Origin of the sequence: Corynebacterium zhongnanshanii (genome assembly GCF_014490575.1) — a bacterium.
In the GTDB taxonomy this organism is placed as follows: Bacteria; Actinomycetota; Actinomycetes; order Mycobacteriales; family Mycobacteriaceae; genus Corynebacterium; species Corynebacterium zhongnanshanii.
The window spans coordinates 1,845,229-1,902,899 of record NZ_CP061033.1 but is presented as its reverse complement, the minus strand read 5'-3'; the positions used below and the strand labels follow the sequence as shown (position 1 = coordinate 1,902,899).

General features: G+C 60.0%; 43 protein-coding genes (1 of these 43 running past the window's edge). 32 read left to right on the top strand and 11 right to left on the bottom strand.

Features of this window, described 5'->3' with window-relative positions:
- Nucleotides 1–3: 3 nt before the first annotated feature.
- On the bottom strand, nt 4–948 hold the full coding sequence (locus IAU67_RS08500) for a restriction endonuclease (RefSeq protein ID WP_151842234.1): 945 nt from the start codon (nt 946–948) through the stop codon (nt 4–6).
- A gap of 223 nt (nt 949–1,171) precedes the next feature.
- Here IAU67_RS08500 and IAU67_RS08495 point away from each other — a divergent pair, with 223 nt between their 5' ends.
- The 4 genes from IAU67_RS08495 to IAU67_RS08480 all read left to right on the top strand — a co-directional run bounded on the left by IAU67_RS08495 (nt 1,172) and on the right by IAU67_RS08480 (nt 2,375).
- A complete protein-coding gene (locus IAU67_RS08495) occupies nt 1,172–1,318 on the top strand; it encodes a hypothetical protein (RefSeq protein ID WP_187767894.1) in 147 nt (48 codons plus the stop codon).
- Nucleotides 1,309–1,677: a hypothetical protein gene (locus IAU67_RS08490; RefSeq protein ID WP_151842233.1), complete on the top strand. Its 369-nt coding sequence runs from the start codon at nt 1,309–1,311 to the stop codon at nt 1,675–1,677. The genes IAU67_RS08495 and IAU67_RS08490 overlap by 10 nt, the downstream gene beginning before the upstream one ends.
- Before the next feature lie 76 nt (nt 1,678–1,753).
- Nucleotides 1,754–1,891 (top strand): hypothetical protein, encoded by a 138-nt coding sequence (locus tag IAU67_RS08485; protein WP_187767893.1) that lies wholly within the window; start codon nt 1,754–1,756, stop codon nt 1,889–1,891.
- 115 nt (nt 1,892–2,006) lie between these two features.
- Nucleotides 2,007–2,375 carry a hypothetical protein gene (locus IAU67_RS08480; RefSeq protein ID WP_151842232.1) on the top strand — a complete coding sequence of 123 codons (369 nt, stop codon included), beginning with the start codon at nt 2,007–2,009 and terminating at the stop codon, nt 2,373–2,375.
- A gap of 203 nt (nt 2,376–2,578) precedes the next feature.
- Here IAU67_RS08480 and IAU67_RS08475 read toward each other — a convergent pair whose 3' ends face one another.
- Together IAU67_RS08475 and IAU67_RS08470 are read right to left on the bottom strand one after the other, a co-directional pair.
- Nucleotides 2,579–7,792, bottom strand: coding sequence for an AAA domain-containing protein (locus IAU67_RS08475; RefSeq protein ID WP_151842231.1), 5,214 nt, complete (start codon nt 7,790–7,792; stop codon nt 2,579–2,581).
- A 246-nt stretch (nt 7,793–8,038) separates the two neighbouring features.
- Nucleotides 8,039–9,391: an exonuclease domain-containing protein gene (locus IAU67_RS08470; RefSeq protein WP_151842230.1), complete on the bottom strand. Its 1,353-nt coding sequence runs from the start codon at nt 9,389–9,391 to the stop codon at nt 8,039–8,041.
- An 801-nt stretch (nt 9,392–10,192) separates the two neighbouring features.
- Between IAU67_RS08470 and IAU67_RS08465 the strand changes: the two genes are divergently transcribed.
- The 8 genes from IAU67_RS08465 (at nt 10,193) to IAU67_RS08430 (ending at nt 14,020) form a co-directional block, all read left to right on the top strand.
- A complete protein-coding gene (locus IAU67_RS08465) occupies nt 10,193–10,432 on the top strand; it encodes a hypothetical protein (RefSeq protein WP_151842229.1) in 240 nt (79 codons plus the stop codon).
- A 3-nt stretch (nt 10,433–10,435) separates the two neighbouring features.
- On the top strand, nt 10,436–10,696 hold the full coding sequence (locus IAU67_RS08460) for a hypothetical protein (RefSeq protein ID WP_151842228.1): 261 nt from the start codon (nt 10,436–10,438) through the stop codon (nt 10,694–10,696).
- Between the two features lie 418 nt (nt 10,697–11,114).
- Complete coding sequence (locus IAU67_RS08455) at nt 11,115–11,567, top strand: Panacea domain-containing protein (RefSeq protein ID WP_151842227.1); 453 nt, start codon at nt 11,115–11,117, stop codon at nt 11,565–11,567.
- A gap of 2 nt (nt 11,568–11,569) precedes the next feature.
- Complete coding sequence (locus tag IAU67_RS08450; protein ID WP_151842226.1) at nt 11,570–12,082, top strand: hypothetical protein; 513 nt, start codon at nt 11,570–11,572, stop codon at nt 12,080–12,082.
- 573 nt (nt 12,083–12,655) lie between these two features.
- Complete coding sequence (locus tag IAU67_RS08445; RefSeq protein ID WP_151842225.1) at nt 12,656–13,069, top strand: hypothetical protein; 414 nt, start codon at nt 12,656–12,658, stop codon at nt 13,067–13,069.
- Nucleotides 13,062–13,301, top strand: a complete 240-nt coding sequence (locus IAU67_RS08440) for a hypothetical protein (RefSeq protein WP_151842224.1) — start codon at nt 13,062–13,064, stop codon at nt 13,299–13,301. The genes IAU67_RS08445 and IAU67_RS08440 overlap by 8 nt, the downstream gene beginning before the upstream one ends.
- A 49-nt stretch (nt 13,302–13,350) precedes the next feature.
- A complete protein-coding gene (locus tag IAU67_RS08435) occupies nt 13,351–13,815 on the top strand; it encodes a Panacea domain-containing protein (RefSeq protein WP_151842223.1) in 465 nt (154 codons plus the stop codon).
- Nucleotides 13,805–14,020 carry a hypothetical protein gene (locus IAU67_RS08430; RefSeq protein ID WP_151842222.1) on the top strand — a complete coding sequence of 72 codons (216 nt, stop codon included), beginning with the start codon at nt 13,805–13,807 and terminating at the stop codon, nt 14,018–14,020. The genes IAU67_RS08435 and IAU67_RS08430 overlap by 11 nt, the downstream gene beginning before the upstream one ends.
- Nucleotides 14,021–14,996: 976 nt before the next feature.
- Here the strand turns inward: IAU67_RS08430 and IAU67_RS08425 are convergent.
- From IAU67_RS08425 to IAU67_RS08415, 3 genes are read right to left on the bottom strand one after another with little or no spacing between them, the layout of a single operon-like run.
- Entirely contained in the window at nt 14,997–16,154 is a 1,158-nt protein-coding gene (locus tag IAU67_RS08425) for a GIY-YIG nuclease family protein (RefSeq protein ID WP_151842221.1), read from the bottom strand.
- 57 nt (nt 16,155–16,211) lie between these two features.
- Entirely contained in the window at nt 16,212–18,215 is a 2,004-nt protein-coding gene (locus IAU67_RS08420) for a DEAD/DEAH box helicase (RefSeq protein ID WP_151842220.1), read from the bottom strand.
- Nucleotides 18,208–20,931 (bottom strand): DNA methyltransferase, encoded by a 2,724-nt coding sequence (locus IAU67_RS08415; RefSeq protein ID WP_151842219.1) that lies wholly within the window; start codon nt 20,929–20,931, stop codon nt 18,208–18,210. Before IAU67_RS08415 ends, IAU67_RS08420 begins: the two co-directional genes overlap by 8 nt.
- Before the next feature lie 700 nt (nt 20,932–21,631).
- Here IAU67_RS08415 and IAU67_RS08410 point away from each other — a divergent pair.
- Complete coding sequence (locus IAU67_RS08410) at nt 21,632–22,486, top strand: DUF4062 domain-containing protein (RefSeq protein WP_187767892.1); 855 nt, start codon at nt 21,632–21,634, stop codon at nt 22,484–22,486.
- A 371-nt stretch (nt 22,487–22,857) separates the two neighbouring features.
- Here the strand turns inward: IAU67_RS08410 and IAU67_RS08405 are convergent, their stop codons facing one another.
- The 3 genes from IAU67_RS08405 to IAU67_RS08395 form a co-directional block, all read right to left on the bottom strand.
- Nucleotides 22,858–24,165 (bottom strand): LCP family protein, encoded by a 1,308-nt coding sequence (locus tag IAU67_RS08405; protein WP_151842218.1) that lies wholly within the window; start codon nt 24,163–24,165, stop codon nt 22,858–22,860.
- Between the two features lie 149 nt (nt 24,166–24,314).
- A complete protein-coding gene (locus IAU67_RS08400) occupies nt 24,315–25,076 on the bottom strand; it encodes a CPBP family intramembrane glutamic endopeptidase (RefSeq protein WP_151842217.1) in 762 nt (253 codons plus the stop codon).
- Nucleotides 25,063–26,478: an amidase family protein gene (locus IAU67_RS08395; RefSeq protein ID WP_225723487.1), complete on the bottom strand. Its 1,416-nt coding sequence runs from the start codon at nt 26,476–26,478 to the stop codon at nt 25,063–25,065. The genes IAU67_RS08400 and IAU67_RS08395 overlap by 14 nt, the downstream gene beginning before the upstream one ends.
- Nucleotides 26,479–26,515: 37 nt before the next feature.
- Here IAU67_RS08395 and pheA point away from each other — a divergent pair, with 37 nt between their 5' ends.
- Complete coding sequence (pheA, locus tag IAU67_RS08390; RefSeq protein ID WP_151842216.1) at nt 26,516–27,490, top strand: prephenate dehydratase; 975 nt, start codon at nt 26,516–26,518, stop codon at nt 27,488–27,490.
- 68 nt (nt 27,491–27,558) lie between these two features.
- On the top strand, nt 27,559–28,383 hold the full coding sequence (locus IAU67_RS08385) for a histidine phosphatase family protein (RefSeq protein ID WP_151842215.1): 825 nt from the start codon (nt 27,559–27,561) through the stop codon (nt 28,381–28,383).
- Between the two features lie 147 nt (nt 28,384–28,530).
- Here IAU67_RS08385 and IAU67_RS08380 read toward each other — a convergent pair whose 3' ends face one another.
- Both IAU67_RS08380 and IAU67_RS08375 read right to left on the bottom strand, forming a co-directional pair.
- Complete coding sequence (locus IAU67_RS08380) at nt 28,531–28,881, bottom strand: metallopeptidase family protein (protein ID WP_151842214.1); 351 nt, start codon at nt 28,879–28,881, stop codon at nt 28,531–28,533.
- A 719-nt stretch (nt 28,882–29,600) separates the two neighbouring features.
- A complete protein-coding gene (locus IAU67_RS08375) occupies nt 29,601–30,632 on the bottom strand; it encodes a septum formation family protein (RefSeq protein ID WP_151842213.1) in 1,032 nt (343 codons plus the stop codon).
- Nucleotides 30,633–30,772: 140 nt separating this feature from the next.
- Here IAU67_RS08375 and serS point away from each other — a divergent pair, with 140 nt between their 5' ends.
- The 17 genes from serS to IAU67_RS08290 all read left to right on the top strand — a co-directional run.
- Nucleotides 30,773–32,047 (top strand): serine--tRNA ligase, encoded by a 1,275-nt coding sequence (gene serS / locus IAU67_RS08370; RefSeq protein ID WP_151842212.1) that lies wholly within the window; start codon nt 30,773–30,775, stop codon nt 32,045–32,047.
- A gap of 131 nt (nt 32,048–32,178) precedes the next feature.
- Nucleotides 32,179–33,066 (top strand): lysophospholipid acyltransferase family protein, encoded by an 888-nt coding sequence (locus IAU67_RS08365; RefSeq protein ID WP_151842211.1) that lies wholly within the window; start codon nt 32,179–32,181, stop codon nt 33,064–33,066.
- Nucleotides 33,067–33,079: 13 nt separating this feature from the next.
- Nucleotides 33,080–33,949: an HAD family hydrolase gene (locus IAU67_RS08360; protein WP_151842450.1), complete on the top strand. Its 870-nt coding sequence runs from the start codon at nt 33,080–33,082 to the stop codon at nt 33,947–33,949.
- Between the two features lie 109 nt (nt 33,950–34,058).
- Nucleotides 34,059–35,282, top strand: a complete 1,224-nt coding sequence (gene glf / locus IAU67_RS08355) for a UDP-galactopyranose mutase (RefSeq protein ID WP_151842210.1) — start codon at nt 34,059–34,061, stop codon at nt 35,280–35,282.
- Nucleotides 35,283–35,333: 51 nt separating this feature from the next.
- Nucleotides 35,334–37,379 carry a glycosyltransferase gene (locus IAU67_RS08350; RefSeq protein ID WP_151842209.1) on the top strand — a complete coding sequence of 682 codons (2,046 nt, stop codon included), beginning with the start codon at nt 35,334–35,336 and terminating at the stop codon, nt 37,377–37,379.
- Nucleotides 37,380–37,482: 103 nt separating this feature from the next.
- Nucleotides 37,483–38,034 carry a phosphatase PAP2 family protein gene (locus tag IAU67_RS08345; protein WP_151842208.1) on the top strand — a complete coding sequence of 184 codons (552 nt, stop codon included), beginning with the start codon at nt 37,483–37,485 and terminating at the stop codon, nt 38,032–38,034.
- 156 nt (nt 38,035–38,190) lie between these two features.
- Complete coding sequence (locus IAU67_RS08340; RefSeq protein WP_151842207.1) at nt 38,191–39,261, top strand: decaprenyl-phosphate phosphoribosyltransferase; 1,071 nt, start codon at nt 38,191–38,193, stop codon at nt 39,259–39,261.
- 379 nt (nt 39,262–39,640) lie between these two features.
- Entirely contained in the window at nt 39,641–40,639 is a 999-nt protein-coding gene (locus IAU67_RS08335) for an alpha/beta hydrolase (RefSeq protein WP_225723486.1), read from the top strand.
- A gap of 628 nt (nt 40,640–41,267) precedes the next feature.
- Entirely contained in the window at nt 41,268–43,244 is a 1,977-nt protein-coding gene (locus tag IAU67_RS08330; RefSeq protein ID WP_151842205.1) for an alpha/beta hydrolase-fold protein, read from the top strand.
- A 182-nt stretch (nt 43,245–43,426) separates the two neighbouring features.
- Nucleotides 43,427–44,068 (top strand): DUF732 domain-containing protein, encoded by a 642-nt coding sequence (locus IAU67_RS08325; RefSeq protein WP_151842204.1) that lies wholly within the window; start codon nt 43,427–43,429, stop codon nt 44,066–44,068.
- A 113-nt stretch (nt 44,069–44,181) separates the two neighbouring features.
- Entirely contained in the window at nt 44,182–45,126 is a 945-nt protein-coding gene (locus tag IAU67_RS08320) for a cutinase family protein (RefSeq protein WP_151842203.1), read from the top strand.
- Nucleotides 45,127–45,383: 257 nt separating this feature from the next.
- Nucleotides 45,384–47,237 carry a FadD32-like long-chain-fatty-acid--AMP ligase gene (locus tag IAU67_RS08315; RefSeq protein ID WP_151842202.1) on the top strand — a complete coding sequence of 618 codons (1,854 nt, stop codon included), beginning with the start codon at nt 45,384–45,386 and terminating at the stop codon, nt 47,235–47,237.
- A 380-nt stretch (nt 47,238–47,617) separates the two neighbouring features.
- Entirely contained in the window at nt 47,618–52,660 is a 5,043-nt protein-coding gene (gene pks13 / locus IAU67_RS08310; protein ID WP_151842449.1) for a polyketide synthase Pks13, read from the top strand.
- A 109-nt stretch (nt 52,661–52,769) separates the two neighbouring features.
- Nucleotides 52,770–54,329 (top strand): acyl-CoA carboxylase subunit beta, encoded by a 1,560-nt coding sequence (locus tag IAU67_RS08305; protein ID WP_187767891.1) that lies wholly within the window; start codon nt 52,770–52,772, stop codon nt 54,327–54,329.
- A 177-nt stretch (nt 54,330–54,506) separates the two neighbouring features.
- Entirely contained in the window at nt 54,507–56,213 is a 1,707-nt protein-coding gene (locus IAU67_RS08300; protein ID WP_151842200.1) for an AMP-binding protein, read from the top strand.
- 9 nt (nt 56,214–56,222) lie between these two features.
- Nucleotides 56,223–56,786 (top strand): dCTP deaminase, encoded by a 564-nt coding sequence (gene dcd / locus IAU67_RS08295; protein ID WP_151842199.1) that lies wholly within the window; start codon nt 56,223–56,225, stop codon nt 56,784–56,786.
- A 119-nt stretch (nt 56,787–56,905) separates the two neighbouring features.
- Nucleotides 56,906–57,671, top strand: partial view of a UDP-glucose dehydrogenase family protein gene (locus IAU67_RS08290; RefSeq protein WP_151842198.1) — the 5' portion only. 647 nt of this gene lie beyond the right edge of the window; the window shows 766 of its 1,413 coding nt (coding positions 1–766); the start codon lies at nt 56,906–56,908; its stop codon lies beyond the right edge, outside the window.

The following is a 57,671-nucleotide window of genomic DNA, read 5'->3' as shown; positions in this document are numbered from 1 at the left end:
GGATTAGCCCAGCTCGTCCTCTTCAAAGAAGTCATCGTCGATTTCGTAGAGCGTGAATTCGTGGGCCTTGTGAACAGCCACCCCGTAGGCGAGCATCAAGGAGGTGAGCTTGATGCCGTCGATCAGCACGATCTTGCCGTGCCGGTAACCAGCTGCGGTCTTTTCTGCTGCGGGCTGAAACGAGGAAGTGGTGATGAAGACGCCAAGGTTCGCACCTCTGGCATCGAGCGAACCGATGAAGTTACGCACCTCGGGTTCGCCGACCTTGTTCGAGTCCGCGTAGCGCTTGGCCTGGATGTAGATGTTCGTCAGTCCTAGGGCATCTTGGCGAATGATCCCATCGATGCCACCGTCACGAGTACGGCCCACGTGCTTTTTCTCCCCGTGCGCGCCGCCGTAGCCCATCGCCCACAGCACGTCGATCACCGCGCGCTCGAAGAATTCCGGCGATGATTCTTGGAGCCTTTTGCGTAGCTTGGTTTCGGTCTGGGTGTTAAACGCATTCTCACCGGCGGTAAGGGATTCAACCGGGTCAGTCGAGTCTTGATGATCGGGGCTCACGCTTGGAGCAGTCTCGTCCGCGCGCCGACGCTGGGCAAGCTCTTCCTGATACGCCACCCACACTGGCCACTCCAGCATGTCCCTCTCGGAATACTCGCTCAAGGAACGCTGGTCAACCACCTTGCCATTGTCGGTGATGCGGTAGTGGGCTCGCCGTGGTCGCTCGAGCAGACCTGCCTGAACCAAGCTTGAACAGGCCCAGCCGATGCGGTTGACGTACCGGAGTTTGCCTGAAGCGATCCGTTCGCTGCGGACCTCCTGCGACAACCCCATGTGGTCTGCGGTCAACTGGTAGACGTCCCCTCTGGAGACTTCATTACCATTGTTCAGCGCCCGTAAAATAGCTGGTCGGAACTGGTCAGTTGTTGGAGTGTTGTCCACCGTCATCGCCACGTGCTGCTTTCATTTTGATATCAATGTGATCATCGTGATTCTAACCCGACGCCGGCCTCGGTGGGTGATCGGGTTAACGCCGGGCCCACGGCCTGGTCGTGTGCGGCGCGACACCTCACTCATTTACCCACACGGAACCAAATCTCGGGGCACCTCACTACAATCAGATTGTGTACGACCCGTTTGATTACCTAGAACGTTGGGAGGCAGGTAAACCATGAATGAGCTTCACGACAGTGTTGAAATGGCACAAGTCGTTGAAGCTCTGGAACCTAGCAAGAAATGGGAAGTTGAAGAACTTGATTCGCAGCAGCTGAGCTTGACCCACGATGTTCTTGGAGGTGACTTGGAGCAATGGCGTTAACCATGGAAGAGGCAGCGGCGATTGCCCAAGAGTATGCGGCTACTAAGGGTGGCTTGGAAGATTACGTACATTGTGGTGATGACGCATTTGGTTTTTTCACCCGGGACAAGCCTTCGCCGATGACGCTCGGGGACAGTAGCGTCATCGTTGTCGAAGTCGGTGGGAGCGTCGTTGTAGGGAGTTTGGCGCCGGTATACCTGCCCGACGACTATGAAGTACGGCGGCTTGATGGTTCTGTGCTTCAGACACGTGAGCAAGTGCGTGTTGCGCTGGCGGAAGAAGCTGCGCGTGAGGAAGCAATGGATGAAATTGAAGAGGGAGAGCTTTCCACGATTGAGTTGGAGTTGTCGGATGAGTAGAGTGCCGTCGAGTTTGGATCGGTTTTCTGATCCGCTTACTCCGATGAATTATTCAGGGCCACCGACAAATCTTCCAATGCTGTTTGAAGATCTTGGGGTGGAAGGTGCTACCAAAGAAGTGAAGCGTGCTGCGGTGGAGGAGTGGTTGAAAGATAACGAGCCGGTGCCGGTGTTGTTGTGGGATTTGGAAGATGCGGGCTACATCAACACGTGATCTGCCACGGCTCACGGGTCAGCGCACTATGTGAGAGGAGCCGCAGCATGGATTATGTCAGTGATCGTGGTTCAGTCGATGATGTTTCGGACGTGATGGAAGGTTGTCTGGGTCAATGGCGATAACGTTTGAAGAAGCTGTGCGAATCGCACAGGAGAAAGCGGCTCCACTTGAGTTGATGGATGATTTCGTTGAGCATGGTGAAGGCAAGTATTGCTTTTATATGAAGGTTGCGCCGATTCCTTTTGGGGAGAGTGGTGTGCTGATCGTTTATGAGGCTGATGGATCAGTCACTCGCGGAAGTGGAGCGCCGGGGTTGTGCCCACATGAGTGTGAGATATTGGACCTGGAAGGCAACGTGACCCGGACTTTGGAGCAGGTGCGTAAGGCTCGTGAAGCTTATGAGGCTGGGCAAGCTGCTTTGGAAGCAGATATTGACGATGACGATGGCGATGGGCTTGAGCTAGTCCCGGCGAAACTATGATAGGGAGGGGCAGGTGTTGCTCATGCCTGAGGGGCAAGATTACGAGCCCACCAAAACCACGCCCTAGTCCGTGAAGCGCAGGACGTCGCGGGCGAAGCGCATCGCGTTGTTCAACGGCCTGCGAACTGTTCGGAGTTGAGCATCTTCCTGGCATGGTCCAGATTCTCAATCCACATGCAAGGAACAAAACCTGAGCCACTTCATTAATTCAGCTGGTTTTGATCCAACAAATCTTGGTACGGCGGAAGTAGTACCTCTTCCGTCTTGCCTGTTAATCTGCTCCGGCCCAAAAGATCAAGTGTCTCACGCAGAAGGATTTCACGGTTTCTACTACCACACAGTGAATATGCTGTGAGGAGATACTCACGAAGTTCGAAGTAAGATACGTCGTGAATTGTCCGAGGTCCAAGTTCCCTCTTTATGGTTCGATCGCAACCGCGGTGCATGAGCACTGAATCGTCATAACGGTTTATACCTAATGGTTGTTCTGCAACTATATCACCCTTCTGAAGTAGCTTATTGACGATTGAGTTGAGTCGATCCCTGACTGATTGTGTAAGCTTTCCTCCGCCGCTTTGTTGGGTGTAGCGGGAAAACAAATAACTAACTGTAATTGGACCTTCTACTTTGATGATCTCCCTAAGGCCATTAAGGATTTCTTCATCAGTGGCGTATTGTGCGGTCACTGTGCGCTTATCATAGGTAAGGTATGCATCTAACCTGGGGTGGCGAGATGTAGAGGTCATGGGCTGTTCGATGCCTTGAGTGTCTTCAGCGTCCGATAGGGAATCGAACGAGTCATCCTCTTGTAGAGATACCTGATCGGAGTATTCAGGAGCGTGAGATTGCGTGTACTGAGCATCGGGAGTTTCTACGACCTGATCATGGTCCATGGAGACCGATGCAGGTGAAGTTGTCTCTTCCGAAAAAGTTGACTCTATCACGCGGATATTGGAACTATTTCTCGCAGGCTTGTGCTCCGAAGAATACGGTGTAATCCCACGCTCCTCGAGAGCATCAAACACACGCTTCATCTGCGTCTGTGGTTCCAAGTAGAAATCCGATTCAAAAATTCGAACAAAACTCCACCCCAGACGCTCAAGGGCGCGCTGGCGCCGGCGATCTCGGGCTGCAAAGTCCTGGCCGTGCCAGTGGTCTCCGTCGCATTCGACAGCCAAACGGCCGGTTGCTCCTTGAACTACAAGGTCAATGCGGTAACCGATTTGCTCAAACTGCGGGATAACGTGGTACCCGCGTTGCACAATTGAGTTATAAATCCGCTGCTCGAACAGGGAGTCAAACGGCTCGACGCGCTTATCTTCGGGTACTGCGACACTCGTATGGGCTTCTGGCTCGGCTTCAGCCACGCTGTATGCGTACTTCAGGAGCTTTGCGCGAATATCTTCTGGTTTGAGGTCTTCGGTCCCGACCGAGTGGAAGAGCCACACCTGGTCTTTCGCACGAGATACGGCCACGTTGTAACGCTGCTTGTGCTTCTCTTGGGTTAATGTGGTTTTTCCTTTTGAAGAATCATTTGCCTCGACTAGCGAAAGGAATACGACGTCGCGCTCAGAGCCCTGGAACTCTTCGGGCTTGCCAACTTTCAGTTCTCTTTCCTCCCACACCTCCGGCGCCACCTTTTCCAGAAGACGGGCTTGGATGTACGCAGCCTGTCCTGATCCGCTGAGAAGTGAAATAACACCAAAAGTCTTGTTGTCGTATGACGGGTCGTTAAGAGCCTGGACAACGGCGTCGACCACAGCGTCAGCTTCGGGCTTATTCACCAAGCTCTTGCCATGCGTATAAATAGCATTGGGGGTACGAGTGATCTTGAACGGCGCAAGGCGAACCTCATCCACTTCACGAACTGGCTTCAGCTCGATATTATCTGGCTCATAGATATACCGATTCGAGAATTCGATGATTTCAGGCACACATCGGCGATGCTCGTCCAAGATGATGCGACCGCCGTAACGCATCACTGCGTCATCAAACAGTGAGCGCGCTGGATCTGTCCAGGAATCGAATTTTTCAAAATCGCTGAGGTACTGTCTAGCTAACGTGTGGATGTTTTGATGGTCAGCAAATGAGATCGGCGAGACCTGTTTGTCATCACCAATAACAACAATCCGTGGAGCCAAATACTGCAGGAACAACGCGTCCATACCCGCCTGAGAAGCCTCATCCACGATGATCACGTCAAACATGTTCTCTTCCAAGGCGAACTGCTCAACAACGCGGAAAATCGGCATAATCCACACGGGAACGGCCTCACGACACGTCATCAAGTGCTTTCGGATATCCTGGCGTTTACGATTAGCGTATTTGCCGGTGCCCTTTCCTAAACGGACTACCGCCTGAGAGTACGCCTGGAGGTTTGACCGCATTCGGGCATCGAGGCGCTGAGAACCGACAGCATGAGTCCATGCTCTGTGGGCCGCGATCTCTCCAACCGTCTGAGCAATTTTGTCATCTAGTATCGAGATCTCAGAAGACAAGACTGATAAATCTCGGGACGATTTCTGCTGCAGCTGGTGTCCCACGAGTAGCCAGGCGCGAGCGGCCTCAGCGTCACGGACATGGTTTCGTACTTTGGCGCCTGGGGTGGACGATGCGACCCGCCGGGCTAGTTGTGATGACCATGAGGCTACCTGGGCTTCGCACTCCTTCAATGTCCGATAGTCGGAAGATAAGTTGCTCAAGGCAGTGATATTGCTCAGTGCGTGAGCGTATGCGCTAGCGTCCTCCTTATTGATCGCGCTCTTCAACGCTTGTAAGGGTGCCGAGTCTCCAAGTTGTTTGACTGCGATAGAGACAGCCTCCTGGAGCTCATGGCGTTTTCTTCTTAACGCCTTCAGCTGTCCGTCTAACTCTAGAGTGCGTTGGATGGAATCTAGTTTTGATGCAAATTTATCGAATGCTCCTGGTGACACCGTATATCCGAGCTCGGCGAGTTGGTCAACAACGTGAAGAAGCTGAGTGGCGTTCTCGGTAATGCCGTGGAGACGGTTAACTAAATAACGCCACTGATGTAGCTGATCCTGTACTGGAAGATCAGGGTGAGGGTTATCAAACTTCCATATCTTCTGAAGCTTCTGCAATCCCCATTGAACTTCTACGGAGTCAATAAACTTTTGAACGCTATCTGTGTTAGTTGGTGGAACTCCGTCTATGCGCACGTTTTCGAAAAATGGCATAGAGTCTCGAAGAATGGATTTTGTAAATAGACCAATTTTTGGCATCCCATCCGGGCGAACCTTTATTTCTCCACCCTTTTCGAGATAAAGAAAGAGATTTTTTGCCAGTGGATATAAATCCTCAGGTGATCCGTTGATCTGCAGGTGACGAATAGAATCCGCGCTTCGTGCCCTATTTTCAGTGTCTTGAATTGTATCAGATAGTAGTTGGACAGTACTGTTCCATAGTGAAAGTCGATCTCCTTCGAGGCTTTCGAAGAGGAACTGGTTCGAGGGTTCTTGTTCTGAACCTATCTTCTGAAAAGCGCTCTCACCCTGATCGCTCAGCTTGTGCAGCTGTTGCTTTACCGACTCCTTGGATTTTCTCCACCTCTGGAACTCTTTTTTAGAAAAGTTGAACGATATTCTGTGTAGCTCTTGTTTTGTAGTGGTCAGATCCTGGATTAATTCGGCGAACTCTTCGGCAGTGAGTAGTGAGGAAAAGTTAAACTGATCCGCGGATGTGGACAATCCCTTTTGTGCGAGCTCAGGCCTGTCGATGAGAGAGAACCATTGCTCGATCTCTTCTGGCTCCAGTGGAAAAGGAGTGTTCGCGCTTGCCACTGAGTACTGCTCGATCCAGTCGTACTTGGGCTTGTTCTCGAGCCACGTGCGTGAAGCCTCGGCCAGTGGGACTTCGTAACCGGGAACCTGGAGAGGGGAGTTCTCCACGGTCATCGACTGGTCCCACTCGCGGGTCAAGGCAACACGCCTTTCGCGGAGTGCATTGAGGTCCGCCTCGAGCGATGCCGCTGTGGCTGATGCTGTCGCCTCGTTATATGAGCTAGACCGGCGATTAATAGTTTCAATCGCGACCCTCAAGTCAGCCAGATCATCACTACCCGAGCTAATGACCGATACAGCTAGCTCCTGGATCTCCTTCGGCAGCTTTGCCCGTAGTTCATACAGTGCACGTTCAGCTTCAGCTGTGACAAGTACCCGTTGCCCTTGGGCTAGGAGATGAGAGACAAGTGCAGCTGCCATGTGTGTCTTGCCGGTACCAGGAGGTCCCTGAACAATAGTCTGCGCATGAGAGTTGACGCGTCGCAGTACCTCCTCTTGCTTCTGGTTGAGTGGCAAAGGAGTGAAGATCTCATCGCCAATCTCGAACATTGCGCCCTGGGCGGGGTTTTTGGTGATTTTGGCCTGCTTGTTGGGGTCAATAAGCGTGGCTAGGCCCGCAGGAACCTGTCCAGAGTGTTCAATCTCTCGAGCAATGGCAGCAAAGGTGGACGCGAGACCCATCCTTCGACGCTTACGTAATATCAAGGTTGGTTGCCAGGCGATAACTGGATAATCTCCAGGAGTTTGGCATGTCCATTCAGGTGAATAGGAAGCGGTTGAGCCAAGCGCATGCGCAGTGACTGCCCCTAAGAGCGCAAAGGTCTCTTCAAGAAGGAGATCTCCTTCGATGAACTTCATGGTTTCTTCGACGTCAGACGTGAGGGTATTATCCATGAGTATTTCTGGCGGAATAACGTCGAATTCTATATTTAAAGAGTTTGAAGTTAATTCAAAAGAGATATCTCCAGTCTGCTTATCTAATGTTGCAGTCACGCCTGTGGTGAAAAGATGCCTGTTAACTACGTTCTGGTCGTGCTTCCAGGCTAAATTTCCTAGAGCAAGTACCAGCTCGAATTCTTCAGAGTTCTGATTTGAACTAGTCTGGATGTCGAAGGCCTTCTGGTAGAATTCCGCATATCGAGAGCGACGAGCCCATAACTTCCATTCCTCAAGCCATTTCTCTACGTCATCCCGCTCGTTATCGGAGATGCTATACCAATCCTCAGTGGCGCCTGGGGTCTTCGGCTTCTCGCATATCCAGACATCTTTAGTATAGTCAGTCACATCTCCGTCAATCCACTCTGCGATCTCAGGCGAAGGCTCCACCAGGGTGCTCATTGTCTGTTTCTTAAAGACGACGATCGTACTGTCCGTGGATTCACTATCGCGTTGCGAACCTGTTGAATCAGAAGACTCTTTGAACAGAGCCGACTGTAACTGTGGTCCAAAGACGATAGATCCTGAATATGAAGAAACTCGCTTCAGTTCGTCCATGCTCAGGACATAGCCGCCGTCCTTTTGGTAGGCCGACGTTGTAGTGATCACCTTTTCTTTCATCTTTTGAAGCTCGGACAGATAAAGAAAAAGACGACGGGCTTTGTCTACATTTGTGCTCATGTATACCTCGAGGGGCGATAAAAGAGGAAGCTGCCTTGATTGACGGCAGCTATTTTACTACATGAACTAACCTCGTCCAATGCCACTGTGGCTGGCATCAGATGTTATGAGCGGACGGCACAGATAAGGCCTTATAGAGTGACCTCTCTGGACCCTGCCGGGGGTAGAAAGGGGGCGATTTTCACTAGTGATGCTCGCATGTTGAGCTAGGCGCCGGACTATACGATAAGGTCGGCGCCGCCCAATCTACTCCGTGAAGCGGAGGACGTCGCGGGCGACGTCCTCCGCCACGATGGGGATGCCGTAGGCGCGAGCCTTCTGAGCCTTTCCGGATTGCGAATCGGGATCCGCCGCGATCAACACCTTGGTCTTTTTTGAGAGGCCGGCGAGTACCACGCCGTGGGCGTCGAAATAATGAGTCCAATCGCTGGTTGAGTATGCACGCGCGCCGGTGACAGTCACGCGGTCGCCGGGCCGCAGTACGATTCCCTGCAACGGGCCCATGCTTGGATCAGTGCCGTGGGCCTCGGTGCCGTAGATGGCGCCCTCCCGCGTGTCCTCATACACCGGGGACGACGAATGATGACGCCCACCCGTCTCCACGGCTTGCGGCTGGAGGGCCTCCTCGGCCGCAGCGCTCGGGATACCCAACGCGCGGGCGACGGCCAGCACGATAGTGCGCTCCTCCTCCGTGATCACGCCATCGGCCCAGGCAAGCTCCAGGAGCTGCGACAGATATTCCTCATGCAGATCCTGAAGACCCTGGCTGCCGATGTTGTTGTCCTTCGCGAACGTCAGCAGCTGGTCCTGCTCTGTGGTGGTCAGCAGGCGGTCCAGCAGCACCCTGTCCAGGAGGCTGAAGTAGTTCTCCACGGTGGAGCTCGCCACGGGCTCGCGCTCGTCCACCAGGCCGGCGAACCAGCCGCCGCTGTGCGCGGCCTCGCGGGCCTGCTGGGTCTGCGCTCGGCTCAGCAGGAGTGGTTCGTTGGGCTGCTGGTTTGACTGCCCCGCAGGCTGCGAAGGCTGTTCAGGCTGGAGGAAACCGTTGAACGCCTCGGCCGCGGCGAGCTGCGGTTGGATGGCCTCCTCAAACGCGGAGGTGTTGTTCAGGAAATGCTGGAAGACCTGTGTGGTGGCCTCCGCATCGGCCAGGGCTGCGTGCTCGCGGGCGTTCGTGATTCCCAGGTGTTTGCAGCATTCGGCCAGCTTCACGCTGGGCAGGCGTAGGTATTGCTTGGCGAGCGCCATGGTGTCGATGGCGGGGAGGCTGTCCTCGGTGGCGCGACCGCAGCGTCGAAGCTCGTTCTGGATGAAACCGCTATCGAACGGGGCGTTGTGGGCAACGAGGATCCGCCCGGTGAGGGAGTCGATTAACTTATCCGCGATGTGCTCGAAGGTGGGCGCTCCGCAGACGTCCGCGGCGGTGATGTGGTGAGTGCTTGTGGCGTCCATGTGGCGCTGCGGGTTCACCAACGTTTCCCACGTGTTCTCCACGGCGCCCGACGCATCCAGCTCCACCACACCAATCTCCACGATCCGGTGACCGTGCTTGAAAGAAAAACCGGTGGTTTCTACGTCTATGACTGCGTATCCACGCATGATGGCCTCTTTTCCGTTCTGAAGTGCCCCGGGCTTTGTTCCTAGGCGTGTACCAGGGTTTCCATTATTTCCTGGGGTGGGTGTTGGAGCAAAAACTCTTCCGCGATCTCAGCAGGAGGGGGTATTGCAGCTCCTGGGACACTTCAGATTTACGGCGGAGTAGTACGTGACCGCCAAAATCCTCAGACTCGCACATACACCGAGCGGCTTGGTGTTCCGGGGTGTTTCTTTGGCGGGGCTGATGGGTCTGATGTGCCTCGGGTTAATCGGGATTTGCAGCGGTTGTGGGATGAGTATGGGGCGCGGACGCTGGCTGATTTTAAGAAGGTGTTGAGTGCTAGGAGGCTTAATGGCAGCCCATTGTGGCCTGGTCTGGAGACTGTGACGGTTCCTGAGTATTGTGGTGATGGGATGTCGAGGGTGTTTCCGGGGGAGTCGCTGCCGAAGGATCTGAAACGGTTGGTTGCCCATGTTCTGTTTGGTTGGCGGGATACTCCATTGAAGGGTGGGAAGTGGGTTCAGCATTCTGAGGATTCTCGTATGGGGCATACGTGGGATTCTCAACGTGAGCGTGCGTCGAAGTTCCCGAAGTCGTGGAGTCACCAAGACATTGCGAACGCTGTGGTGGAAACGTTGGAGTATCCATCGAACTCATTATCTTATGGGATGCGGAGAGAAGTGTGGCTAGAGAAGCGGGGAGTGATCATTCAGGTTCGATATGTGATAATTAGGGGAAAGGCAAAACTTTTGGATGCATATCCGGTAGATTCGCTTCCGAAAAGGGCTCGAAGGTAGGACATGATGAGTTACGAAGATCTGGTGGCGATTACGCCCGCCAATGTGGATTTGTCTGTGGCTTCTGAGTCTATGGCTTATGGGGATGAGGAGGGTGCAGTAATCGACTTGCTGATTGAGGCCCGCAAGTCCGGTGTGCTTTCACTAGAAATGATCGAGACAGCCCTTCGGGATGATCTTGATAAGCCCTATGCCGAGCTTGTTGAAGAACTTGCTGAGGCGGCAGGGTTTAGATTGAAGGATTGAGACATGGTGACTGACATGGACGTGTACACGTGGCTCGATTCAAGGGTTGATTCTTCTGTAAGCAGGGAGGCTGCTGAGAGTGATCTTGCTGCTGGAGAGGTTGAGCAAGCAGTGTTTATCCTGGCTGATGAAGCTAATGCCGCTGGCGCGTTGACGTGGCAAATGCTTGACACTCTTTTGAAGGAGTATCCAGATGGTTGGATGAACGAGGTGTTTTCCTATATGAAGGACTCCAACTCATGGAAGCCTAGTGCTGCAAAGTAGCTAGATGGTTGGTTCAAGTCTCGGTAGCTGATGAGTTGGCAGGGGGCTGGTCTCTCCTGGTGCTAGGATGAAGGTTACTTCTGTTCGGGACGTAAACCTTCCCGCTATCCATGTGGAGTTGTCTAATGAATGAAGCTGAGCGTGCTCTCGCTCACCAGGTGTTCATGGAGCGACTGTGGGCTGACCTAGGCGTCCGCAAGTCTGGTGATCCACCTACTAATCTGCAATCTGCCAGCGCTTCATCGGGACTTAGGTGTTGCGGGTAAGTCCTTTGAGGTGAACCGTGCTGCGGTGGAGGAGTAGTTGAAGGACAACAAGCCGATTGGGATGCTTGTTGTTGATCTCGAGCTGGAGTAAGGAATCGTTGTGTAGACGTTGAGCAGCGAATACATTCACTATATGGGCAAAGGGGTTCGTTATGGCGTGTGTTAATGATGTGGCGCGGTACATTCTGGAGCATGTGGAGGGGCGTGTGAGCACGATGAAGCTTCAGAAGCTTGTGTATTACGCGCAGGCGTGGCATCTCGTGTGGGATGAGCAGCCCTTGTTCGATTCGCGTATTGAGGCGTGGGCTAATGGTCCGGTGGTGCGTGAGCTCTACGTGCAGCATCGTGGTGAGTTCACGGCGAGGCGTGAGCTGTTTCCAGGTGATTCGGGCAGGCTGACCAACGATGAGAAAGAATCTATTGACGCTGTTCTGAAGGCGTATGGTCGCCTGAATGGGCAACAGCTCAGCGATTTGTCGCATAGTGAGCGTCCGTGGCGTGAGGCGAGAAAGGGTATAGAAGAAGGAGACTCCTGTACTAATGAGGTTAGTAGAGAAGTTATGCAGGACTTCTACAGTGCTATGCGATCGGCGTCCACTGCCTAACGATGACAAGTAGAAAGCATAAGAACAAAAATAAAGCACACAAGCGAAATAATTCTGGTGGCAAGCATATCTCTCCATACGCACCAGCTGCAATCGATAGAAGCATCCCGGATTCTATTATTGATAGTGGGTCCTACAAGAGTAAGCATGTTCAGTGGACAGCCAGGGAGATTGACGATGTAGACGATTTGACTGATGGACTTTCCTGGGAACTCAGTTCTAATGAAGCTATGGAATTGCTGAAGTTTCTAGATGAGCTCAGGGGTAAGACTTGGAATCAGTGTGAAAATGAATCGTCCAATGGGCGTAGGCGCAATCATGACCATGCCATTAATGAATTACCTTCTGAATTTCAGAAAAGGTTAAATAAGTTGGATGAAAATGAAGAGAGAATCTTCCGGTTTCGTTTGAGTGGAAAATGTCGACTATGGGGATTTAGGTCTGGCGCCTTATTTCGTATTCTTTGGTACGACCGGGAGCACTCGGTGTATCCCGTGAGTAAGCGCCATACCTAAAGGTGGGAAAATTTTAACCAGGCTGTTTTATTGACGGAAAGTGTGGCACATCAGGTGTTACGGAAGTAGCAATTGTGACTTGCAAGAGGGGAATTGGGGGAATGGTATCTATCTGCGCAAAATTATAGATTGCAGTGTCTTTTTGAAGATGGGCCAGTATTTTGCTGTCAATGTCCATACCAAGAAATAAGAAAGCCAAGGCGAATGCCTAGAAAGAACACCTGAGCCACTTCGAGTACGTGACTGGCAAAACTCCCAGACCCGCACACGCGGTGAACGACATTGTCTTCCGGGGGGGGGGGCTTCAGTCGGTGTGTGGGGGTTGAGGTGCGTGCTGATGGGTCGGATTTGCCGAGGATTAATGAGGATCTTCAGCGGTTGTGGGATGAGTCTGGTGCGCGTGATGTTCATGATTTTGGGTTGGCGTTGGGGGCGATGAGTGAGTTTGGTGTGCCGGGGTCTGTTCGGAATGGTCGGGTGTATCGGTTGCCGGATGGGTCGGCTCGGAGTGCGATTGTGCTTTGGCAGGGGAAGAATAGGTTTTACGAGAAGGTTCAGAAGGCCGTTGGGGGTATGAGCGATGATGTGGGAGCTCAGCAAGTGGCTGAGGCGTTGGATATGGCCGCTCGGCATACTCCGCTGAAGCGGGATGTGTTGATGTGGCGTGGTGTGCGTAATTGGCAGGCGGTGTTTGGGGAAACAGACTTATCCGGCCTGCCTGGACTTGAAATCGATCAGAGACGTTTTACTGCGGTATCCACTGATAGATCTGTTGCTGAAGAGGAGTTCACGACGTTTGGTAAGGCTGGTGCCTTGCTGAAGATGACCGTGAGGAAAGGCACGCCGGGCGTGTGGATGCCGGCAAATGGTAGTCAAGAGCTCGCATATCAACAGGAGTTTTTGGTTCCTCCCGGTGCTATCATGAAGGTCATTAAGGTTGAAAAGGGCGAGCTGCCCACGATTCATGTGGAGTTGTCTAATGAATGAGGCTGAGCGTGTTCTCGCTGACCAGGTGTTCAGGGAGCGCCTGTGGGAGGATATAGACGTCCGTAAGCCTGGTGATCCACCTACTAATCTTTCGGCGCTTTATCGGGACTTAGGTGTTGTGGGTAAGTCCTTTGAGGTGAAGCGTGCTGCGGTGGAGGAGTGGTTGAAGGACAACGAGCCGATCGGGTTATTGGCGCTTCAAGTGAAGAGAGAGAATTTTGGAGTGACGTAATCGCTACCGTTCTCTCGAGCGTGCGCACTTTGTGACAGGGAGGCACCTTATGGCGTGTGTTAATGATGTGGCGCGGTACATTCTGGAGCATGTGGAGGGGCGTGTGAGCACGATGAAGCTTCAGAAGCTTGTGTATTACGCGCAGGCGTGGCATCTCGTGTGGGATGAGCAGCTTTTGTTTGATTCGCGTATTGAGGCGTGGGCTAATGGTCCGGTGGTGCGTGAGCTCTATGGGCAGCATCGTGGTGAGTTCACGGCGAGGCGTGAGCTGTTTCCTGGTGATTCGGGCAGGCTGACCAGTGATGAGAAAGAATCTATTGATGCTGTTCTGAAGGCGTATGGTCGTCTGAATGGGCAGCAGCTCAGCGATTTGTCGCATAGTGAGCGTCCGTGGCGTAAGGCGTATGGAGGCCTGACGGTGGGGCAGGGGAGTGTTCGTGAGATTGACCTGACGGTCATGCAGGAGTTTTACACCGCGATGTATCTGGAGGGTCGGCATGTGGATGCTCGGTGACTATGTGGAACCGTCCCGACGCCGTGACAGAGGGGACAAAGCGGGGTTACTGGACTGGATTGCTGTGGAAGTGTCGATGACCGACGATAAGCAATTGCTCCTGGAGCTTAAGGCGAGGGAGGATCAGTCGCCGGAGTCCGCGTTGAACCTGTTGGACATGGCACGTGAGACAGTGCAACGCATGATCGACGAACAGGACAATTAACGCCCCGTGGCCCGCCTGTCTATCTGGTAAAAAGCAGGCCTTTTAACAAATACAGCGCCGTCCAGCCGGTGGAACACACACCAGTGTGTGTCTGGGTTCGATTCCCAGTGGACGCACCTAACCCTACATCACGCGCACGCCGCACTAGGCGTGAAGTGCCCCGGAAGACAATGTCGCTCGGCCTGTGTACGGGTCTGGGAGTTTTGCGACTCACGTGTTCCGTCGCCTTGGTCGGAGACCGCCTTGGTCGGAGACGCCAGTCTGAGATCCTCGACCCCACGGACCACACGGTAATCACACAGGTCACACACCCTAGTCCAATCGCTGGTGGAGTAATTACGCACGCCGGTGACGGTCGCGCGATCGCCGGGCCGCAGCACGATTCCCTGCAACGGGCCGACGCCCACCGCGGTGTTCGCACGGCCCTCGGCACAGTCTGGAGTTGACAATCCTCTTGACTTATATCTTTGTTTTCAATACAATTAGAACAAGGAATCTATAAATTGGAGATTTAGGTGATCATGGAAAAACTCCTGAGCTTTCTTATAATACTTGTTTTTGTCACTATTATTTCACTTTGCATTATGGGAGTGCTAGAGATTGTAGGCTTCCTCACGTATGATGTGGCCTGGACGCTTCCAATTCTCATCTTCCCCATATCACTGGGTGTATGGTTTGTTTATATAAAACATGTCCAAAAATAGCAACAAAGCGCACGGCCTCGATTCATTCGGACAGGTATGTAATGCTTTAGGTTGTTAGGTCCAGCTGACGTGGGTGTTGTGCGTTGATGCTCCATCCCTAGTGGGGAGAAGGCCAAGTCCGGGGAAGTGGCGTAACTGTCCTTTCTGAATCCGGGACAGGGTTAGTGCTGGGGTCAGGGCCCCGCAACCCCCAACACCTACCGCAACCCCTAACGCCCTACCTAAACCCCCACCACCTACCGCCACCCCAACACCTACCGCCACCCCACCACCTACCGCCGCACCAAATCCTCCACGGCGGGGTCGTAAACATAATCCACAATCTCGCCAGAGATGATCAGCTCCAGTGCTTTATCGATAATGGGCAGGGGCGCGATGAACCATTCCGTAGCACCCACACTTACACCGGCACTATTCACCACCGTCGCATCCAGCCGCACGGCCGCGAACACCCGGTGAATCAGATGCTCCAGCGCAGAAGGCCGCAAGTTATAGGCCTTGTAACGAGCCACAATCTCCACTGGCGCCATCAGGTACGTCGCGCTCTTCTCAGCTCCCGCGATCCGCGCTTCCACCGACCCCCTTGTGAACCCAATCTTGTACAAGTTCCTCAGGGAGCGAATATCCGGGTGCTCAGATAAAGACCGAAGCACATACAAATACCCGGTTTCTTCATCCGCATCCCCAACCTCATCGGCGCTCATGGTGGTCCGCGTGACGGCCTGCCCACCGGTCTCATACAGCCGCTTCGCCAAGGACTCCCGATACATCGCCGATTGCGTCCCGTTTTCAAACACCACATTCAGCCGCGGTTTATTCTCACCCCGCGCCACCTGCGGCTCCTTCACTTCGGCCACGAAGCACATCACGCCGTTAATCACGAAGAATCGCCCTTCGTGAATACTGCTCTCGCCCATGAACTTCGTGAGCGCCCACGTCCCCTCCGCAAGCCCCGCGTGCTTCGCGGTGAAGTGTTGCGCGTAGGCCTGGAAGTCTTTGGCTTTGACGCGCACGGCTCGTTCGCCGCCGTCTTCGGGGCTTTTCCGCGCGGGCAGCGTGGAGGTGTCCAGTAGTCCGGTGGGGTCGTCGGCAAGCCCCAACGTGTCACGCGCCAACAGCTCATCCAGATTGCTCGGCGCCTGCGCTGGCTGCAACAGTCCGTGCCGGTCGTGCTCTGTCAGTTCCTGGATTTTCTGCTCGCTGGCACGAATGCCCACCAGCCGCGCCCCTAGTGTGCGCTCGGCAATGGTCAGGGTTTCTGGGCTGGGTTCGCGCCCATGCTCGTCGTAGAACTCGTTGATTTCTGCAAATGCGCGCACCAGCCGGTCCAGTTCGGTGGGTGGGCGTGGTTCGTCGGGCATGTCCAGCAGCCCGTCGGTGTCCGAGGCGATGAGCGCATCGAGTTGGTCCTTGATCGGGTCGTGGGTCATGGTGGTGCTCCTTGCTGTGTGTGCCTGTTTATCCGATTTTCCCCTCCGACGCCCGGCTTACGCGCCCCTGTCATCCTCACCCGGTGCGGTGGTTCCGGCGTGCTCGGCGGCCTGCTCTGCCTTACGGTCGGCAACGGCTTTGCGCACGACCAGTAACGCCTCGGCGAGCTTCTTTTCATCCGTGTCCTCGGAGCGGCGGTTGGGTTCGCGATTATGGGTTTTCACCCAGGCCTGCACTCGGGGGTAGAGCTGCATTGCTTCTTCCAGTGACATATCCACACGGGTGGCGTGGATGCTGTCCTCAATCAGCTGCAACACGGTGGGGGTAACAGACTTCGACAAAATCTCAAAAGCCTTCTGGAAGGGGTTGATTTTGTCGATGAGGTTGATGTTGAGCTCATCAATGTTGACGAATTGGTGCGCCATTTGGATGAACCGCTTATCGCCCACTTCGCGCACTTCGCCGGTCTTGATGACGGAGTCCACAACTACGCGCTGGCGTACTTCTTCCACTTCGTTTTCGGTGAGTTCGGGGTATTGTTCCCGGATGATTTTCGGGATCAGGACTTTGTTGGTGGTTTCGGGGTCCACGCTGCCTACGGCTGCGCGGGCGAAGGTGTCGTCTTGCAGAATCCTGGCTTTCAAGTCGTTTAGATCCGAGGCCACAATTTGCTTCACGCGGTCCGTAGAGGGCTCTTTAAGTCCCTTGATCTTGAGTTCGCCGGGTTCCGACTTATCGTCATCGCTGCGCTTCGCGGAGAAGTTAAAGTTCTGTGCCAGGACCTGCTCCATCAGCAGGGAAGCGGTGATGGCTTTGAGCATGTTGTTCACAGAGACGGTGACTTCACTTTGTGCCGCGTCTGGCTCAGCGAGCAGGTTGGTGAACTGGGCGTGGGATTTGCCTTCGCTATCGCGGGTGACGCGTCCGATGATCTGGATAATCTCGGTCAGGGACGCGCGGTAGCCCACAGTGAGGGCATGTTCGGCAAAAGGCCAGTCGAAGCCTTCCTTAGCCATGCCGAGGGCAATGATGATGTCTACGGCATCGCGCTGTTTGCTGGCCGTGTCGGTGAGGTAGGCCAGGGTACGTGCGCGCGCTTTCTGGTCGGTATCGTCCACCAGGTCCGCCACGCGCAAGATCTGGCCGTTGTCGTGGCGGCGCATCAGGATGATGCCGGTCTCGTCCTCCACGCCGGCGTGTTCGCCGATCACATCCAGGATCAGCCCCACTTCCTCCAGCTTGTCCTTGGTGGACTCACCAGAGTTCACGTTCGGGATGTGCAGAATGGTCTTTTTGTCCAGGTCCAGCACCTCGGCCACGCTGTCGGTGTAGCGACCTTGGTAGAAGTGATGCCCGATGCCCAGGGACTTCAGGTGTTCGTACCCGTTGAGCTGGTCGTAGTAGTTGAAGGTCACCGGGGTGAACTTTGCCTCATCGCCTGGCAGCAGCACTGGCACGGCATCGCCGCGGAAGTAGGAGCCGGTCATGGCGATGATGTGCGCGCTGGAGCCGTTCATGACCTCCCGCAGCACTGTGCCGAGGCGGTTGGAGTCCAGGTCTGCGGAGACGTGGTGGAACTCGTCGATGGCCAGGACGGTGCCGTCGAAGTCTGACGGGGCGAGCTTGTCGAAGGCGTACCGCAGGGTGGCGTGGGTGCACACCAGGGTGGCATCGGTGCTGTGCATGAAGCGGATGAAGGCATCCACTTTACTGGCGGTGCTGCCTGGATGGCAGAGGTTGTTGTCCTTCTCAATCTCCCAGTTGGCAAAGAAACCGTGGGAGATGAGGTCGGTGTTGCCGAAGGAACCACCGATGGAGCGTTCCGGGACGGCCACGATGACCTTCTTGAGCCCCTGGTTGTAGAGCTTATCCAGACCGACGAACATCAGCGCGCGGGATTTACCGGACGCCGGCGGGGCCTTGATGAGCAGGTATTGGGAGTCCCTGCGCTCGTAGACGCGGCGCTGCATCTCACGCATGCCCAGGCCATCAGTGCTGACGGAGGTGCCTGCTTGTGCGTATTCAACATTGACGATGTTCTCGCGGGAGTGCTTACCCATTGGTCTTCTTCTTTCGTGTGCGCTTAGTCGGAGCCGCGGCGGCTTCTGCCGCGGTCATACGTTCATACATAGCAAACAGGTCAGACAATCGTTCCTCGTCAGTTTCGTACGCACGTTCGGAATAGAGCTTGTCCACGAACCTATCGACGTCCTGGTGCGCGACCCGTAGGTTATCCGGCATGAGGTCCGGGTCATAGAGCTGCGCCAAGGTCTTTTCACAGTGGTACTCGCGCACATCCAGGACCCGCAGGGCGAGGTCTGTGAGCTGCTGCTTTTCAGCTTCCGTGAGTTCGCGCACGGGGAAGTTGTTGTAGACGATGGTGTTGGAATAGCGGTAGTCCGTCTTCATCTTGCCTCCCACGGCGCGGGTCCACACCATGTGCATCCGCGAGGTCAGCAAACCAAACAGCCACGGCTCAGCATCGTACAACGCAAAAGCAGAATCGGAAATCACGGTGTCCGGACCAAGATAACCCATCGGGATGTATTCACGGCGCTCCGAAGAAACACGGGGCACGATAATGGAATCGGTGGGCTTGTAGGCTCGCTGCACAAAAAGGTGTGGTAACGCGGCAAACTTTGCAGTAGATTGAGCCTTACTTTCAGCCCTACTCCTAGCTACCCGCTCTAGTCTCTGATTAATCTCCGGTATAGATCGGGCAATCGGTTCCAACTCGTCATCAATCCATAGGCAGTACCTTTCCTCGCCATTGATCAAATCAGACGCACCAACATACTTCTTGATTAACGGAATAGAGGTTTTCGCATGGCTAACTAGGGTTTCACACTCATTTGTGGACAGAATGAGGTTGCCACCATCCCTTGGCATGGAACTGAAGGCCATTTTGGGAAATGCGCTCACAAGAGGTGCATTTCTCCTGGTGATAAAAATGTTGTTGGCATCCGCCAAGTAGCCGTTAATGTGGTTGGCACTATTGCGGAGCTCATCTTGGTAAATGTATTTGGGAGCGGTGGAGTCTGTTCGTAGGCCAATGACCACAACAGTTACACCGGCGTTGCCTTTGGCGTTGTTCTCCCACTTGAAGGAGGTGTAAGCAAAACCTATCTCAACCCCAGCTTCGAAGATCATCGGGAACATCAGCGCAACGTGTTCACCCTGAACCACAGAGTTGGTTGATACGAATGCCAGCTGGGCGTTAGTCCCCGCGATGTAGTCAGTTCCTTTCACGAACCACAAAGCAATATAATCCAGGTTCTTGCTGTAAGGGCGCTCACCAAAGACGAAGGGGTAATCTTCTTTCTGCTCTTTAGCGAGTTTCTTGGAACCACCGTAGGGTGGGTTGCCAATCAGGTAGATCTCATCAGTGCCGTTGTTGGGGCAGACGTCGTTCCAGTCAATGCGGGTGGCGTTGCCGGCGTGGATGTGGCCGGTTTCCTTCAGCGGAATTAGCGGGATCTCCACCCCGAAGAGCTTCTGCAGCTCCTGGTTCATCTGGTGCTTAGCAATCCACAGCGAGAGGATGGCGACCTCCACGGCGAAATCATCAATCTCGATGCCAAAGAAGTTCTCGATATTAATGCGCGACTTGTCAAAGAGTTTGACGGTGCCTTCGAGCTCTGTCTGGCGCTGCAGGATGGAGTGCTCCAGGCGTCGCAGCTCCTTATAGGCAATAACCAGGAAATTACCCGAACCACAGGCAGGGTCGAAGACCTTGATACGCCCAATACGAACCAACAAGGCCTCTAGCTTCTTGGGGCTGTCATAGGCCTTCTCAAACTCTTCGCGCAACCCATCCAAGAACAGCGGCTCGATGGTCTTCAAGATATTCGGTACCGAGGTGTAGTGCTGGCCCAGGTTAGAGCGCTTGCCGGGGGTGACAATTGCCTGGAACATGGAGCCGAAAATATCGGGGTTAATATCCAGCCAAATCTGCTTGCCCAGCTCAATGAGCATCTCGCGGGCTTTGGCAGAAAACCTTGGTACCGTCAGTGCGGAGTCCGTGCGGAAGAGTCGGCCATTGACATAAGGGAAGTCTGCGAGGTGTGCGGGCTTGCGAGAGGCATCGGCCTCATCAAGGGCGGTGAACAGCTCCTTGATGAACTCAGCAGTATCCGAGCCATCCTCTAAGGTGTGAGAGCCGACGGCATTGGTGAACTGGTTTTCTTCGAAAATGCCGGTGTCTTCCGCAAAGTAGCAAAACAGCAGGCGGGTGAAAAAGACGTTGAGGCCGTGCCGATTGTCCGGGTTATCCAACAAACCAGGGTTAGCGCTGGCGAGCTCATCGAACAGCTTGCCCATCTTCTCTGCGGCCTTGACATCAGCGTGGGACTCTGCGGTGTACTGAGCCTTTTCCATGCCAGCCCAGGGCAGGAAGAAAGTGAAGTGCTGGTCAATCTCACGCAGGTTAAAGGTGCGGTTTTCTGCAGTCTTGGTGTCATACGCAATCAGCTGCACATAGTCGCTCACAATGACAAAGCGCGGGGTGAACTTAGTGACCAAGGGTGAAACGCGCAGCTGCTCTAGGGACTCTAGTAGGTCGCCGTCCGTGTAGCGGAAATACACCACGTTCTTCTGGGCGACCTCGTTCTCCGGGTCCTCTGCTACATTCAACGAGCCAGTACGCAAGCGGGTGATACTGCTCTTGGAGCGGCCATAGGCTAGCAACAGATCAAAGAGGAACTGCTTATCGTAGGCTTCGCGCCCTGCTAGGGGCTTGATACGTTCTTCAATTGCTTTGAGATTCAGGCGCGCCACCGTTGCCACCCTTTGCCATAGATACACACGAACAACTACTGCCCAAGTACTTTACTCAGCGGCGCTGCCTTCCAGTGGTGGACACGTAGTTAAGATGCTGCTTTTGATTCTGGTCATTGGCCGGTGATTTGGGTATTGGCTTCTACCGGGCTGTTCGTCGCGATCGCTGAGTGTCGCCTACGGTGGCGGTAAACCATCTTGATTCATCGGGTCGCTGCTAGTTACTGGTGACCCAAGTGTCACGATCAGGATGACACACCGCTTTCAGCCGAGACTCAGCTAATTCACAGCGCACTTGGCGTTTCCTGCGCGCAGCTCGGCAAGGCTCCTGTGACCATCCGAGCCCATGTGCTATCACGCGTGTTTGACCTATCTACCAAACATCTCGACAGACAGGTAGACCCTTTCAGCAACACGGCTGATCGATCTTTCAGACTTGATGACGAGCCGAGCTTCCTCTCGGTGGAACTCAAGGGGGCACTTCTTCCTTTGCGGCCTACTTACAATGAGTCTTCTCTCTTACGGACGCAGAAATCCGGACTAATCGGGTTTTCGCTAAGTGAGGGTATCCCCAGTGCCAACGGTGCAGTGATCTTCATATTCTGAGAAGATAGTAGACGAGGAGGGTGACATTAGTGTGACCAAGGGGCAGGAACAGAGTGAGAGATCTTTGACAGTGCGACAGGTAAGATCATGAGGCGTGAGCTTTCCTGCAACCGTTCTACGTGTCCTCATTGCTTCGCCCACCGACGTCTCCGAAGCGCGTGATGCTGTCGAGAGTGCACTTCATTCTTGGAATCGCAGATACGCGACGACACGAAATATCATTCTCCTCCCATGGCGTTGGGAGAGTGACTCCGTACCCATCTTGGGAGATCATCCACAGTCAATCATCAATGAACAAGGGGTTGACGGAGCAGATATCGTCGTTGCCTTGTTTGGTAGCCGCCTTGGTTCTCCCACTCCTGAAGCGGTTTCGGGAACGGTTGAAGAAATTGAGCGAGCAGTAAGTAGCGGAAAGCCAGTCCATCTTTATTTCTCAACCGCATGTGTGCCGCGAGATGTAGATATTTCTCAACTAGACGCTATTAATAGGTTTAGGCAGGAAATAAGTAATCGAGGTTTGCTTGGTGAGTTTAATAGTATCCACGACCTTGAAGATAAAATTGGGGCAGCTATTGAGTGTGACCTAGCTAAAATGGACCTTTCCTTAATGAAGGGTCAAGGGAAAACTGAAGGTGTTAGATTCAAGGTTATTTCCAGGAATGAGCAACAGAAAAAAGTGTCCAGAAAGTCTGGGAATGTGAAATATGAAACCAAACGGTGGTACGAAGTAACCAATATTGGCGATCTTGCTGCAGAATCGGTCGCGTTTGAGGGAGAATCAGCGTCGGGTGTGATGAAGCTTCTTCAAGTGCAATGGCCGGTCACAATTGAACCAGGGGGTAGTTGGAGTATCCCGGTAGTTTATTCTATGGGGACTTCTGGCACAAAGTTAACTATTCGCTGGGTGGAGAATGATGAGAATCGGTCGAAGACTTTTGATGTTCAATAGCATGTTGTTTTGACGGGTAGGTCAATCAGCTCGTCAAAACGAGATTTGCGTTTGACTGTATGTCGTTCATGGTGTGTAAGCCTCTAGGTCCACGCTACATTCGATGTGTGTGAGCAGTTATTCCATCCTCATTTATGTTGCCAAAATCAGTCTTGAGCTTTTCGTGTACGCGATTAGGAAGTCGAGCTCAATAGTCTGATCTTTTTCTGAGTAACCTCAGCATTTGGATCCTCGCCCACACTCAGCCGTGCGCACGCCGTCCGAAGTATCACCAGTATTGGCCCGCGAAGCCCCTAGAGCCCGAGCACCTTCATCTCGAAATGCGGGACCCTGCCCAGCAGTCGAACTTGCTCGCCGTGCGAATCCGCCCCTTACTTGAACGTCTTGAACATCTCCTGCGCCGCGGCGTCGTCCCACAGCACCACATTGCCCACGTCCGTGTCCTCATAGCTCGCCACCGGCACCGTCTCCTGGTGCACACCACCGGCCATGCCCAGCCCCAGCTTCGCCAGGTTCCACACGTGATCCTTCTGGTTCACCGTCAAAGAATTGCTCAGCGTCTTCACGGTAGGGAACAGCCGGAACGGGTTCGCCAGCGTTCCCACGCTGGTCATCTTGTGCGCCATCGCATTCAAAAACTGCCGCTGGCGCGCCACACGATCCAGATCGCCATTCGCGGACGCGTAGCGGGAACGCACATACCCCAGCGCCGTCGGCCCATCCAGGTCCTGGCACCCGGCCTGCAGGTTGATACCCGCCATCGGGTCGTCCAGCGGCTCCTCCACACAGATGTTCACGCCACCCATCTTGTCCACCACGTTCGCAAACCCGCCGAAGCCGATCTCCGCATAGCGGTCAATGTGGATACCCGTGGACTGCTCCACGGTCTGCTGCAGCAGCGGCGCACCGCCAATCGCAAACGCCTGGTTGATCTTGTCCTGCCCATAGCCCGGGATGGAGACGTAGGAGTCTCGCGGGATGGACATCATCGTCGCCTTGCCGAACAGCGGCACGTGCACCACCATGATCGTGTCCGTGTGGTTCACAGTGTTGTCCAGCTCGCCGGCCATCAGCCGGTCGGCGTCCTCGGCCGTCAGCCCCGCACGCGAGTCCGACCCCACCAGCAGCCAATTCGTACTCGTCAACGACCCCTTCGGCCGCCCGTCGTACTTCTGGATCGCATCCGTGCGCTGCAGGTTGCTGTCCACCCAGATTCCCCCGCCAATCACGAGTGCCAGCAGAACAATAATCAATATTCCGACGCCACGGCGCACCCCAGCGAAACCCCCCGGAACACGAAGGCGCTGCTTGCTGCCGGTGCGCGCGGCATGCGCGCCCCGTGACGGCCGAGAGAACTCGCTCCGCCCGCCGGCCACGCCGGGCCCCGAAGCCGGCTGGTAGCCCTGCTGCTGGTGTTGCGCAGGCTCGTACGGCTGCGCGCGCACCGGCTCCCGCGCCGGGTACTGTGCCGCACTGCGCTGATACCGCGGCGCCTCTGGCTGCTCTCGGCGCGGGGGTGCGCTGGGATTGGGGGGAAGTGGGCGTCGGGCGGAAGGGGAAGGATCGGGGGCCGCACGTCGCCGCACCGGGCGACCAAAACGATCCACAATCACCTTTCCATTCCGGTCCCGGGCGAACTCATCCCCAGAATCGCCAGAGTAACCGTTGCGAGAATCCATGCACGCAATCTTAGCGGCAACGCCCTACAAAGCCCCGCCGGTTGGACGGATCGTGTGCGCGACAGGTGCGTGTCACACGTGTGCTGTGCGCGCGTCAGGCATGCGTCACGCGAACATCACGCGCGCGTCAGGCATGCGTCACGCGTGCCTCAGACGCGCACGCCCAGCGCAAACCCCACAAAAGCCACACAATCAATCACCGCATGTCCCACCACCAACGGCCACACGCGCCCCGTGCGCTTGAAGTACCAGACAAACACCAGCCCTATCACCACATTCCCCAGCCCAGCCGAGACACCCTGGTAGAGGTGATAGCTACCCCGCAGCAGCGCACTGGCCGCGAACACCACCGGCCAGGAACAGCGCAGTTGGCGTAAGCGGGTCACCAGCCACGCCACCACGATCAGCTCCTCGGCGAAGCCATTCGCGCAGGCGTTCAGAATGAGCAGCGGCAGCTGCCAGGCGGACTGGTCCAGCCCGGAGGGCTCCACCGCCTTCGACCAGCCGAGCTGCACAGCCAGCGCATAGAACGCCAGGCCGGGCAGGCCGATGAGGGCGGCGAGGGCTGCGCCGTGGAGGGCGTCCGTGAGGCGGAAAGAACGGAGCGATGTGGTCAGGCGCGGGGTAGGCAGGTGGCGCGTGAGCAAGAACAGAGCCAACCCACCCCACGCGAACAACACCCCGGAGGACAACACCTGCAACACCGGATCCAGCCACGGCAGCACAGACTGCTGCTCGTTCAGGGTGGCATGTTGCTGGTTCAACGGGCGCGGATCCGCCAGGGACTCCACCAGGCGTAAGGTAGCGCGCACGCCCGAGACACCAAACGTGATGGCCAGGACCAGGAACAGCTCCCAGCGCACAGCGCGGCGGTCATTCCAGCGCAGAGCGCGGCGATCACTCGTGCTCATGCCGGTTCTCCGGGCGCGGCTCAAAGCCCAGCGCACGTACATCCCCAGGCTCCGCCAGGGACAGCTGTTCAGCCGGCAACTGCCGCGCCACGCTCTGGACGAACTCCGCGATATCCAGCAGCTCGGCGTCGGTCACACGATCACCCACAGCGCCCACCATCAGCGAGATCGGCCAGCGTCCAGGAACCTCCGCAGGATCCACCAGCGGCACACTCACCGCGGCCCAGCCCGTCAGATTCCACAGTGTCCCCCACGGGGTCCACGCCGTCTGAGCCAGGAAGTTCAGCCGCGGACTCAGCGCGCTGAAGGTGTTCGGCGCTGGGGGAGCGCAGGCCAGCGTCGGATTAATAACAACATCCAGATCGCGCCACGGCCCGGAGGACGGATCCACCGCCAGGATCTGCTCCACCAACAGCTGCCTGCGGTGCGCCGGGATCTCGCGCCCACGGTCCCGCAGCCACGAGGTCAACGGCGTGAGCGTGCCCGGAAGGTCCGCGCAGCGCGCAGCCAGAAACTCGCTAAACAGCTCAAACGTGGCCCGCGGATACGGCCGCGGCGCCGGCGCCAAGCTCTCCACCGCCGGGTGCGTGACCAGTAGGCTCGCCACCGCCGCCGTGGACGCCGCAATCGCCGGATCCACCGCACTCGCACTATGAAACGGCGCGTTCGTGTACCCCAACCGCAGGCCGCGCCGGGTTGTGAGCGCGCCGGCGTCCAGCCCATAAGCGCGCCGCGTGTGCGCCAGATCCTTCGCGATCAACCCCTGCGCCGTAGGCGTAAACCCGCCCGGCGCATGCGTGCGGTCATGCGCCGGCTTCAACCCCACCAGGCCACAACACGCCGCGGGGATGCGGATCGACCCGCCGCCGTCCGTCGCGTGCGCCACATCCACCAGGCCACGCGCCACCGCCGTCGCCGCCCCGCCCGAGGACCCGCCGACCATCATCGCCGTGTTCAGGGGATTTACCGGCTGATCGACGCCCACCGGTTCCGTATACGCCACCGTCCCGAACTCCGCGGTGCTGCTTGCCCCCACCAGGCTGGCGCCCGCGTTGAGGAGCGCTGTGGCTGCGCTGTCGGTGTGCTCGGCGACGCGCGCCTGGTGGCACGACCCGAAGGAGACCGTCTCGCCGGCGACCTGGTGAAGGTCTTTAAGCAGCACTTCCTGGCCGGCCAGGGGCAGCTGCGCGGCGCGGGGGTCGCCGGTGCCCGCGTGCGCGTGCTCGGGCGTGCGCTCCGGCGCGTCCGCTGCGCCCGCTGCCGTGCGCTCCGCAGGTGCGCCCGCGCCTCCGGCCGCGTCGCCCCGCTTCGGCGAGCTGTACACACGCGCAACTCCCAACTGGGCCTGGCTCAGACCCGTGCGGCGCATCGCTTCCTCTAAACGACGGTGGAAATCAGACATCACCCATGACTATAGGCCGGCCTAGTACTCTAGGTGCATGACTACCCCGTCTTGCAGGCTCGCGTACCTCGGACCCCGAGGCACCTTCACCGAACAAGCCCTCCACGACTTCGTTGCCGAAGGCAAAATCCCCGGCCTCACCAGCGCGCCAGACACCGCCGCAATCGAACAGCTGCCCGTCGAATCGCCCACAGCCGCCCTCAACGCGGTCCGCCGCGGCGACGCAGACTTCGCCGTCGTCGCCCTCGAATCCGCCGTGGACGGCTCCGTCACCCAAACCGAAGACGCCCTCATGACCGGCAGCCCCGTCCACATCTTCAACGAAGTCGTGGTCCCCGTCGAATTCGCCATCATGACACGCCCCGGCACCACCCTCGACCAAGTCCGCACCATCAGCTGCCACCCCGTCGCCCACGCGCAAATCCGCGACTGGCTCGCCACACACCTACCCCACGCCCGCTTCGTCCCCGCCGCCTCCAATGGCGCCGCCGCCGAATCCGTCGCCACCGGGGAAATCGACGCCGCCGCCGCCCCAGCGCGAGCCGCCGACCTCCACGGTCTCTCCATACACCACACCGGCGTCGCAGACGTTCCCGGCGCGTTTACCCGCTTCGTCCTCGTCGGACGTCCGGGCACCCCCACCCCACGCAGCGGCCAAGACCGCACCTCCATCATCCTCACCCTCAAAAACCGCCCCGCCAGCCTCCAAGAAGCACTCATGGAACTGTCCATGCGCGGCGTGGACCTCTCCCGCATCGAATCCCGCCCCCTACGCAACCCCGGCGGCTCCATCATGGGAATCTACGTCTTCCACATCGACATGGTCGGCCACATCGAGGACGACGCCGTAGCCGAAGCCCTCGCAGCCCTCCACCGAAACTCCGAAGACATGCGCTACCTCGGATCCTGGCCCATCGCGAACGTGGGCGTGTCCATGCACGCCGGCAGCGCGCCCGCGGACTTCGGGGATTCGTGGAAGCAGGTTCGGGCGTGGGCCAGGGGGGACGAGTAGCGGCGTCGTAGGGGAAAATAAAAAACGACGCATCGCAGAAACAAGACAGAGCACAAGGAGGACAGCCAGTGACGGACAATCGGACCGGTGCGCGGGCGGCGCGGGTGTACATGGTGAGGCATGGGCAGACCACGTCAAACGTGATGCACGCGCTGGACACGGAGCTGCCCGGCGCGTCGCTGACGGAGCTGGGGGAGCAGCAGGCGCGGCGTGCGGGGGAGGAGCTCGCGCGCGTGGTTGGTGGGGGTGCTGTGCTTGACGAGAGCGAGCGCGCGGAGGAGAGCGTGAACGAGCGTGAGAGCGCGGGCGCGCGTGAGGGGGTGGAGCGGAGTGTGCGGCTGGCGTCGTCGGAGGCGGATCGTGCGCGGCAGACCGCGGCGCACATCGCGACGGCGCTGGATGACGCGGGCGTGACAATCGCGTCCCACCAGGTGCTTCCCGGGATCTCCGAGATCCCCGCGGGGGAGCTGGAGATGCTCACGGACGAGAGCTCGCATGCCGAGTACCACATGTCATTCGGCGCGTGGCTGATGGGCGACGTACAGCGGCCCGTGCGCGGTGCGCTGAACGGCTACCAAGTGCTGGAGCGGTACCTGCCGAGCCTGTTCGCGTTCCTTGCTGAGAGGGAGGGTTTGGATGTCGTGGTGGTGAGCCACGGCGCCGTGATCCGTTTCGTGACCGCGTTCTTGGGAAACATCAACGCTGACTTCGCCTTTTCCACGTACGTGGCGAACACCCAGTGGGTGGAGATGGAGCTGCCGTCACGGGAGGTTTTGTTGGGGTTGGCGTCGAAGGCTCGGGAGTTGTCGGCGGACGACGCCGGCGGCTTTGAGGCTTTCCGCGGGTGCATGACGGTCACGTCCTGGGCAGGGCATGTGCCGGTGCGTGCGTAGGCTGTGCGCGTGTGAGCAGTGCTTTGCCTGTGTGAGCAGGGCTTTGCCCGTGTGCGAGCCCAACCCAGCACTTACTCCAGTACGTTCACAATCACTAAGTCCACAGTCAGTGAGTCCACTAAGCCCTCGTGCGTAGGCTTTGCTCGCTTAGCCCCAGCCGAGTTCATGAAGGCGCTCGTCGCTGATCCCGAAGTGGTGGCCTAGTTCGTGGATCACTGTGATGGCAACTTGCTCCACTAGCTCTTCTTCAGACTCGCAAAAATCGCACAAAGAGTCCTGGTAGATGGTGATTTTGTCTGGTAGCGCGGAAGTGTACTCGCTGGTGCGCTCTGTGAGTGCGATGCCCTCGTAGAGTCCCAGAATAGAAGGGGACTCCCAGTTGAAGTCTTCGATGACGATGGCCACGTTGCGCACATTGTCCAACAGCTCTCGAGGGATGCGCCGCAGACCCTCGTCTACTAGCTCTTCGAAGCGCTCGTCGGAAACTTCAACAGCCATAGCATTAGTTTTACCCACTTTTTGCCTGTGAAGTGTGGGCGCGCGCTGGGCCAGTCTGGAGGCCGATCCTGTTTTGAGGGCAAGTTGTCGTGATTTCGGCGTTTTCACAGCAGAATGCCCTCGATTCAGGAAGCGAACAGCAGAATGCCCTCGATTCAGGAAGCGAGGACCGGTTCATGCTGGGAGCGATCCTGGATTGAGGGCAAAGTGTCGTGATTTCGGTGTTTTCACAGCAGAATGCCCTCGATTCAGGAAGGGAACAGCAAAGTGCCCTCGATTCGGGAATCGAGGGCGCGCGCGAGGGTGGGCAGTGGTCTGGGTAAGGCTTTGGGGCGCGCGTTGAGGAGGCCCATCTTGGTGGGACGGCTGGGGTGTTTCCTGAATCGAGGGCAAGTTGTCGTGATCTGGGCGTTTTCACAGCATATTGCCCTCGATCGGGGAAGCGAAGGCCGGGCTCAGGCTGGGGAGTGCTCGATGGGAGGCTTTGGGCGCGTGTTGGGCCAGCGTGTTCGGATGGGAGAGCTGGGGTGTTTCCTGAATCGAGGGCAAGTTGTCGTGATTTCGGCGTTTTCACAGCAAAGTGCCCTCGATTCAGGAAGGGAACAGCAGAATGCCCTCGATTCGGGAATCGAGGGCACGCGCGAGGCTGGGGAGCGATGGAGTGAAAGGCCTGGGAGCGCGCAGGCGGAAAAGCCCAGGAACCTAGGGCTCCACAAAAACTACGGCGCTGGCTGCGCCGCCGGCGCGTTCTTCAGCGGCGGCCGCTTCTGCCGCTTCTCAGGAGCAGCCCCATCAATCGTGAAGCCCTGGCGCACATCCCCATTCAGCACCGCAAAGCCACCACCAGGGTGCCCAAAGGTCACGGCACAGTTCACATTACGAGAACCGGCATCCCACGACTGCTGCTTCAACGTGGTCCAGAATGGTGTGAGCGTCGATTCGTACAGCTGATCGTCGCCGCCCAGGTAGGCACGGGCAGCCTCCGTACACACCTCGTTTAAGTGTTCGTTTTGCTGTTCGGGGGTAGGCCAGGCGTCGGGGAATTTTTCGGCGAGATTCACGACGGACACGACCTGCCAGGAATGGTCTTGGTCGCAGGGGACTTCGACGGTGGCGTCGCCGTCAGCGCGGACGCACGTGTCGGCCGGCAACGCCGCGGATTGGTCCTGCTCCGCCGCCAGCCCGGTGGTCTCCACGGATCGGCCTTGCGCGTCTTGCACCATCACGCCGCAGAGCATGGTGCGGTCGCCGGCGTCCCAGGAGTTCGCGGGGGGAAGGATCGGGGAGATGGTGTAGCGGCCTTCGGGATCCAGCTTCCCGTTCAGGTAGGACATGGTGGGCCCCACGCATAGCTGCGAGGTCAGCTGCTGCTGCCGCTCCAGGTTCGGGATGGCGGAGTCCTCTCCGAATTCGCTGGTGGGGTATTGGGACAGGTCCTCGCGCGCGGAGACTTCGAAGCGGTGCGGCTGCGCGCAGTCTACGGTGGTGAAGTTGGTGTTCGTGCCGTTGTTCGCGGGGGTCCAGGTTATGCAGGAGCCTGTGTTGGCGTTGGTGAACTCGGCTTCTTGTTTCTTCTGTTCTTCGTTGGCGGGGGACAGTGGGTTGCTGCCGTCCGGGGACATGAAGCCGTATGCCGCGGCCGCCACGCCTCCGCATAGCGCGAGCACCAGGACCACGATCAGGAAGATCTTGGTCTTTTCCGAGCTGCTGGACTTGCTGGATGTGCTGGGCTTGCGGTGATCAGAAGTCATGGTTTCTTATTATGCCACCAAGGTCGGTGCTCTTTGTTACTTATTCGACGCCCACCTCTCCTCCCCATAGCCTTCCTAGGCCGTTGGCCGCGGGTACCCGTGGGTATTTGTTGGGCGGAGTCATGGCTAAGATGTAGAGCATGATTGATCTGAAGCTACTGCGCGAAAATCCTGAGGTTGGCCGTGAGTCCCAGCGCACTCGCGGGGAGGATCCCCAGTTGATTGACCAGCTGTTGGAGGCGGATGAGCGCCGCAGGGATGCGATTGTTGCGGCGGATGCGGCGCGTTCGGAGCAGAAGGCTTTCTCGAAGGAGATGGGCCAGAAGATGCGGTCGGCCTCTGATGAGGAGAAGGCGGCGTTGCGTGAAGAGGGCAAGGCGAAGGCCGAGGGTGTGAAGAAGCTGGAGGAGACCCTGAACGCTGCTGAGCAGGAGGTTCATGATCTTCAGATGCGGATCTCCAACATTGTGGAGGAGGGGGCGCCTGCGGGTGGCGAGGATGACTTTGTGGTGTTGGAGCACGTGGGGGAGCCACCAACATTCGACTTCGAGCCGAAGGATCACCTGGAGCTGGGTGAGTCTTTGGGGCTTATTGATATGAAGCGTGGCACGAAGGTGTCTGGTGCGCGCTTCTACTTCTTGACGGGCGATGGTGCTTTGTTGCAGCTCGGTATGCTTCAGCTGGCTGCGCAGAAGGCTACGCAGCACGGCTTTTCTCTGATGATCCCGCCGGTGTTGGTGCGCCCGGAGATCATGGCCGGCACGGGCTTCTTGGGTGCACACGCTGACGAGATTTACCACCTTGAGGAGGACGACATGTACCTGGTCGGCACCTCCGAGGTTGCCCTGGCCGGCTACCACTCTGACGAGATCATTGATCTGTCTGAGGGGCCTGTGCGCTATGCCGGTTGGTCCTCCTGCTTCCGCCGTGAGGCTGGTTCTTATGGCAAGGACACCCGCGGTATTATCCGCGTCCACCAGTTCGACAAGGTGGAGATGTTTGTGTACTGCAAGCCGGAGGATGCGCAGGAGCAACACCAGCAGTTGCTGTCGATGGAGAAGGAGATGCTGGCGGCCGTGGGCGTTCCTTATCGAGTGATCGACGTGGCCGGCGGGGACTTGGGCTCGTCGGCTGCCCGCAAGTTCGATACGGAGGCGTGGGTGCCGACGCAGGACACGTACCGCGAGCTGACTTCTACTTCTAACTGCACGACCTTCCAGGGCCGCCGCTTGAAGACTCGTTACCGCGATGAGAACGGCAAGGCCCAGACTGTTGCCACGCTGAACGGCACGTTGGCCACCACCCGTTGGCTGGTGGCTATCCTGGAGAACAACCAGCAGGCCGACGGCTCGGTGATCGTTCCTGAGGCACTGCGCCCGTTCGTGGGCAAGGATGTTCTGCGGCCGAAGAACTAGGCTGCTGGCGCTCGGGCGTTAGCGCGTCAGCGCCAACGCCCGCGCCCGGCACGCCCGAGCGCCCGCGCTTAAGCGCGGACGCACACGCGCACTCGCGCCCACCACAACACAACCCGTGAGGAGGCCCACCCATGGCCAAGATTATCGACAAGCTCTTCAAAGTCCCCGAGGACTTCCAGCGCGCACCGGCTCACCCGCACGACCGCAAAGAATTTCCCTACGGCCGCCCCATCATTGGCACGGCCATCCGTTGGATGAGGTTCATGCAGCGCCTGGACGTGGAGGTCATTGGCGCTGAGAAGATCCCTGAATCGGGCGGGGCGATGCTGGCCGTGAACCACACGGGCTACTGGGACTTCGTCTACGGCTCGATCCCCGCGTGGGTGAAGGCGAAGCGTCTGGTGCGCTTCATGGCGAAGAAGGAGATCTTCGATGTCAAGGGCGTGGGCGCGCTGATGACCGCGATGAAGCACATCCCTGTGGACCGCGCGGCCGGTCAGGCCAGCGTGGACGAGGCCATCAAGCGCCTGCGCGCCGGCCAGCTGGTGGGCATTTTCCCGGAGGCCACGATCTCCCGTTCCTTCGAGATCAAGGAGTTCCGCCAGGGCGCGGCGAAGATTGTCCACGACGCAGACCCCAACGGCTCCATCCCGCTGATCCCCCTGACGATCTGGGGTTCTCAGAAGATCTGGACTAAGGGCCACAAGCCGATCTGGCGCCCGAAGGACGCGAAGCTGGTCATCATGGTGGGCGACCCCGTCGAGGTGACGGAGGATGCCGTCGCCACCACGGAGCGTCTGCATGACGCGATGGTGCAGCAGCTGGAGCGCACGCGCGAGCGTTACATCCAGCAGTTCGGTCCGATGCCGGCCGGGGAGTATTGGGTGCCGGCGTCGATGGGTGGTTCGGCCCCGACGTTGGAGGAGGCGACGGCGAAGGATCGGCAGGACCAAGAAGCCCGACGCCGCAAGCGCGAAGCCGAAGCGCAGCAGCGCGAACTGAAGCGTGACAAGAACTGACGCTGAGCTGTACATGGATCGCTCAGTTCCTCAGGAAGAACCGCCCGCCGAGGCGCCGCTGCTGGTGGTCAGCGACATCGACGGCACCCTCGTGGACTCCCGCGAGCGCGTGAGTCCACGCATGCGCGAGCTGGTCGTGGCGATGAAACGCGCAGGCACCGTGTTCACGCTGGCCAGTGGCCGCCCGGCCCGCTGGCTGCTGCCGATCCTGGAGCAGCTGCCCGTCCGGCCCGTGTGCGTGTGCGCCAACGGCGCGGTGACCTACGACAGCGCCACCGATACCGTCCTGCACGCCCGCACTCTCGCCCCGGAGGTGATGTCCCAGGTGGTGGAGACCATCGCTGCTCACTACCCGCAGTTGGGCTTTGGCGTGGAGCGCGTCGGCGCCGGCGCGTTCGATGCGGACGGCAACCTCTTCGCCGTGTCCCGCACTTTTCAGCACGTGTGGGCGGAGGAGGCGCACGTGGTGGAGCCGATGGATCAGCTGACGGGCACCCCGGCCACGAAGCTGCTGGTCCGCTCGCCGGATATGACCTCGGCGGAGTTGTTTGAGCTGGTCAACCCCCTCGTGGACCACAGCGTGGCGACCGTGACCTATTCCTGGGACGGCGGCCTGGTGGAGATCGCCGCGCCGGGCGTGTCCAAGCGCCTGGCGTTGGAGGAGCTCGCCGCGGACTTGGGTGTGGACCGCAGCCAGGTGGTGGCGTTTGGGGATATGCCCAACGACGTGGACATGATCCGTTGGGCTGGGTGGGGCGTGGCCATGGGTAATGCCGACGCCAGCCTCTCGTCCATCGCAGACGAAATCACAACCACCAACGATGATGACGGGGTGGCTCGTGTGCTGTCCCGTTGGTTCAGCGCGGATTCGAGCGAGCGCTAGCGCGCTCGAGCCCGCGCGGCGGGCTCCCGCAGCGCACGCGCGCGAGCGCACGCCGTACGCCCGCGCGTCATAGCGGGCGCGCGTCCCAAAACTCGGTACGCTGGCCGATATGAGCGAAAACACCGATACGTCCGCATCGAATACCGCCGCTTCGTCCGAAGCGTCCCCTGCAGCGAACACGTACGACCTGATCGTGGTCGGCAGTGGCTTCTTCGGCCTCACCGTCGCAGAGCGCGCAGCCAGCCAAAAGAACGCTCGGGTCCTGGTTCTGGAACGCCGCAGCCACATCGGCGGCAACGCCTACTCCGAGCCAGAGCCGCAGACCGGTATCGAAATCCACAAGTACGGTGCTCACCTGTTCCACACCTCCAACAAGACCGTGTGGGACTACGTCAACCAGTTCACCGAGTTCACTAACTACCAGCACCGCGTGTTCGCGATGCACAAGGGCACGGCCTACCAGTTCCCGATGGGCCTGGGTTTGATTAACCAGTTCTTCGGACGCTACTACTCTCCGGATGAGGCGCGTCAGTTGATCGCGGACCAGGCGTCGGAAATTAATTCGGAGGAGGCGGCCAACCTGGAAGAAAAGGCCATCTCCCTGATCGGTCGCCCATTGTATGAGGCCTTCATCCGCGACTACACGGCCAAGCAGTGGCAGACGGACCCGAAGGAGCTGCCGGCGGGCAACATCACCCGCCTGCCCGTGCGCTACACGTTTGATAACCGCTACTTCAACGACACGTACGAGGGCCTGCCCGTGGACGGCTACACCGCGTGGCTGGAGAACATGGCCGCGCACGAGAACATCGAGGTCCGCCTGGACACCGACTGGTTCGAAGTGCGCGACGAAATCCGCGCCGCGAACCCCGACGCACCCGTGGTGTACACCGGCCCGCTGGACCGCTACTTCAACTTCGCCGAGGGCAAGCTGGGCTGGCGGACGTTGGACTTCGAAACGGAGGTGCTGCCCACGGGCGATTTCCAGGGCACGCCCGTGATGAATTACAACGACGCCGAGTTCCCGTACACCCGCATTCACGAATTCCGACACTTCCACCCGGAGCGTGAGGACCGGCACCCGAAGGACAAGACGGTGATTATGAAGGAATACAGCCGTTTTGCCGAGGAGGGCGACGAGCCGTACTACCCGATCAACACCCCGGCGGACCGCGAGATGTTGTTGAAGTACCGCGAGTTGGCGGAGAAGGAAACGGACGAGTCGAAGGTGTTCTTCGGTGGGCGCTTGGGTACGTACCAGTACTTGGATATGCACATGGCTATTGGTGCGGCGTTGTCGATGTTCAACAATAAGTTGGAGCCGCTGCTGTAGCGGCGCGTCGCACGATGCACGCGGGGCTGCCGTGGGGGATAATTGATAGTCATGTCAGTAGATACCACCCGTCTTGCCCGAATTATCCTTCCCAAGCGAGGCGAACCGCGTGATGTTCGCTCCTTGTACCTCATAGAGGACGAAGCTGCTGGTGCGGGGCGCGTGACCGCGCTGTCCCGCACGGAAGCGCGCATCCCTGGCGGAACTGAGGTCTCCTTCGAGACCTACTTCAACGCTTTCCCGGCTTCCTACTGGCGCCGCTGGTCCCAGTTGGACGAGGTGGTGCTGCGCCTGGATATCACGGGTGAAGCGCGCGTTGACCTGTACCGTTCCAAGATCGACGGCTCCCGCATCGCCATCACCGGCGCCGACGTGGAGACCGATGAGTCCGGCCGCGGCACCGCGGAGTTCACGGTCTCCCTGGCTCCGTTCGAGGACGGCGGCTGGATCTGGTTCGACATCACCTGCGAATCCGAAACCGTCATCCACTCCGCGGGCTGGTTCGCGAACAAGGAGGCCGAGGGCCAGCTGGTCACGTCCCCCGTGGTCATCGCCGATGACGAGAGGGGAGAGGTGGCGCTGAACCCCGGCGACCGTCTGCCCGCCGCCGATGCTCTGGTCACCGTGGGCATTCCTACCTTTAATCGCCCGACCGACGCCGTCGCGGCCCTCGAAGCGCTCGGCGCGGACGAGGACGTGAACTCTGTTATCGAGGCGGTCATCATGCCCGATCAGGGAACGAAGCACCCCGAGGATGAGGACGGTTTCGAGCAGGCGGCGGAGCGCTTCGGCGATCGTCTGCGGATCGTGAAGCAGGGCAACTTGGGTGGTTCCGGCGGCTACTCCCGCATCATGTATGAAGCGCGCCACCCGGAGCGCGGCACGAAGGCCCCGTTCATCCTGTACATGGATGACGATATTGCCATCGAGCCGGACTGCATCCTGCGTTCCTTGGCGGCGGCGCGGTACGCCAAGTCCCCGATGCTGATCGGTGGCCAGATGCTGAACCTGCAGGAGCGCAGCCACCTGCACACCATGGGTGAGGTGATTGACCGCGGTCGCTTCATGTGGACCGCCGCTCCTCACACCCACTACGACCACGACTTTTACAAGCACCCACTGCGCGACCGCGGATCCTACGGGGAGAACGCCTCCGGCGAGACCGTGGATTCCAAGGACCTGCACCGCCGCATCGATGTGGATTACAACGGTTGGTGGATGTGCATGATCCCACGCGTGGTGGCCGATACGATCGGCCAGCCGCTGCCGCTGTTCATCAAGTGGGATGATGGCGAGTTCGGCCTGCGCGCCGGCGATCACGGTTTCCCCACCGCATCCTGGCCAGGCATCGCGATCTGGCACATGGCGTGGTCCGATAAGGATGACGCGATCGATTGGCAGGCCTACTTCCACCTGCGCAACCGCCTGATCGTGGGTGCGCTGCAGCACAACGGTTCCACTCGCGGCATCGTCACCTCGATGGCGAAGGCTACGGCGAAGCACCTGATGTGCCTGGAGTACTCCACGGTCGCGATCCAGAACGAGGCGATGAAGGACTTCCTGGCTGGCCCGGAACAGCTGTTCGACATCCTGGAGTCCACCCTGCCGCGCATTAACGCGATGCGGAAGAACTACCCGGATGCTGTGGTGATCCCGTCGGCTTCGGAGCTGCCGAAGCCGTCCGGTGGGCCAGCGGGCCTCACCACCATTCCGCTGTCCATTCCGGCGAAGGTGAAGACCCTGACCCAGGGCCTCCTGAACAACGCAAAGCCTGCGGATACGCGCAACCACGAGGTGCCTCAGGTGAACCTCCCGCCGATCGAGGCGCGTTGGTTCAGCCTGTCCCGCATCGACGGCGCCACCGTCACCACCGCTGACGGCCGCGGTGTGGTGTTCCGCAAGCGTGACCGCCAGAAGATGATTGAGCTGGCCAAGGAATCGGCACGCCTGCAGAAGGAAGTTGCCCAGCGCTTCCCGGAGATGCGCGAGCGTTACCGCGCAGCCCACCAGCGGCTCACCAGCCGCGAGGCCTGGGCGGGTATCTTTGAACCAGAGATGGTGGAGCAGTTCGCGGCGCTTGAACAGCGCGAGAGCTAACACCTCATACCCGCGACCCTGCACACGCTTCGCAGGACCACTGCACCAGCGCTGCACATACACAACTGCAACCGCACCGCAGGAACACAGGAAGAAGGAAACCATGAGCACACAGGTCACGGGCCAGGTCACGGGCGACCCGCTGGGCGAATCCCAGATCCTGGTGGCGATCCAACGCGCCATCTCCACCACCCCAGAGCTTCGCGTCGGCACACTCGCCGTGGCGAGGGGCATGAGCCACTTCGGCGAGCACGCCCTGGGCTGGATGGGCCTGGCCGCCGCCGGGTACGTGCTGGATAAGCAACGCTCCACCCAGTGGCTGCACGTGGGCGCCTCCGCTTTTACCGCCCACGCGGCGTCCGTGGTGCTCAAGCGTATCGTGCGCCGCCCTCGGCCCCACCACAAGAACATCGCGATCGGGGTGGGAACCCCCTCCAAGCTGAGCTTTCCTTCCTCCCACGCCACCAGCTCCACCGCGGCGCTGGTGGCCCTCGCCCAGCTGCTGGGCAACCCGGCACCCCTCATTGGAGTACCGGCGATGGCGCTATCCCGCCTAGTGTTGGGTGTGCACTATCCCACCGATGTGGCCATCGGCAGTGCACTCGGAGCCTCCACGGCGCTGGCGCTTCGCCCTGTGGTGAACCGCGTGGCGTAACGCGCCCAGAACGCGCAGAGTGCGCGTAACGCGCAGCGCGCCAGCCGCTCACACACCAGGCCGCCACGTCCCCGTGAGGCTGGGGTGGGAGGAGGCCGCTGGGCGTCGAATAAAAATAAAAGAATAGGTCCACAATCAACAACACAAGGAGAATCGGTGAGCGAACGGCCAAACCGACAACCACATAGGCAGGAACCATTCTTGGTATCCGAGCCGCACACCTCGGCGCTGGAGGACGCGGAGTGGACGCAGAGCTCCAACAACCGGGAGGAAGCGCGCGCGGTCCAGGCGGAGGACACGGCCGCGGATCCGAGCCTGCGGGCCCCGCGCAACCTCCCTGAGGCGATGATTAAGGCGCTGCGCCCGAAGCAATGGGTGAAGAACGTGCTGGTCGTGGCCGCCCCGGCCGCCGCGGGTGGCGAGCAGCTGTTCCACAGTCAGGTGCTGCTGGACGTGCTGATTGCGTTCGTGGCGTTCTGTCTGGCGGCGTCTTCGATTTACCTCATCAACGACGCCCGCGATGTCGACGCCGACCGCAAGCACCCCACCAAACGCTTCCGCCCGATTGCCGCAGGCGTGCTGCCCGTGGGGCTGGCCTACGCGATGGCCGTGGTGCTGATTGTGGGCGCGGTGGCGCTGTCCTTCCTGTCCACGGCCGGGGCGGCGCTGCCGATCGTGGTGGCAGTGTACATCGCGCTGCAGCTGGGCTACTGCTTCGGCTGGAAGCACCAGCCGGTGATCGACATTGCGCTGGTCAGCTCCGGTTTCATGCTGCGCGCGATGGCCGGCGGTGTGGCTGCCGGGATTCTGCTGTCCCAGTGGTTCCTGCTGGTCGCGGCGTTCGGCTCGCTGTTCATGGCTGCCGGTAAGCGCTACGCGGAGCTGAAGCTGGCGATGCGCTCCGGCGCGAAGATCCGCAAGTCCCTGGAAAGCTACACGCCCACCTACCTGCGCTTCGTGTGGACGCTGGCCGCGACCGCGGTGGTGCTGTGCTACGCGCTGTGGGGCTTCGACCTGTCCCAGCAGGTCGATGGCACGCAGGCCGTGTGGTATCAGATCTCCATGGTGCCGTTCACCGTGGCGATCCTGCGTTATGCTGCGGATGTGGACCGCGGCGAGGGTGGCGCGCCCGACGAGATCGCCCTGAAGGACCGCGCGCTGCAGGCCCTGGCGGTGCTGTGGATCGTGTGTATTGCGATCGCCGTGTACATCATTCCGCTGCTCTAATTTCTTTTTAATATTCGACGCCGAAGCGCACCCACCTGCCGCCCCTCGTCTTAGGTGAGAATCTTGGACGGGATGGCTGGTGGGTGCTTTGCTGTGTCACAAAAATTTATAAATATTTTTTAGGAAGTGTAACGGGGGAGAGGTTGGCGTCGTTTATACTCGGCGAGTGAGCACAGACATCCGAGCATTTGCTGAGGTCAGCGGCTTGGTATCGGCTCGTTCCCGAAGGTGGAATCTGACGTGTTGGTTGGATCTGAAGCCTTTTGGTATCGTTGCTGAAATGTGATGTTCGCAGCGCGTCCAGTGCTGTGTGCTCAAAACGGTAGAGATAGAGAAGAGAGTTGTGGACCGGTCAAGGGTCTGCATGGAATGGAGACACGTGTTGAATTCCCTGAGTAAGCGCGTGCTGGCAGCCCTCGTCGCCATTGCGACGGCCTTGGGGGTTGCCGCTGTGGCAACACCGGGCGCATCGGCAGATAACCGCGGTTGGCTGCGTCCAGGATGTACCTGGAGCGACTACAAGTACTTTGTCCAGAACTGCTGGGTCCACTCCCCGGCCATGGATCAGATGATCCAGGTTCAGATCAAGCCAGCTTCCCGCGGCGGTGACGCCGGCCTGTACCTGCTGGACGGCCTGCGCGCCCGCGATGACTGGAACGCATGGACCTACTTGGGCAACGCCCCGAAGCACTTCGTGGATGACAACATCACCCTGGTCATGCCAGTGGGTGGCGCATCCCAGTTCTACACCGACTGGTCCGGACCATGGATGGGCAACAACGGTCCTGCCCGCCCACGCTGGGAGACCTTCCTGACCCGTGAGCTGCCTGGCTACCTGCAGCAGAACTTCGGCGTGAGCCCAAGCAACAACGCTATTGCAGGTATCTCCATGGGAGCTACCGCAGCCCTGAACCTGGCTGCGCACCACCGCAACCAGTTCAAGCAGGCTTCGTCCCTGTCCGGTTACCTGAACCCAACCTGGCCAGGTATGTACTCCGCTATTGGTGTGGCCATGGTGGATGCCTCCGGCCCAGGTGCCCAGGTGTGGAACATGTGGGGCAGCCCGGTTGACCCACGTCGTTTCCAGAACGATCCACTGCTGCAGGCCGGAGCATTCCGCGGAATGCCTCTGTACCTGTCTGCTGCGTCCGGTCTGACCACGAACGAGAACGTGCTGGAAGATCCGTACGGTGTGTCCGTTGGTGTGGGTCTGGAGTGGATGTCTCGTACCTCTACCGCGAAGTTCGAGCTGGCGGCACGTGTTGCTGGCGCTGACGTTCAGGTCTCTTACCCAGCGTTCGGTATTCACGCGTGGCCTTACTGGGATCGCGAGCTGGGCAATGCTCGTGGTCAGATCCTGAGGGCTACCGGCGCTTAATTTTCACGGAGCTTAACCCTCACGGGTGCCTAAGGCCTAACGGCGCTGCGCCTCTCGGGCGCGGAGCCTCTGGGGTTTCCCTCCTCTTGTCCTTCTCAAGTGATGTGCTTGGGAACGGACCAGGGGAGGGCTTTCTTATACCCACCCCTTTACAAATTGTTCGACCATATCGCCAGATTTGGGCCCAAATCTGGCGATATGGTCGAACAATTTGAGGGGGAAGCGCGCGTGGGTGGGGGTAGGGGAGCCTCCCTCAACCCTAACCTTCAAGTAAAACTTTAACTTTCTCGGAGTGTTGGCTAAGGTTTAGTTAGATCCGCTGTAATAATGGCACCCAGGTTATGACACACACCGTGATACACCGTGGATTCACCGCGGTTCATTGCGCGTTATACCCAGCCAGAATTTCATACACAGCCGGAACCGATGGAGGAGGGGAACCTCCATGGGCCGGCGCACCGTCTATGCCCATGCGCACTACCGTTCATGGGCAGGCTGAGCCACAGCCCTAGCCGTAGAACTGTAGGCCTAGCCGCAGAACTAGCTGCAGGGTTACCCGCAGGCCTAGCCCGGTGCATGAAGTGGCGGAAAACTTCACACCCATTCACATACAAGGAAGACAGAACACATGCGATTCAGCGCGACCTCCACACGCCCTAACCGCCGTACCAGTCCCGCGCGCCGCGTCCGTGCGGCTTCCCTGGCTGTACCAGTAGCACTTGCGCTCGCTCTGCCGACCGGCTCGTACGCCGTGGCGCAGCCTAGCAGCTCCGGGTCGCTGTCCAGCAACCTCGGCCCAGGCTCCACCGCGGAGTACATGAGGTCCGACCAGAGGCCGGACCGCACCCCCACCAAGGTGACCGAGCAGGTTCTGAAGGGTCTTCCAGAAGGTGTGTCTGTGGACCGCGTGGAGTGGATCACGAACCGCTGGGCGAATGTGTACATCAACTCTGCCGCAATGCCGGGCGAGCCTATCAAGGTGCAGATCCTCCTGGCCCGTGACTGGTACATCCACCCAGAGAAGTCCTTCCCCTCCGTGTGGGCTCTGGATGGTCTGCGCGCGCGCGACGACGAGTCCGGCTGGACCCTGGAGACCAACATCGCCTCCTTCTACGCGGACAAGAACGTGAACGTGATCCTGCCTGTGGGCGGTAACTCTTCCTTCTACACGGACTGGCAGAAGCCAGATTCCGGCAAGCACTTCAAGTGGGAGACCTTCCTGACTAAGGAACTGCCACCTGTGCTGCGCGAGGGCTGGCGCACCACCGAGGACCGCGCGATCACGGGCCTGTCCATGGGTGGAACCGCCGCGATGAACCTGGCTGAACGCTTCCCAGACATGTTCAAGTTCGTGGGCTCCTTCTCCGGCTACTTGGACACCACGTCCTACGGCATGCCTCAGGGCATTTCCTATGCGGTGAAGGAAGGCTCCGGCATGGACGCCACGAACATGTGGGGTCCTCATGGCTCCCAGGACTGGATCGACCACGATCCTAAGCTGGGCATGGACGCGCTGAAGGGCAAGACCGTTTATGTGTCCGCTGGTAATGGTGCTGCGGGTCAGTACGACGAAGCTGGCGACATCCCAGGCCTGCCTAAGAACCTGGCTGGCTTTGGTCTGGAGGCAATGTCCCGCATGACCACCGAGACCTTCGTGCAGCGCGCGAAGCAGGCGAACTTGCCAGTTATTGCGAAGTTCCGTCCATCCGGAACCCACTCCTGGAAGTACTGGCAGTTCGAGATGGTGGAGGCGTGGCCGTACATCGCCGACGCCCTGGGCCTGCCGAAGGACGACCGCGGTGCACAGTGTGCTGCGCAGGGCGCCATCGGTGCTCGTGTTGCCGACGTCCCAGAGATGGGAGAGTGTGTGTCCGGCGAATACGACGGCGCTAAGGGCGGAAAGATTCAGGACTTCCGCGGTGGACGTGCGTTCTGGACTCCGAAGACGGATGCTCACTTCCTGTGGGGCCGCATCGGTGCACGCTACTCCGAGATTGGTGCCACCGAGTCCTGGCTGGGCTACCCAACCTCTGAGGAGTACACGATCTCTAACGGTCGCGGCCGCTTCGTGACCTTCGAGCACGGCAATATTTACTGGACCCACCAGACCGGTGCCGTGGAGATCGCAAAGGACTTCCTGGACTTCTGGGGAACCACCAAGTACGAGAATGGTCGCTTGGGCTACCCAATCGCCCCTGCTGAGCCAGTGGCCGGTGGAACGATCCAGAAGTTTGAAAACGGTGTGATCACCAAGGATCGCGATGGAAACTTCCACTACGTGGAAGGCAAGATCGCCGAGAAGTACATGAAGCTCGGCGGCCCAACCAGCGACTTGGGTTGGCCAAAGTCCAATGAGATCCTGATCAACGGTGGCGCATTCAGCCAGTTCGAGAAGGGCAACATCTACTGGACCCACAAGACGGGTGCCCAGAAGATCATGTACGGTCCGATCTTCGACAAGTGGGGCGAGCACCGCTGGGAGCAGGGCGAGTACGGCTGGCCAACTGCTGACTTCGCGGCCATCCCAGCTGGCGGTAACGAGCAGAAGTTCCAGAACGGAACTATCCGCGAGATCAACGGCCGGATTGAGGAGCAGCGCAACTAGTTGATGGCACGGCCGGAACCCGGCCAGCACCCGGCCAGCACCTGGCGGAGCAGTAACCGGTAGCAACTGACCAACAACCTGGCGGTATATGGCTCGCCGCCGCACGGCTCCGACCACACGGTCGGAGCCGCGGCTACACTAGCTGTTTTAAGAACCCAGGAGTTTTCCCAAAAGGAGTTTTCATGGCACGAGCATTCACACTCAAGCGCACCGCGGCTGCGGCAGCAGTATCTTCTGTGCTGCTGTGCGGCCTGGCGGCCTGTGGCTCGGACACTGTGGATAACTCCGCGGGCAACTCCGAGACCTCGATCCCGTCCGTCACGGTATCCAGCAAGGCCGACGACAAGAACTCGGACAAGGGCTCCGGCTCCGACAAGGACGACAAGTCCAGCTCCGACAAGGACGACAAAAACTCCGGTTCCTCAGACCAGAAGGACCAGAAAGACCAGAAGGAATCCAACGCATCTTCCGGCCAGAACAGTAACGCCGGGGGAGAGGTCGTGCCGAACCCCCGCGACGGTTCGGTGGACAAGGTTGACGAGGTGCCCCTCGTGGACGGCCGCACCGAAGAGGACAAGGAGTTCCTGAAGTCCCTCAAGGACAAGAACATTGACTTGTCCAAGGCCGAAGGTGGCGCGAAGGGCATGGAGGATTCCCTGATTGCCGCCGGGCGTTCCTACTGCCGCACCTCCCAGGATGGCCAGCAGGACCTGCTGGTCCCTGTGGCGGCTGGCCAGTTGGAAACCAAGGGAATTGTGAAGGGCGATCCGCGGGACGCGGAAAAGATTATTGTGGACGCGGCAAAATCGGCTTACTGCGGCTAATCTGGTGAATCTAGCGAACGCTAGTCGATAGCAGATGCTATCCCCCGTCACCTATTTCCGTGCAGCGGGAAAACCCTTTTCGCGCTCGGCGAGCTGAAGGAATGTAAGGATTTATGCGCAAGACACTAACTATTCTGGGCGTGATTGTGCTGCTGGTCGCCATCGTCGTGGGCGTGGGCCAGTGGGTCAATAACTCGAACAACCCGCCGGGCCCGGGTCAGCACCAGGCCGAGCACCCCGGCGGCGACACAAACCAGCCCGAAGACAGCACCAACCCCCCGGGCTGCGTGGCCGTGGAGGTCCTCGCCGCGCCGGGTACGTGGGAGTCCCGCGCGGATGATGATTCGATGAACCCGTCGGCGAACCCGAACTCTCTGCTGCTGGAGGTGACGAACCCGCTGAAGCAGCAGTTCGATCCGTCGCAGGTGAAGGTGTGGACTCTGCCGTACACCGCCCAGTTCCGCAACATTAATGCGCAGCACGAGATGTCCTATGACGATTCTCGCCAGGAGGGCTACTCCAAGCTGGCCGCGGAGCTTACCCAGACTCACGAGGCGTGCCCGGGTACGAAGTTCATCATCGTGGGCTTCAGTCAGGGTGCGGTGATTGGCGGCGATATGGCGTCCGACATCGGCAATGATCGCGGCCCTGTTCCTGCGGATACCATCGCGGGCGTGGCTCTGATCGCCGATGGCCGCATGGAAGCCGGCCGCGGAACTCTGGTGGGCGATACCTCGATCGGTGGCACGGGCGCGGAGATCGCGCTACAGGCGGTCGGCCCGCTGATCCAGGGCATCGTCCCCGGCGCCTCGATGCGCGGCCCTCGCCCCGATGGCTTCAACCAGCTGAACGACCGCGTCTTCAACCTCTGCGCAAAGGAGGACCTGGTCTGCGACGCCCCCGTCGGCATCGGCAACGCCATCGGCCGCGCGCAGGACCTCATCGCCGCGAACGCGGTCCACGCGCAGTACGCCACGAACGGCACCGTGGTGCCGGGCCAGACCGCGCCGCAGTGGATCGTGGGCTGGGCGGGCGACCTGATCCGCGAGCGCCTCTAGCGCTCCTCGCTCCCCGTCCCTTTCCCCCGACGCCGACGCCCACGCCGCGCACCCCCGACGTCCGCACGCGAAGTACATGGGCGGGGGCGTCGTCCTTATTTCATTACCGAAAATAGGGGGTTGTTGCGTGTAAACCGCGCGGCAACCCTCTTTGTGTGTTTCACTAGATAAAAGTTAATGGATCCCGCCGGGCATTCCATTGAAATTAGTTCCATCGCATAATTATTCTCAGCAATACGACCGCAAGGGAGACCCACGTGGATATTTCAGCAGCAATGCAGCAATTCTATGATGACGAGGGAAAAATCAATATCCCGGACCAGCTGACGCTCTCGGGAATGAGCGAGATGCTCTACACCATGGCGCAGATGGAAGGCACCACGGACAGCGTGCTGATTCGCTACCACGACTACACCGCCTCCCGCGAGGGCGACGTCAAGGAGATCACGCGCGCGGAGGTGAACACGCGCATCAAGGCGGTGTGCGTGCGCCTGCAGCAGGTGGCGAACAAGGGCGACCGTGTGGCCATTTTGATGAACAACTCCCCGGAGTACATGTACGCCTTCCTGGGTGCGATGTACGCGAAGCTGGTGCCGGTGCCGCTGTATGACCCGAATGAGCCGGGGCACAGTGGGCACCTGTCGGCGGTGCTGGGGTCCTCCGAGCCGAAGGTGGTGCTGACGAACAAGGTGTCCGCGGCGGCGGTGCGTCAACACTTTTCTTCCGTGCCGGCGGCGGAGCGTCCGCGTGTGCTGACGGTGGATGCGCTGCCGGACAGCCTGGCCGAAGAATGGGTGAACCCCATGATGGCGATTATGGCGGATCCGTCGCTGGCGCCGTCCTCCTCGGATGAGGCGTTCCTGCAGTACACCTCCGGCTCTACCCGCACGCCGGCCGGTGTGATTCTGACGCACAAGTCCATCGTCACGAACGTGCTGCAGATCTTCCAAGCCGCACAGCTGAAGACTCCGCTGCGCTTGTCCACGTGGTTGCCGATGCACCACGACATGGGCCTGATCCTGGCGGCGTTCGTGATCATCCTGGGCATTCCTTTCGATCTGATGAGCCCCCGGGACTTCATCCAGGATCCGGCCCGCTGGCTGAAGCAGATCAACCGCCGTGAGGACGAGGAGAACGTCTACACGGTGGTTCCTAACTTCGCGATGGAGCTGGCCGTGCGCTACGCGGACCCGGAGAAGGTGCAGGGCCTGGAAGGGCTGGACCTGTCCCGTGTGGATGGCATCATCAATGGCTCGGAGCCGGTGCACAACTCCTCGGTGCAGAAGTTCCTGGATGTGTTCGGCAAGTACGGCCTGGAGCGCGCGGCGGTACGTCCGTCCTATGGTCTGGCGGAGGCAACCCTGCTGGTGACCACGCCGACCACCGACGAGCGTCCGCTGGCGAAGTGGTTTGACCGCGAGCAGCTGTCCGCCGGTGTGGCTCAGGAGCGCGAGGAGGGTGACGCGGCTGCAATGCCGCTCATGTCCCTGGGTCAGGTGTGTGCACCGCAGGTGATGTGCATCGTGGATCCGGAGACCGGCAAGGAAGTGGCCGACGGAACCGTGGGTGAGATCTGGGTGCACGGCGAGAACATGGCCGCCGGATACCTGGGCCGCGAGGAGGAGACGAAGGAGACGTTCCACAACACCCTGGCGCTGGCGGATCGTTTGGAGGAAGGCTCCCGGTCCGAGGGCGCTGCCGAGGACATGTGGATGCGCACCGGCGACCTGGCTGTGATTGTGGACGATCACTTGTTCATCACGGGTCGCCTGAAGGACCTGATTATTGTGGCTGGCCGCAACCACTACCCGCAGGATATTGAGGCCACCGCGGACGAGTCCACGGAGCAGACCGCTCCTGCGGTGATCGCGGCCTTTGCTGTCTCCGAGGGTGACATCGAGGGCTTGGTGATTATCGCCGAGCGCGATCCAGAGGCGGATGCTGCCAACGACGCCGAAGCTGTGGAGGCTATTCGAGCTGCCGTGACGAAGACGCACGGTGTGCAGCCGGAGGACGTGAAGATCGTGGATCCGGGCAAGCTGCCGCGCTCCTCGGCCAACAAGATCGCACGCCGGGTGGCGGCGAAGGCGTACGCTGACGGAAATATTTAGCTCCGCGCCAGCGTTATAACGGGTTGTGATGGTGTGAGTGTGCGCAGGCGTGGGTGCTGTGATTGTGGCACCCTAGCCTGTAGCATGAACACCCGTAACATTATTCACATGTGTCACATGGTCATCGTCCTTTTGAACGATGACCTTTTCCCGTGGCTACACAGCGACAGGACTGGCAGAGGCAGGCCTGCACCGAGGTCTTTACCGAAAGGAACCACGTGACCGACAACCACAACGGACAGTTGCACAGCGACCAGCCAGGCGGTGACCAGCCGCAGGCGGAGCAGCACGCAGCACAGCCAGGCGGCGACCAGCCAGGCACTGACCAGCCGTCAGTGCCGCTGCCCTCCACCTCGGCTCAGGTCCGCACCGTGGAGGAGATGCGCCAGTGGCTGCGCGAGTGGGTGGCCGGCACCGCCGGCCTGTCCATGGCGGAGATCACCGATGACCGCTCCATGGAGGAGTTCGGCCTGTCCTCTCGCGACGTTGTGGTCCTCTCGGGCGACTTGGAACGCCTGACCGGCGATTCCCTGGACGCCACCGTGGCCTACGAGTTCAACACCATCGCCGCCCTGGCGGATTACCTCATCAATGGCCGTGCCACCGGCACGCATGCCGGCCAGTCCAACAACTCCTATTCCGCCGACGGCACAGCCCACTCCGGCCAGGCCCTCGCGCCGGAGGATCGCGACATCGCCATCGTCGGCATGTCCGGCCGCTATCCCGGCGCGGACAACGCCCAGGAGATGTGGGACATGCTCAGCGGCTACCGCGATGGAATCTCCGAGCCCCCGGCTGGCCGCTGGACGGAGTACGCCGGCGACGAGTCGATGACCCGCCGCATGGCGGAAGCCACCCTCACCGGAGGTTACCTGGAGGACATCGCCTCCTTCGACGCGGAGTTCTTCGGCCTGTCCCCCCTGGAGGCCACCAACATGGACCCCCAGCAGCGCATCATGCTGGAGCTCGCCTGGGAGGCCCTGGAGGATGCCTCCATTCCTGCGAACACCCTGCGCGGGGACAACGTGGGTGTGTTCATGGGAACCACCAATAATGACTACGCGAACCTGATTTCCGCGGATCCCCAGGAGGCGCACCCCTATGCGCTGACGGGTAATTCCACGGCCGTGATCGCCAACCGCATCTCCTATGCCTTCGATTTCCGCGGGCCGTCCGTGGCTCTGGACACGGCCTGCTCCTCGTCCTTGGTGGCGATTCACCAGGCCGTGCGCGCGTTGCGCGATGGGGATGCCACCGTGGCCCTGGCCGGTGGTGTGAACATCTTGGCCAGCCCGTTTGCCACCGTGGCCTTCTCCGAGCTGGGCGTGCTGAGCCCCACCGGCAAGATCCACGCCTTCTCCGAGGATGCCGACGGCATCGTCCGCTCCGACGGCGCCGGCGTGGTGGTGCTCAAGCGCCTGTCCGATGCGCGCCGGGATGGTGACTCGATCCTTGCTGTGATCAAGGGCTCGGCCGTGAACTCCGATGGCCGCTCCAACGGGTTGACCGCCCCGAACCCGGATGCGCAGGTCGATGTGTTGCGCGCCGCGTATGCCGACGCCGGCATCTCGCCCGACAGCGTGGATTACGTGGAAGCCCACGGTACGGGCACGATTCTGGGTGATCCCATCGAAGCCACTGCTCTGGGCACGGTACTGGGCGCGGGCCGCAGCGCAGCACAGCCGCTGCTGCTCGGTTCCGCGAAGACGAACTTCGGCCACACGGAAGCTGCCGCAGGTGTGGCCGGTGTGATGAAGGTGGTCATGGGTATGCAGGACGGCAGCATCCCGCCCACCCTGAACTTCGCGGGCCCGAACCCATACATCGACTTCGACCGGGAGCACCTGGAGGTTGTGGAGGACTCCCGCGAGTGGCCGGAGTACTCCGGCCGCGCCGTGGCGGGTGTGTCTGGCTTCGGCTTCGGTGGAACGAACGCGCACGTGGTGATCGCGGCCTACGACCCCGAGCGGGACGCCCCACGAGACGCAGACGCCTCGGGTGCACAGACTGGCGCACAGTCCGGCGAGCCGGGCGCACAACAGGACCGCCGCGTCCTCACCCAACCACCGTACGTTCTCCCGGTATCGGGATTGCTGCCATCTCGGCGTCGGGTGGCAGCGGACACCCTGGCCACCTGGCTGGAGCACAACGAATCGGTGGAGCTCGGCGACGTTGCTCGCGCCCTGGCCGGGCGCAACCACGGACGCTCCCGCGGCGCGGTCATCGCCGAAGACCGGGAGGCCGCCATCGCAGGCCTGCAGCGCATCGCAGCCGGGAAGTCCGGCGCGCAGGTCAAGACCCAGGACGCGCCAAGCACCACGGGAGCGGTGTGGGTGTACTCCGGCTTCGGCTCCCAGCACCGAAAGATGGGCAAAGAGCTGTTCGAACTCTCCCCATCCTTCGCCGCCACCCTGCGGGACATCGACGAGGTAGTGCAGCGCGAATCCGGCTTCTCCATCGTGGAGATGATCCTGGACGACGAGCAGAACTTCGACACCACCACCGCGCAAGTGGGCATCACCTGCATCCAGATTGCGCTGACGGACCTGCTGCGCCACGTGGGTGCGAGCCCGGCGGCCGTGGTGGGCCAGTCCATGGGCGAGATCGCCGCGGCCTACGCGGTGGGCGGCCTGTCCAAGGAGGACGCGCTAACCGTGGCCTGCCACCGCTCCCGCCTGATGGGCGAGGGCGAATCCCTGCTCACCGAGGATAAGCAGGGCGCGATGGCCGTGGTGGAGTTCGGCGTGGAGGAGCTGGCAACCTTCACTGCCGAGCACCCCGAGTTCGAGCAGGTGGAGCCGGCCGTGTACGCGGCACCGGGCATGACCACCGTGGGTGGCCCTGCCGAGCCCGTGAAGAAGCTGGTGGAATACCTGGAGGGCGAGGGCAAGTTCGCTCGCCTGCTGAACGTCAAGGGTGCCGGCCACACGTCCATGCTGGATCCGATCCTGGGCGAGCTGCACTTTGAGATCTCGGATATCCAGGCCCGCCCGATCCACACGCCGCTGTACTCCACCGTGGACCGCGGCACCGTCTACCGACCGGGCGAGAGCGTGCACACCGCCGACTACTTCGTGCGCTGCACCCGCCAACCCGTGTGGTTCGCCGATGCCACTGGCCAGCAGTTCGACGACGGCTACCGCACCTTCGTGGAAATCGCCCCGAATCCAGTGGCTCTGATGCCGCTGATGAACAACGCCTTCGCCCACGAGGCGGGGGACTCCAAGCTGCTGTTTGCCCTGAAGCGCAAGGAGCCCGCCGCGCGGACTGTCACCGAGCTGCTGGGCGAGCTGTACGTCCAGGGTGCGGACCTGGATCTGAAGGCTCTGGTGGGCCCGGACGCCGGCACCGGCCGCATCGCCGCCGTGCCCGGAGTGAAGTGGAACCTGCAGCGCTACTGGACCAACGCACGCCCTGCCGGCGGAGCCCTGACCGGCCTGCCGGGACGCCGCGTGAACCTGCCGAACGGCCAGATTGTCTTTTCCACCGACGCCGCCGAGGTCCCCTCCCTGGACACCCTGGCATCCAGCATCGGCTCGCAGCTGGCGAAGGAAGATCCGGAGATCGGAAGCGTCAAGTTGATCCTGATGGACCTGCAGGAGCACGTGCTGCCGTCCTCGGGTGAGCTGACCACCGTGGTGGATCGTACGCTGGGCGGCTGGTCCCTGCGCACCTACGACGCTTCTCTGTCCACCATGCCGCTGATCGGGGAGCGGTTCCTCTCCACGCTGTACCCTATGCCGGACTGCCGTGGGGGTTCCGGTGACGAGGCGGGAGACCAGATCCCTGTGGTGCCTGTGGCGGGTGATTCCTCCGGCGCGAGCGCAGGTGCTTCTGCAGGTAACGCCGCGCCAGAAGGCCGTGGGAACGAGGGAGTTTCCGCTGGTCAGGTGGGGCGGGGAGACGTGAGGTCGGCGTCGAATTCAATAAAGAATAACAACAAGCTACCCGAGGTAGACCCGGACGCCGATCGCTGGTCGCCCGAGTCCGGCGTGAGCGTAGCCGCGCGCCTGCGGGAGATCGTGTCCGAGTCCATGGGCTACGACGTGGAGGACCTGCCCGGCGAGCTGCCGCTGATTGATCTGGGCCTGGATTCCCTGATGGGCATGCGGATTAAGAACCGCGTGGAATACGAGTTCGATATTCCATCGCTGCAGGTGCAGACGCTGCGCGACGGGTCCGTGGATGACGTCATCGCGATGGTGGAGCAGATGGTGGCGGATCGTCATGGGCTGGGCGAGGCGGTGCTGACTGGCGAAGGTGCTGGTGTTGAGGGCTCGGCCGACGCCGAGTCCACCTCCGACTACACCGTGAAGGCCGGAGGCGTGGCACCCCGAGACGCATCCGAGCGCCTGGTGTTCGCCACGTGGGCCAAGATCACCGGCGCGGCCGCAGCGGGCGTGACCAGCGAACTTCCCGCCATCAGCGAGGAGCAGGCCAAGGCCATCGCCGAGCGTTTGAGCGAGCGCTCCCACGCGGAGATCACCGCCGAGGACGTGCTGCACGCCAAGACCATGGAATCGTTGAGCACCGTGGTGCGCCAATCCCTGGAGACCGAGGTGGAGGGCAACATCCGTGTGCTGCGCGCACGCCCGGACACCGAGGAAGGCGCTGCGGTGCCGGCGGTGTTCCTGTTCCACCCAGCCGGCGGCTCGGCCAGCGTGTACCAGCCGTTGACGCGCCGGCTTCCCGAGAACACCCCGGTGTACGGCGTGGAGCGCCTGGAAGGCGACTTGAGCGACCGCGTGGCGGCGTACTTGGATGAAATTGTGGAGCTTTCCGCTGGCCAGCCCGTGATTCTGGGTGGCTGGAGCTTCGGTGGCGCGCTGGCCTACGAGGCCGCGCAGCAGCTGCAGCAGCGCGCGGAGGAAGGGCTGCCATCTGCAAGCGTTGCCCGCATCATCCTGCTGGATACCGTCCAGCCGCGGAACCCCGCGCCGGATACGAAGGAGGAGATGCACGCCCGCTGGGACCGCTACGCCGCCTTCGCACAGAAGACCTATGGCCTGCCGCTGGAGATTCCTCACGACTTGCTGGAATCCCAGGGCGAGGGCGTGATGCTGGCCATGTTCCAGCAGTTCCTGGACTCCCCGGAGGCGCACGGCCTGGGGCTGCCCGCCGGTGTTCTGGAGCATCAGCGTGCCAGCTTCGTGGATAACCGGGTGCTGGATTCTCTGGACTTCCAGGCGTGGGCGTCTGTGGACGTGCCGGTGACCCTGTTCCGTGCGGAGCGGATGCACGACGGCGCGCTGGAACTGGAGCCTGCCCTGCACGACATTGCGGAGGATGGCAACTGGGGCCAGATCGTGAAGGACCTGGAGATCATCCATCTGCACGGCGACCACCTGGCCGTGGTGGATGAACCGGAGATCTCCACGGTGGGCGCTGTAATGTCCCAGTACATTGCATCGCTTGTACAGTAGAGTGCGGATGTCTTTCATGCAGCGAGCGCCCGCCGCGAGCACTAGTAGTGGGCACTAGCAGCGAGCACGAGCAACAGGCCAATAGCGAGTATCAATAAGAAGGAACCACGTGACTGAGCACCAGCAGAACACAACTGCAGCAAAGCTGGAGGAGCTTCACTCTCGCTTGGAGAAATCCTTGGATCCCGGCAGCGAATCCGCCAAGGCCAAGCGCGATGCCGCGGGCTTGAGTACCCCACGCCAGCGCATCGACGCTCTCCTGGACGAAGGCTCCTTCAGCGAAATCGGTGCGCTGGGCCGGACCCCGGGGGACCCGGACGCCCCCTACGGTGACGGTGTGGTGACCGGCTACGGCCGCATTCACGGCCGGCCGGTGGCGATCTACGCTCACGATAAGACGGTCTACGGTGGTTCCGTGGGCGAGACCTTCGGTAAGAAGGTTGTGGAGGTCATGGACATGGCCTTGCGCATCGGATGCCCGATCATCGGTATCAACGATTCCGGTGGTGCGCGTATCCAGGATGCGGTGATGTCCCTGGCGATGTATTCGGAGATTGCTCGGCGCCAGATGCCGATGTCCGGCCAGTCTCCGCAGATCTCTATTCTGTTGGGCCCGTCCGCCGGTGGCGCGGTGTATGCTCCCGTGACCACGGACTTTGTGGTGGCTGTGGATAAGCGCACCCAGATGTTTGTGACCGGCCCTGCCGTGATTGAGTCCGTGACCGGCGAGAAGGTCTCCATGGAGGAGCTGGGTGGCGCCCGCCAGCAGGCACGCAACGGAAATGTGTCCTATGTGGCCCCGTCGGAGGAGGAGGCCTTCAATTACGTGAAGGACTTGATTGACTTCCTGCCGTCCTCGGCGTGGGATAGCACCCCGGAGTTCTGGGCGCCCTCGGACGAGCTGACGGAGCGGGACGTGGAGCTCAACAGCATCATCCCGGACGACCCCAATGCGGGCTACGACATGATGGACGTGCTCACCCGCATCTTCGACGACGAGAACATCCTGGAGGTCCAGGACGATTACGGCCAGAACGTCATCACCGCCTTTGCCCGCATCGACGGCCGTTCCGTGGGGGTGGTGGCCAACCAGCCGATGGAGATCGCCGGATGCTTGGACGCGGACGCGGCCGATAAGGCGGCGCGTTTTATCCGTATTTGCGACGCCTACAACATCCCATTGGTCTGGGTGGTCGATACGCCGGGGTACCTGCCTGGTGTGGAGCAGGAGAAGCAGGGATTGATTCACCGCGGTGCGAAGCTGGGCTTTGCCACCGTGGAGGCCAACGTGCCCAAGGTGACGGTGGTAGTGCGCAAGGCCTTCGGCGGTGGCTATGCGGTGATGGGCTCCAAGAACATGGGGGCGGATATTAACTTCGCGTGGCCCACGGCGCAGATCGCGGTGATGGGCGCGGAGGCTGCTGTGGTGATGATGCAGGGCAAGCAGTTGGCGCAGATGCCGGAGGAGCAGCGTCCTGCGGCGAAGAAGATGTTCATGGACTTCTACAATGCCAACATGACCAGCCCGTATGTGGCTGCGGAGCGCGGTTACCTGGACGGGGTGATCGCGCCAGAGGAGACGCGTCTGCGTCTGCGTCAGGCTTTGCGCCAGCTGCGTCATAAGCAGACGGTGGAGACGCCGAAGAAGCACAACATCCTGCCGATGTAGCGGTCGCTGCCAGGACCGGCGCCAGAGTTGTTATAGAAACAGACTGTAATTTTTCGGCTCGCGAGATCGTTTACAATACTTACATTGTCCTGAGATTTCTTAAGGTTTCCCGTTTTTCGGGTAACCTTAATTCTCGTTAAGAAGAGAGCAAGAAGAGAGCTAGAGGAGAGGCACAAATTGGCTTTTATTCCCCAGAAGACCCTAAATAAGCTCAAGTGGAATGCCGAATACCAGTGGGCGAACGTCTATGGCACGGTGACGGGCATTGGTACTGTTCTGAAATCTGGACTCATTGTTCAGGGTGGCGGCCTGAAGCAGAAGCGGGCCCTGGTGGAGGGCGTGTATCGCTGGGGATTCACCGCGGCGCGTCAGTTGTACTACGCGGCGTCGGCAGCTCCGGATCGCGTGGCGGTCATCGACGATATCGGAACCCGCACCTACGCAGAGTTGCTCGCTGATTCCGAGGCTCTGGGTCGCGCGTTGAAGGCGAAGGGCTACGGCACCGGCTCCCGCATTGGTGTGATGGCCCGCAACTCCCGCGTGATGATTAACCTCCTGGCGGCGAAAGGCTTCATCGGCGCGGACATCTACCTGCTGAATGTGGCCAGCTCCCCGGCGCAGCTGGAGGCGTCCATCGACGAGCACAACATTGAGGTTCTGTTCCTGGATGAGGAGTTCGCCGAGCACCTCCCAGCCGATTACGACCGCTGTGAGATCTTCACTGCCTACGCTGAGGATCTGCACAACCCGAAGGTGCCGAACCCCAACCGCATTACCTTCCAGCAGCTGATCGACCAGGCTCCCAGCGAGGCACAGGAGCCTCTGCCGAAGCGCCCGGTGAAGGGAAACATCATCATCATGTCCTCCGGCACCTCCGGTACCCCGAAGGGCGTGCGCCACCGCGAGCCGCTGTGGCCGGTTCCTCTGGTGTCCATCATCACCCAGATCCCATGGCGTGCGCATATGATGGTGCAGATGTCCGCATCCATGTTCCACTCCTGGGGCTGGGCGTGCGTGAACCTGCTGCTGGGCCACCGTTCCACGGTGATTCTGCGCCGCGTGTTTGATCCTCAGCAGGCGATGGAGGACATGGACAAATACAAGGCCGAGGCCCTGATTACCAGCCCGATCTTCTCCAAGGAGCAGCTGCGTGTGGCCCAGCAGGGTGACTACGCGGTGGACCAGGTGGAGTTCGTGGTCTCCTCCGGTAACGCGATGAACGAGGATCTGCTGCGCGGCCTGCAGAAGACCTTCGGCCCCGTGGTGTGTAACTTCTACGGCTCCACGGAGAACTCCGTGGTGTCCATCGCGAGCCCTCAGCAGCTGCTGGAGAATCCGGCTACTGCGGGCACCGTGGCCAATGGTGTGCGCGTGAAGGTCCTGGATGACGAGGGCAACCCATTGCCACCGAACCAGCCGGGCCGCGTGTACGCCCGAGGCATCATGACCATGCGCGCCTACACGAACTCGCGCGACACGATGACGGAGCAGCACGGCCTGCTGGAGATCGGCGACCGCGGCTACCTGGACGAGAACGGTCAGCTGTTCATCCTGGGCCGCGCGGATGACATGATCATCGTGGGCGGCGAGAACGTCTACCCGCGCTCCCTGGAGGAGATCCTGGTGACGATGCCGGGCATCCGTGACCTGTTCATCAAGGGCGTGAAGGATAGCGATACCTTCGCCCGTCTCGCCGCGTGGGTGGTCCCCGAGGATTCCGACGCCGGGCGCGCGTTGACCCTGGAGTCCATCCAGCAGTGGGCCCGTGAGCACTTGGCGGAGCACTCCGTGCCCCGTGATGTGACGTTCATGGATGAGTTGCCACGCAACCCAACGGGCAAGGTTATGCCGCGTATGCTCCCAGGTGCGGATCAGTTGGTTTAAAGTAGAGGCGTGCTACTTTCAGATCGCGACCTCCGAGCCTCCCTGTCCAGCGGCGACCTTGTCATCGAGCCCTATGACGAGTCCATGGTGCAGCCGTCCAGCATTGACGTGCGTTTGGACGGTCTGTTCCGGGTGTTCAACAACTCGAAGTACACCCACATCGACCCGAAGCTGCCGCAGGAGGAGCTGACCACCCTGGTGGAGGTGCCGGAGGATGAGGCGTTCATCCTGCACCCCGGCGAGTTTGTGCTGGGCGCCACGCTGGAGACGTTCAGCATCCCCGCGCATCTGGCCGGTCGGCTGGAGGGAAAGTCCTCCCTGGGGCGCTTGGGGTTGCTGACGCACTCCACGGCCGGGTTCATTGATCCCGGCTTCCGCGGCCACATCACCCTGGAGCTCTCTAACACCGCGAACCTTCCCATCGCGCTGTACCCCGGCATGAAGGTGGGCCAGCTGGCGCTGTTCAAGATGACCAGCCCCGCGGAATCCCCGTACGGCAGCGGCAGCCTGGGCTCGAAGTACCAGGGCCAGCGCGGGCCCACTCCTTCGAAGGCCTATCTCAACTTCCGGTAGCGCTCCGCGCGGTACGCTGCGCGCGGAGCGTACTCCGGTATCAGTGCGCAGCAAGCTTTCGCCCCGGTGACACCTCCCCGTCACCGGGGCGTTACCTTATGCCCGTAGCATTCTGTTCTATGCGCATGACTGTGTTTGGAATGGGATACCTGGGTGCCACGCACGCGGCCTGCATGGCCGAGCTGGGGCACGACGTACTGGGCGTGGACGTGGACCCGTCCAAGATCCACGCGTTAAGCCAGGGGCAGGTGCCTTTCTTCGAGCCGGGCTTAAGCGAGCTACTGGTGAGCAACATCGAGGCCGGCCGGCTGCGCTTCACCACCGACTACACCCAGGCCGCGGACTTCGCTACCGTGCACTTCATCGCGGTTGGAACCCCACAGCAGAAGCACTCCTACGCAGCCGATACATCCTATGTGCTGAGCGTGATCGACGAGCTGGTGCCCGCGCTGTCCGGCCACCACACTGTGTTGGGGAAGTCGACTGTTCCGGTGGGGACGGCGTCGGATATCACGATTCGGGCGCGCGACCTGGCCGAGCAGGCGGGGCGCGGCGCCAGCGTGGACGTGGCGTGGAATCCCGAGTTTCTGCGGGAGGGGCGCGCGGTGCGGGACACGCTGCATCCGGATCGGATTGTGCTGGGCGTGGGCGGTGAGACGGAGACGGCCGCGGAGACGAACTCGGCAACACCCACCGCGGACCTCGTGCGGGAGATCTACGCGCGGCCGATCGAGGAGGGCTCGCCGCTGCTGGTGATGGACCTCAGCACCGCCGAGCTGGTCAAGACCAGCGCGAATGCGTTCCTCGCCACCAAAATCAGCTTCATCAACGCGGTGGCGGACGTGTGCGAGCTTGCTGGCGCGGACGTCACCCAGCTCGCCACCG

Coding starts and splice junctions, on each gene's coding strand:
- IAU67_RS08500 (WP_151842234.1), bottom strand. CDS start 948: ATGACGGTGGACAACACTCCAACAACTGACCAGTTCCGACCAGCTATT.
- IAU67_RS08495 (WP_187767894.1), top strand. CDS start 1,172: ATGAATGAGCTTCACGACAGTGTTGAAATGGCACAAGTCGTTGAAGCT.
- IAU67_RS08490 (WP_151842233.1), top strand. CDS start 1,309: ATGGCGTTAACCATGGAAGAGGCAGCGGCGATTGCCCAAGAGTATGCG.
- IAU67_RS08485 (WP_187767893.1), top strand. CDS start 1,754: ATGCTGTTTGAAGATCTTGGGGTGGAAGGTGCTACCAAAGAAGTGAAG.
- IAU67_RS08480 (WP_151842232.1), top strand. CDS start 2,007: ATGGCGATAACGTTTGAAGAAGCTGTGCGAATCGCACAGGAGAAAGCG.
- IAU67_RS08475 (WP_151842231.1), bottom strand. CDS start 7,792: ATGAGCACAAATGTAGACAAAGCCCGTCGTCTTTTTCTTTATCTGTCC.
- IAU67_RS08470 (WP_151842230.1), bottom strand. CDS start 9,391: ATGCGTGGATACGCAGTCATAGACGTAGAAACCACCGGTTTTTCTTTC.
- IAU67_RS08465 (WP_151842229.1), top strand. CDS start 10,193: ATGAGTTACGAAGATCTGGTGGCGATTACGCCCGCCAATGTGGATTTG.
- IAU67_RS08460 (WP_151842228.1), top strand. CDS start 10,436: ATGGTGACTGACATGGACGTGTACACGTGGCTCGATTCAAGGGTTGAT.
- IAU67_RS08455 (WP_151842227.1), top strand. CDS start 11,115: ATGGCGTGTGTTAATGATGTGGCGCGGTACATTCTGGAGCATGTGGAG.
- IAU67_RS08450 (WP_151842226.1), top strand. CDS start 11,570: ATGACAAGTAGAAAGCATAAGAACAAAAATAAAGCACACAAGCGAAAT.
- IAU67_RS08445 (WP_151842225.1), top strand. CDS start 12,656: ATGAGCGATGATGTGGGAGCTCAGCAAGTGGCTGAGGCGTTGGATATG.
- IAU67_RS08440 (WP_151842224.1), top strand. CDS start 13,062: ATGAATGAGGCTGAGCGTGTTCTCGCTGACCAGGTGTTCAGGGAGCGC.
- IAU67_RS08435 (WP_151842223.1), top strand. CDS start 13,351: ATGGCGTGTGTTAATGATGTGGCGCGGTACATTCTGGAGCATGTGGAG.
- IAU67_RS08430 (WP_151842222.1), top strand. CDS start 13,805: ATGCTCGGTGACTATGTGGAACCGTCCCGACGCCGTGACAGAGGGGAC.
- IAU67_RS08425 (WP_151842221.1), bottom strand. CDS start 16,154: ATGACCCACGACCCGATCAAGGACCAACTCGATGCGCTCATCGCCTCG.
- IAU67_RS08420 (WP_151842220.1), bottom strand. CDS start 18,215: ATGGGTAAGCACTCCCGCGAGAACATCGTCAATGTTGAATACGCACAA.
- IAU67_RS08405 (WP_151842218.1), bottom strand. CDS start 24,165: ATGGATTCTCGCAACGGTTACTCTGGCGATTCTGGGGATGAGTTCGCC.
- IAU67_RS08400 (WP_151842217.1), bottom strand. CDS start 25,076: ATGAGCACGAGTGATCGCCGCGCTCTGCGCTGGAATGACCGCCGCGCT.
- IAU67_RS08395 (WP_225723487.1), bottom strand. CDS start 26,478: ATGTCTGATTTCCACCGTCGTTTAGAGGAAGCGATGCGCCGCACGGGT.
- pheA (WP_151842216.1), top strand. CDS start 26,516: ATGACTACCCCGTCTTGCAGGCTCGCGTACCTCGGACCCCGAGGCACC.
- IAU67_RS08380 (WP_151842214.1), bottom strand. CDS start 28,881: ATGGCTGTTGAAGTTTCCGACGAGCGCTTCGAAGAGCTAGTAGACGAG.
- IAU67_RS08375 (WP_151842213.1), bottom strand. CDS start 30,632: ATGACTTCTGATCACCGCAAGCCCAGCACATCCAGCAAGTCCAGCAGC.
- serS (WP_151842212.1), top strand. CDS start 30,773: ATGATTGATCTGAAGCTACTGCGCGAAAATCCTGAGGTTGGCCGTGAG.
- IAU67_RS08365 (WP_151842211.1), top strand. CDS start 32,179: ATGGCCAAGATTATCGACAAGCTCTTCAAAGTCCCCGAGGACTTCCAG.
- IAU67_RS08360 (WP_151842450.1), top strand. CDS start 33,080: ATGGATCGCTCAGTTCCTCAGGAAGAACCGCCCGCCGAGGCGCCGCTG.
- glf (WP_151842210.1), top strand. CDS start 34,059: ATGAGCGAAAACACCGATACGTCCGCATCGAATACCGCCGCTTCGTCC.
- IAU67_RS08350 (WP_151842209.1), top strand. CDS start 35,334: ATGTCAGTAGATACCACCCGTCTTGCCCGAATTATCCTTCCCAAGCGA.
- IAU67_RS08345 (WP_151842208.1), top strand. CDS start 37,483: ATGAGCACACAGGTCACGGGCCAGGTCACGGGCGACCCGCTGGGCGAA.
- IAU67_RS08330 (WP_151842205.1), top strand. CDS start 41,268: ATGCGATTCAGCGCGACCTCCACACGCCCTAACCGCCGTACCAGTCCC.
- IAU67_RS08325 (WP_151842204.1), top strand. CDS start 43,427: ATGGCACGAGCATTCACACTCAAGCGCACCGCGGCTGCGGCAGCAGTA.
- IAU67_RS08320 (WP_151842203.1), top strand. CDS start 44,182: ATGCGCAAGACACTAACTATTCTGGGCGTGATTGTGCTGCTGGTCGCC.
- pks13 (WP_151842449.1), top strand. CDS start 47,618: ATGCGCCAGTGGCTGCGCGAGTGGGTGGCCGGCACCGCCGGCCTGTCC.